A 57671-nucleotide genomic window follows, 5' to 3' on the forward strand; every position below is an offset into this window, starting at 1 on the left:
CTACAATCAATTATTCGATAAGGAAGAGCGCTTATTTGCAAGAGATATGCGTTATGTTTGGAAGGGCAATAATAAAGATGAGAAAGAACCAAACGGAAAGAAAATATTTTGGTCTAGAGGAAATGGCTGGGTATTAGGAGGTTTAGCACTACTTTTAGACGACATGCCTAAGGAATACAAACACCGACCATTTTATGAAAATCTTTTTAAAGTAATGGCGTCAAGAATTTTGGAACTGCAACCAGAAGATGGTTTATGGCGTACTAGTTTATTATGTCCTGAAGCTTATGACCACGGCGAAGTAAGCGGTAGTGGCTTCTATACATTTGCTTTAGCATGGGGTGTAAATAATGAAATATTGGATAAGGCGAAATACCAACCAGCTGTAAAAAAAGCATGGCAAGCATTAAAGAAATGTCAACACAGCGATGGTAGAGTAGGTTGGGTTCAAAATATTGGAGCTTCTCCTGAGCCTGCGTCTGCAGATAGCTGGCAAAATTTTGGTACCGGAGCATTTTTAATGGCAGGAAGCGAAGTTCTGAAATTAAAATAAACTAAATATTCGTTGGTATTCATAATATACTTGGTAGCCTGAAAATAATTTGGGGATACCTAAAGTATAATATTATAACAGAAAACTGATAAGTATAAAATTAATCGTAATAATAAAATAGATGAATTTTCCTAGATTAAAGTTTTTTAAGAATTTAATGTTTTTATTTATTGTAATACTTTCTATAAGTTGCCAGAATAAAAATAAAAAGGATAAACCATCAACTATTTTAGACCAACAGAAACGCCCCAATATCTTATGGTTAGTTACTGAAGATATGGGGGCGTATATTCCGCCTTTTGGAGATTCAACAGTAGTAACACCACATTTAAGTCGATTAGCAAATGAAGGTGTGATTTATCCCAATTTGTATTCAACTTCTGGGGTTTGTGCTCCAAGTCGGGCGGCAATAGCTACGGGAATGTATCCGTCAAGTATAGGGGCAAACCATATGCGAACCAATAGCTACACAAAAGAAAGAGGGCTTCCTGCCTACGAGGCCGTACCGCCTTCTGATGTAAAAATAATTAGTGAATGGTTACGTATGGAAGGCTATTATTGTACTAATAATTATAAAACAGATTATCAATTTAATGCCCCAGCCACGGCATGGGATGAAAGCAGTGTTTATGCCCATTGGAGAAACAGAGCAGATAATCAACCGTTTTTTGCCGTTTTTAATTTTACAGAAACACATGAGTCGGGGTTGTTCGAGCCATACGGATTTAGAGAAATTGAAACCCGTCTATATCACGCAGGAGATAGAAATTACAATTGGAAAAACAAGAATGCTTCTCATGCGAAAAATAGAATGGCAGAGGCGGAAACACCAAAGCACCTTCCGTTGGATACAGAATTTAATATCCCTCCGTATTTACCAGATACAGATGTTGTGAAACGAGATATGTGGAAGGTTTACAACAATATTGCCGAAATGGATAGCCAAGTAGGTGCGGTATTAAAACAATTGGAGGATGATGGCTTATTGGAAAACACCATTATCTTTTTTTATGGGGACCACGGTGGCCCATTACCTAGAGAAAAGCGACTTATTTATGATTCGGGATTAAACACTCCCATGATTATTCGTTTTCCGAAAAAGAAGCGTGCAGGAACAAAAGATGATCAATTGATAAGTTTTGTAGATTTTGCCCCAACGTTATTGGCGCTTATAGGAGAGAAACCAAAACCATACATGCAAGGACAACCCTTTTTAAATGCTTATAATACAGAAAAACGAGAATATATACATGCAGCTGCCGATCGTTTTGATGCAGAAACAGATGTGATAAGAGCTGTGAGAGACCAACGTTTTAAATATATTAGAAATTATAGGCCAGAACAAGGGTATTATTTGCCAATAACATATAGAGAGCGAATTCCAACCATGCAAGAATTATTGAGGTTGAAAACAGAGGGTAAACTTAATGATATTCAAAAACAGTGGTTCAGGGAAAGAAAACCCAAAGAAGAACTGTTTGATTGTGAAACAGATCCTTTTGAGTTAAACAATTTGGCGGATAACCCTAATTATCAAAATAAACTTAGCGAATTAAGTAACGAAATGGACAGGTGGTTAAAAACGATTGGTGACAATCCTTATTTGCCAGAAGTAGAGCTGATTAATAAGCTATGGAATGAAAATAAAACACAACCAAAAACATCCGTCCCCATTATTTCTAATGAAAATGGAAAAGTAAAAATAACATGTGAAACCGTTGGAGCCTCCATTGGATATAGAATAATAAATGAAGGAGATAATACAACACAGTCATGGGACATATACCAAACTCCATTTTCAATTGCTCCTGATGTAAAATTGGAATGTTTTGCACATCGTATTGGTTTTGAGCCAAGCAAAACTATTCGTATTTCGGCATCAAATAAGCTTTAGGTTCTTAGTAATAATAAATGTTTATAACTTAAAATCATTAGTTTACCGAACATAAAGATAGGTTTGTCTTTCATAGTGTTTTTTTTATGAAAAGCCTGTTTTGGGGGATATTATAGCACGCTTGTATTCTATTCATTAGAGAGCTGTTTATTCAATTATAAAATAATAATAGGAGCTTTTTTAAACGGGGGCTTGCTAAGCAGCCTAAGTAAACTCTATCTCAAATTAGCATATTCAAGAGGTTCTAAAAACTAAAAATAGTACTAGGTAATATAGAAATAAATAAAGTTTAATGATAGATAAAAAAATAAGCAGGTTGTCAAAAACGATAATAATATTGTTTTTGCTTTATCCATTAATTTCTATTAAGGCGCAAGCACAAATTGTTTTGGAAACAGATTTTACAAATCCTACAAATGTGAAACAAGAAATGCGCTATCATTTAAACGTTTTCAACAGGATTACGCCTTTAAATGGGGTTAAGGTTTCAAAAGCCAACGGTAATTCTAAGATTTGTATAGTAAGGCCGCTTGGAGGTATTGCTAGTAAAGGAAAGGCTGATATAACCAAGGATTCTTATAAGTGGGATGCTAATTCTAAAAAATTCTATACAGATTTTACCTTGTTAAAAAAGCAGATAGATGGTGTTTTTAATCAAGGGTTAGGTATTCATCAAATTGTATTAGATAATCCATCCTGGGCATTTCAACGTAATGAAAAGGGAGAGCTAATTGGGGACTCTTTAAAAATTTCTACCTACGGAAACGCAGAACCTCCTAGAGACTATAAGGCTTGGGGCAATTATTTAAAAGATGTTATGGCGTTTCTTGTGGAGACTTATGGTGAAGAGAGGATGCTGAAAACACAGTTTGATATAGGTCGTGAAATAGGAACTCCAACCCATTGGTCTGGTACCAAAGCGCAGTTTTTTGAGTTTTATAAAGTATCAATTACAGCTATTAGGGAAGTGCTTCCTAAGGCAAAAGTAGGTACGCATTTCCTTTGGGGCTCTTCTAATAAAGCCTGGGGAACCGATTTTGTAAAATGGAGTAAAGCGAATAAGGTGCATTATGATTTTGTTGGTGTTTCTTTTTATCCCTTTTACGATAAACCAAACCGTACTAATTTTAAAGAAGTGTATGCTAAAGATTTTGCAGTAATTAAAGATATCCCAGAATGGGATGAAAAGGCAAAACTCGAGATGCATGAATACGCTTTAATTAAAAGCTTGAGCAAGGCAGGGAACTCCTTTGTAAATGCATCAAAAGCGCATCAAAATTCATTTATAGTCGGGCTTATGAAAATGTTTTACGAAAACAATATGCAAAATGTTTTTCAATGGGGGCAAGGAACAAAGCATGAGCTAGCCGATAAAGCCCTTTTAGAGATGCAAGGAAATATCTATTATAAGTCTAAAAAGAAAGGAGCAGAATTATCCAAAACTAGTTATGTTGATGCTATATTTTCTAAAGATGTTTCAAAGCGTAAATATAACATCTTGGCGTATAATTACAATGCTAATCCTAAAGCAGCAGCTGCAGCGCATTTAAAAATAAGTGCAAAAGTTAATATTCCGCCGGGTACAAAAGTAAAGGTAAGATCTTCAATTTATAATGAAAAAGAGGATCCCTCTCCTTGGTCTAAATGGCGTGAAATAACTACCAACGGAAATGAGAAAACCAAATCTAATATTTCTTTTGAAGCAGAGCTACCCGTATTTTCTTTTTTGAAATATGAAGTTATGCTCTCGGATTCATATTAAAAACCTTGTATCGATTGTTTTGGAGACTTAATTTTTTAAATATTATAAAGTGTAAATAAATCTTTTTTAGCATTTAAAATTTTAAGTTATACCATTTACTATATATGTTTTTTCAATTAAAACTAAAGAACTAATTACATCAATTTAATTTAACTAGTCCAAGTAATGAAGTGTAAAATTTTATCCATTCTAATTGCTATTTCTTTCTTTTGTTGTGAACCTCCAAATAACGAAAATCGAAATATTGAAAACACAATAAGTTTGCAAGAGTTAAGTGATCAATTTAAATCGCCTTCAAAGCAATATCGACCAGAAACGTGGTTTCATCTCAATGGAAACAATATAAGTAAGGAAGGATTAACTTTAGACTTAGAAGCGATTAAGGAAGCTGGTTTGCAAGGCATCCATTTGTTTAATAAAGCTGGTCGCCCTTATCCAAATGTAGAGCCTATTAAAATTTTATCTCCAGAATGGGAAGATATGATTCGGCATGCGGCCGACGAATGTCAACGTCTTGGATTAAAATTTACCATGCAAAATTGTCCAGGCTGGTCTATGACGGGGGGACCGTGGGTACCGGTAGAAGAGGCGCAGCGTGAAATCGTAGAAACGGTTTACAGAGTATCTGGAGGTAAAGTATTTAGGGAGGTTCTAGAAATTGATTCATTATATAAAACTCCAGATTACAATTATAAAGACATTCAGGTGCTCGCTTTTCCAACGCCGGAAGGAGACGATTTAGCACCTTTAAATCCTTCAGAAATTAAAACCAATAATACTTTAATTCCATGGAGTGATATTTTTAATCCCAATTCTAAAATTAGTGTTACTCGTACAGCGACACATTTGGATAAACTTTTAAATACCTATAGGTCTCAAGGGATTTCAAAAGTAAATGATGCCGATACTTGGGTTGAAACTAAGTTTAGTAAGGCTGTTATATTACGTGCTATTACTTTTCCGCAACCACGACATATTATAATGGGAAAAGAATACCCTAGGGTTGATGTCTCAATTAAAGTTGAAGCATTTATCAATAACATATTTACGGAAATAATAACCCTGAAATTACCTGATGCAAATTGGAATGATAGGCGGAAATTTCTAACGCTAGCCATTCCTGAAACCACGTCTAATATGTTTAAATTTACGTTTAAAGGCAAACATGCTATTTCACCAGAATTTATTCACTTAAACTCAAGTCCAAAATTGCATAACCATGAAGCCAAAGCGGCAAAGGTATTAAGACGCCTTGAAAAAGAGGTGCAATTTCAGTATTCTGAGAATACCATGGTTAAAAAAAACACCATCTTGAATTTAACGGATAAAATGGATCGAGATGGGAAATTGAATTGGAATGCTCCTGAAGGTAATTGGACGGTTGTACGTTTTGGTCATATCAATATGCGCCTTACTAATAAACCGGCAGTACCTGAAGCGACTGGTTGGGAGTCCAGTAAATTAGATAAAATAACGATTGAAAATCATTTACGAAAAGGAATGATTGGTAATTTAATTAAAACAGGCGGACCAATTGGAGATGGTAAATTACACGGGTTATTAATAGATAGTTGGGAAAGCCATGTACCTACTTGGACCGTAAATTCTGAAGATATGTTTAAGGAATTTGAAAACCGTAGAGGCTATAGTATGGAACTATATTTGCCAGCTACTATGGGATATGTTGTTGATAGTCCTGAGGTAACCACCAAGTTTTTAAGAGATTTACGCCAAACTATGGATGATGTTTTTGTCGATAATTTTTTTAAACATTTTGCAACCGTAGCTCACGATATGGGAGCCGAAGTATATACCGAAGGTGCAGGAGGAGAAGTGTTGCCCATTGACCCTATGAGGTATTATGGAGTAAGTGATATTCCTATGACTGAATTTTGGTATCCTAAAGCGCCATCTGCCCAAAACGAGTATGCTAAACCTATTCTTTCCGCGGCATCTGCAGTACACTTGTACAACAAAACTGTTTTGGCTGCAGAAGCATGTACGCAGGTGGGCGTAAAATGGAATGAACATCCTTTTTCAGTAAAATATTTAATAGATTATAATTTTACCAAAGGGGTAAATCATTTGGTGTTTCATACGTTTTCGCATACCCCACAAACTAATGTATATCCTGGCTCGAGCTTTGGTGGTAATATTGGTTTCCCTTTGGTTCGTGAGCAAACATGGTGGAAATACATGTCTGATTGGACCGATTATTTAGCTAGAAATCAATTTGTTTTACAGCAAGGCGAATACGTAGCAGATGTGTTATGGTATTATGGGGATCATTTTGAACGCCCACCTTTCGATTTAGATTATTTTCCTAAGGGGTATCGGTTTGATTATTTAAATGAAGAAATTTTACAAAACAAACTGAATGTTATAAATGGTAAAATCCATGTTGAAAATGGAGGAGATTACCGAATTATCAAACTAAGAGACTCTCAAGATATGCTATTATCTACAGCTCAAAAATTAAAAGAATTGGTACAGGAAGGCGCTGTAATTCTAGGAGATAAACCCATAGATTCGCCGAGTTTGATGGATGATGAAAAGGATTTAGAAAGGCTTAAATCTATAGCAGATGAGCTCTGGGGGACAACCAAAAGTGGTTTAAAACAAGTAGGTAAAGGCCGAGTGTATTGGGGGAAAACATTGGATGAGGTATTAAAAGAAGAACAAATAGTACAAGATGTTATTGTTCCAGAAGGTTTGGACATCAATTGGATTCATAGAGAAACCCAAGATGCGCACATATACTTTGTAGCATCAAAAGAGGAAGTTCCCGTTGATGTGTCATTAAGTTTTAGGCTTAATAATGTAAGCCCTCAAATATGGAATGCATTTACGGGAGAGCAACAGGGTGCTAAAATATGGAGTAGCTCTAAAAATCGAACCAATGTTGTACTGTCATTACCGTCAAGCGGAAGTGCTGTAGTGGTATTTTCAAAAGAAGATAAAAAACCTTTGGCTTCAAAGGTAACCTATAACAATCAGGTGCTCTTAAATTCTAAAATGGGCTGGTATCATATTAACGGTTCTACTGATTTTCCTAAATTAACTTGGAAAGATGATACAGTTATAGCTTCAACATCGGGCTCCTATGTTTTTCATAACAAGAATAATAACTTAACTAAGGTTATTAATGTTGATGAAGTATCGCTTCAAAATGATTGGAAATTGAATTTTGATATAGGTTGGGACACTTCAGAATCTATACAAATTCTAGAATTAAAATCCTTATCAGAACTGGAAGATGAGGCTATAAGGCATTATTCAGGAACAATAACCTATTCAAAAATAATTAACCTGAAAGAAACAGGGAAGCACACCATGTTAGATTTGGGAAAGGTTGCTAACATTGCAGAGTTATGGTGTAATGGTGAAAAAATAGGCGTTAAATGGGCTCCTCCATTTGAGTTTGATGTGACTAATAGTGTTAAAAAAGGCGATAATTTAATTGAGGTTAAAGTAACTAATACTTGGAGAAATCAACTTATTTTCGATAATACCCGCCCAGAGGGAAACAAAAAAACATGGACAACAAGTCCGCCAAGAAAAGCAGAGAAACAATTGGAGGAAACAGGTTTAATAGGACCAGTAGTTATAAGGAGTATCAGGTAATTTTATTCCGGTAGTAGGAGTTTTTTTTATTCCTGTCCAAATTTAGTTTTAAGTCACTAGTTAACAGTGAGAGAACCCATATAGGGCAGGATAGATATGTGGTGTCGTTATTAGATATTTATGTGCAAATGAACTAACTAAACTTTTTCATATGATAAAAAAACGACACTTAAACATCTCATTTTTATTGCTTTTTGTTTGTATTGCAGTACGGGTAGCTTTAAAAACATAAATTAACAAAGCTAGAAATATGTTTTTTTTTGAAAAAGTACTTTTAACACCAATTAAATCTTAATTGTTTAATTGGTGTTAGCTATGTGTGTTTTATGTAATCCTACCTAAAATGTGAAATGAGATTTCAATCTTTTCTTTACACATTCGCTAATTTTTATATGGGAGATGCATGTGTTTAAACCACTCTAAGGTTATAAGTTTCATATAAAACAAACTAAACCTTCAAGTCCTGAGGTTTTAGCTGGATATATAGAATTTTCATGGTAGGCCCTTAGCCGACCAATAGCAACTAAGAAATTAATCATTAAGCATAATTATTATGATCCAGATTGTTTGGTTAGAATAAGCAGTTATGTCTTATTACAAGGTATAACGTTTTTTTTAACATGCAATCCGTTAAAAACTAAACTAGAATTTTAAACTAATTTTAATGAAAACAAAAATACAATTAAGCACTACAAGAAACTATGGAATGTTAATGGTGTTTCTATTAGTCTCGTACTTATCATCTTTTAAAATATCGGCACAGGTTACTTTTATGGATAGCACGAAGGTTACTAACGATGCTTTTTATTTTTGGAAAGAAAGCGACCCTAAACCATACCATTATGGAGCTAGTATTAATCCGCATGGTAATTGTGTGAAAGTTTCAAATGGTTATGTGTTTTATACATGGTACCGGGGTGGTTGGAGCAATCGTGCCTTAATGGTTTCTCGTAAGAAAATTGGAGAAGGAACATGGGTGCATGTAGCGCTACCTGCTAAGTTAAGTTTGGTTGGCGGAAAAGGAGATACGCATTTAACCACCAATATAGGAATTTGCCCCATAGATGGTACAGTACATTTAATGTTTGATCACCATAACGAAGATTTAAATTATATAAGATCGAAGAAAAATATAGCATTTGCTCCAGATAGTGAGTTTACTGCCGAGAACTTTCTTCCTCAACAAAACTACTTAACGCCTGGAAAAGTGGTTGGCGGGGTTACTTATCCCGATTTATTTAACAATGACCAGGGAGAAATGTATTTCGAACGAAGGTTGGGGTCTGCCGTTGGTGGCGATATTGTTATGACGTATTACAATGGAGATACTTGGTCACAGGAAACGACAATAATAAAGGGACGAGGTTCAGAAGTAACTCAAGGAGAGCGTAATTTTAGCTACGGTAGTGCTCACTTTATTAATGGTAAATTTTACTACACCTATTCGCCACGTTGGGCAGAGTCTCCAACAGTATTAGGAGAAGGCGTTTATTTGATGGAATTAGGTCAGAGAATGGATAGTAAAGCAACAAATGTAACAGGGGAAAGTTTCGATTTACCCATTATTGACCACGCTCCATTTTTTATTTCCGACCCTCGCAGTGTTCCTGATAATGCGGGATGGGCAGGAGGACCTCAAGTTGCTATTTCGCCCAAAAATGATATTTATATGTACATTCAACCTAAAAAGACAACGCATTATAATTATCTGAAAAAAGCAGGAGAAACAGAATTTATTGAAGATAGAGGCAAAGGGGGGTTAGGTACCTTTTATGGAAATCGTATGTATAAATTTGTTACTAGTGGTGAAGATCTTGTAGTAAATAGTTGTTTAGCAGGGACCTATGAATGGCGTGAAGATTTTAGAATGAATGTTGGTGCACGCTTTAGGAAAAGTGTTAAAATCATGGATAACGGAACTATTGTAGCCATATTTAGCGAGCGAGTTGATAGCGATAAAGTACCTATTTATTGTTATGTATTAAAAATTGAAAAAGAAGATTACATCCCCCAAACCATAAGTTTTGAAGCTATCGAGGAAAAAACAGAAGGCGATACCAATTTTCAGTTAGATGCAACAGCCAGTTCTGGGTTACCTGTTTCATATATTTCCACAAATACCAATATAGCTCGCATTGTTAATGGTAATACCGTAGAGATTATAGGTGTTGGATCTTGTAATATTGTGGCAAGTCAGGTAGGAAATGGAGTCTATGATAATGCACCGGATGCATCTCAAACCTTGGTGGTTCATGCAAATGCCTCTAAAACAAATCAAACTATTCAATTTGAGTTAACTTCAACTACTCATGTTTGGGGTAGCCCCGATCAAACTTTAAACGCTATAGCAAGCTCAGGATTAGTTGTTCAATTTGAAAGCACTAATACCAATGTAGCTGTTGTTTTAGAGGGGAAAGTACATGTGAAACGGGCCGGGAAAACCACTATCAATGCGTTACAACTAGGTGATGATACTTACAATGCGGCACCTATTGTAGGCCACGAACTTGTAGTACCTTTAAAGGAACAGGAAATTACTTTTTTAGAAATTCCGGAAGTAACATCAAGCGACCCAGCATTCCAACTTCAGGCTACAAGTAATAATCCGGATGCAAACCTTAGGTTTCTATGTCCAAATAACCAAGTGGCTATTGTTTGGAGTAATCAAGTTAGACAGGTTTTGGGAGCTGGCTCTGCTACCATTACTGTCTCTGGCGCGGGTAATGAGTTTTTTACTTCGGCACAAACTACCCAAACTATAAAGGTGAATCCAAAAACTCATATCATACCTACAGATATTGAAGCAGAATATTACACAACAAAAAGTGGTGTAAATATTACTAGGTGGAGTAATACCGTATTTTATCTAAATTCATGGAACATTGATGATTTTGCTGAATATACTATTGATGTACCCGAAGATGGTGTATACGAAATTGAGGTTTTTGCAGCATCGCCCGGGTCTTCTAAAAAACTTAAAGTGGTTAGTGGTTCAACTAAACTCGCCGATATAGCCCTTACGGTAACACCAAATCTAACTGTATTTAAAGGCTCTAAAGCAAATATTGCGCTTAATAAAGGCGTGCAGAAAATTAAATTAGTGGGCGTTATTGGAGGCTTTAACTTCGACCGCATGAAAATAACTAAAGGACAAGTAGTAGGTGGTGCTGATGGAGAAGGTGTTTACAAGTTAATTAATGTAGGTACTGGGAAATTTTTGGGTGCAGGAGTGGCAGGTAGCCAACCGGTAATTATGCAGGATTCTGGTGAAGGGCTAGATAGAAAATGGGAGTTTGTTAAAACTACTGTTGGAGGTGTAGATTATTATAATATAGACAGTAAAGACAATGGTATATTGCGTTATACAGGAGCAGGGTTTTCTGTAGGTCCATATCTTGTAGTAAGTACAACCAAAGAATCTCCGGCAGGTGATACCGATAAAATATGGACAATACATTATAACGAAACAGATAATACCTTTAGGTTTGAGGCTAAAAGCAATGGCAAGTTTTTGTATCATGATATAGATGGTAATTGTTACAACATAAGTGCTGATGCGGATGATGCTAGAAGTAAATGGAAGGTTGAAGGCCATGGAGGCCCATTACTAAATCTGAAAAATCAAGATATGTTGGTGACTTCTATAAAAGTATATCCTAATCCAGCAGAAGCAAGCTTTACGCTAGCCCTAAACAATTTAAATACGTCACATATCAAAATATATAATATTTTAGGCAAGCTTGTTTTTGAAACAACCACAAATGAGAAAAACATGCAAATAGTGAACCGTGGGCAATTTACATCCGGAATTTATTTAATAAAAGTTTTAACCGATAACCAAAAGGTATTTTACACTAAACTTATAATTAAGTAAGACCTTTTGTGAAAGGTACACCGGGAATTAGGATAGTAATAATAATAATTTTTTTGATAAAAACAAATATATGAAAAGACGTAACTTTATACAGCTTTCAACCTTTGCCGGGATTGGCTTGTCTCTCCCAATTTCTGGTGTTTTTAGTGCTTGTTCAAATCATTCAGAGCATTCATTGGAATTTAAAAATTTAGTTTCTGGTCTATTAAAAGATTGGTGTGATGGGATGATTAAAGTGCAGATTAAAAATCCGTCTAATTTAGAGGAACATGGAGCTTTGGGGTGTCCATCTTGTTCACATATACACGGCCGCTGTATGGATGCTGTTTATCCATTTTTATATATGGCCGATGTTACTGCCGATAAAAAGTATTTAGAAGCTGCTAAATTAGTAATGATTTGGGCTGAAAATAATGTATCCCAAGACAATGGAGCTTGGACAGTTATTCCAAACCCAAAATCGTGGAAAGGCATTACCATTTTTGGAGCCATAGCCTTGGCTGAAGCCCTGTATTATCATGGCCGCGTTTTGGATAGTCAAACCCGTAAGCAGTGGACAGAGCGTTTAGCTAAAGCAGGTCAATATATTTATGACACTTTTACAATAGATTTTACAAATATAAATTATGGAGGAACAGCTATCTATGGCTTAGATTTAATAGGAGGTGTGCTCGGTAATGAGGATTTTAAATTGAAAAGCAAAAAAATGGCTCAACAAGTAACGGGCTTTTTTACAACAAAAGATCATTTATTGTTTGGAGAGTGTAAACCTGATGCTGGTAAACTTAGTGCTAAAGGTTTGCATGGTGTCGATTTAGGGTATAATGTTGAAGAAACCCTAAATAGTTTAGTTATGTATGCCTTAAAAAATAAAGATGAAAAGTTATTGCAAGTTGTAACCAAATCGCTAGAGAGTCATTTAGAATTTATGCTACCGGATGGTGCTTGGGATAATAGTTGGGGTAACCGTATGTATAAATGGAGCTATTGGGGAAGTCGAACCTGTGATGGTAGTCAGCCAGCATTCGCAATGATGGCACATATTAACCCAGCATTTGGAACCGCAGCAGTAAAAAATACTGAATTATTAAAACAATGTACTTCAAAAGGTTTGATACATGGAGGTCCACATTATATATCGGCAGGAATACCACCTTGTGTGCATCATACTTTTGCACATGCCAAACCTTTAGCTGTTTTGTTGGATCACTGGAAGCATCTTCCAGAAATTAATAAAAAAGCAGCTTTACCAAGAACGGTTGCAGATGGTGTAAAACATTTTAAAGATATTGATGTTTCTGTTTTTGCAAGGGGAGATTGGCGAGGGACCGTGAGTACCTACGATGCAGAATACCATTATAAATACGATTATCGTCAAGCTACTGGAGGTAGTTTGGGCATATTATATCACAGTAAGGTAGGATTACTTTGTGCAGCTAGCATGGCTGTTTACCAAATGGTAGAAGAATATAATCAGCAACCACAACCGGGTGAAGATATTGCTTTAACACCAAGAATTGAAACTTTTAAAGATGATGAATGGTACACAAACCTTTTTGATTTAACAGCAAGTATGGAGTCTAATGATCAAAATGGGGTTATTGAACTGTTGTCAAAAGTAAATCTTAAGAATGTAGCAAGGGAAGCCGTTTCGGAAACGGCATTTACATTTCAGTTAAAATATAGCTGTGTAAAAGATTCTCTACAAATACAGGTATCAACAAATCAAAAAATTATAGAACCAACAGCATTTGTATTACCAATAGCTTCGCCTTCTGGGGAAGCGGTGGAGTTTGTAGATGATAATGAAATAAACATTATAAAGCCAGAAGGTGTTGTCAGCATAAAATCAAATGTACCAATAAAGCTTAAAAATATTTCAGGAAGCAGACTTTTTAATATGGTTCCAGGTATTGAGGCTGTACCCATAGAAGTGTTTTTTGAAGAAGATTCTAATGAGTTATATTTAACTATAACCGTGAATTAATAAATAATTTAAAATAGGTTTTTGCTAACAGAAAAAGGGTATGTCTTTTTTATTTAAAATAATATCAAAAATCTATTTTGATATTATTTTTTTTTAGAATAAATTGTGTTAGAAAATTCTTCCAAAAGGAAGATCCTCAATATCTGTTAAAGTGTTAATTAAGCCATTTTCTACTCATGTCCATATGGCTAATAAAAGTGTCCCGTTTTTTAGTAATCAAAATTAATTATATGAAGATCTTTAGTTTCTGTAATTAATGCAAAATAAGGTTTTGTTTATAAAAAAAATGTATAAAGTACATTGTTGCATGACAAAACAGGACAGGTTAACTTCTTTTAACCTATATATTTACAACAACTAATTTTGAACTAAATGTATATGAAATTAAAAAAAACATTAAAAAATTCGCGAAATATGAGGCGAATTTTTACTGCAGCTGGGATGATACTGTCCTGCATGGGGATGACAAACGCTCAAACAGTTTCGGGAACCGTGTCTGCAGACGGTCTAGTTTTACCCGGAGTTACAGTAATAGTAAAGGGCACTTCGACAGGAGCAGTTACAGATTTTGATGGAAAGTACAGCGTAAGTGCAGACTCTCAAAGCACACTTATTTATTCTTATATAGGGTATAAAACTCAAGAGATACTTGTTGCTGGTCAAAATCAAATTAATGTAGCTTTAGAGGAGGATGTTGCAGGTCTAGATGAAGTTGTTATTGTAGGTTATGGTGAGCAGAAAAAAGAGAGTGTAGTTGCCGCTATTACTCAAATTGAAGGAGAAACTTTAATGGAAAGAGCTGGTGGTTTAACTAATATTGAAGAAGCTCTACAAGGAAATTTACCTGGGGTAACTACTATACAAGGTAGTGGAATCCCAGGTCAGTCTGATATGCAAATTTTTATTCGAGGTCAAAGTTCCTGGAACGGTGGGGGACAACCATTAATTCTTGTAGACGGTGTGCCTAGATCAATGACAGATATTGACATGAATGATGTTGAAAAACTCTCTGTACTTAAAGATGCTTCTGCTACCGCTGTTTTTGGGGTCGAAGGTGCAAATGGAGTAATTTTAATAACAACCAAACGAGGTAAAACAGGGAAAGCGCAATTATCCTTGTCTGTTAATTCTACCATTAAAATGGTTTCAAAGTTACCGGAAAAATTGGATTCGTACGACGCAATACGTCAGGCTAATAGCTCCATTCAGCGAGAATTACCAATCTCTCCGATAGGATGGGGGGATTATACACCAATGGCTATTCTTGATAAATACCGTAATCCTTCAACTCTGGAAGAAAGTTATATATATCCAAATGTAGATTGGGAAGATGAGCTTTTAAAAGATTTTGCTCAAGATTATAGAATTAACCTATCTGCTCGCGGTGGAGGGAAAAATTCTAAATATTTTGCGAGTTTAGCTTATCAAACAGTAGATGATATTTTTGATGGAGCCAAATACGATAGTGGAAAAGGATACCTGGGTGAATATAATTACGAGCGGTTTAATTACCGAAGTAATCTAGATTTTAATATTACAAAAACTACAGAGCTTTCGGTAAACCTTTCGGGGTATTTAGGAATTCGAGAATCACCAGCTAATTTAAATGTTGTAGTTAATGGACTCTATGAAATTGCCCCTAGTCTGTATACACCAGTATATCCAGATGGTTTATATGGCCAATATATAGACGATGGGTTTGGTATAACTAACCCTATTGTAAGTTTGACCAATACTGGATTTACTACCACTTCTAGCTTTCAGGTAAATACCGATGTTATATTGAAACAAAAACTTGATTTTATAACTCCAGGATTGAAATTTCAAGGACGGTTTTCGTTAGATAACAATATGAATAGCCAACAATCTTTAACAGATCCAGGAGGAGATGGTCTTGAAAATTTAGTATACCGAGTTTATGATGGAGATCAGGAATTAATTTTGTCTCCAAATGGAGTGAATGATTTTGATTTTGTTGTAAATCCATGGAGAGTTGGAACTTCATCTGTTCAAAATGGTACAAGGTCTCGTAGATTACTATACGATATGTCATTGAATTACTCAAGATCTTTTGCGGAGAAACATAATGTTACTGCATTGTTTTTATTTAGAAGACAAGAGATTGCTAGAGGAAGTGTTTTTCCAACTTTTCGTGAAAACTGGGTGAGTAGAGTAACTTATAATTATGATAATAGATACTTTATAGATATTAATGGTGCATACAATGGTTCAGAGAAATTTGGTCCTGGTTTTCGTTTCGATCTATTTCCTTCTGCAGCAGCAGGGTGGACAGTTACTAACGAGGCGTTTATGGATAATGTAGATTGGTTAAATAAACTTAAAGTGAGAGGCTCCTACGGACTTATAGGGGATGATAATTTTAGTGGTAGATGGCGTTATATTACACAATGGCAAAATGGAGGGTCTGCATTTTTAGTACCTAGCGCTTATGAAGGTAATGGAGGAAGATCTCCATATATTTACTATACGGAGCAAAGTGTTGGAAACCCTAACCTTCAATGGGAAACAGCTACTAAATATAACGTGGGTGCCGAGGTATCATTATTTAATAATTTAATCACCGCTGAATTCGATTATTTTGGAGAAGACCGAGATAATATCCTTATTGCTGGCTCACAACGAGCGGTTCCAGATTGGTATGGCACATCTCCTCCTGACTTTAATAAAGGGAAAGTAGAGGTAAGAGGGTACGAAATGGTTTTAGGTGTAGATTATACATTGGGCAACGGTTTAAATCTTTATAGTGATTTAAGTTTTACTCAAGCAAAAGATGAAGTTATAGAAAGAGATGACCCAGCGTTAAGGCCTTTTTATCAAAAAAGTAAAGGTTATACAATAGGTCAATCAAGATCAGCCATTCCTGCGGGAATATTAACAAGTTGGGATGATATTTATATGTCAACACCACAGATAAATAATCAAGGCCAAACACGCGTGGGTTATTATGATGTGGTAGATTTTGATGGCGATGGTATTTATAATAGCTCTTTTGATAATGCGCCATATGGTTATACATCACGTCCGCAAAGAAACTGGACTGCTACTTTTGGTGCACGTTACAAAGGCTTTAATCTTTCGGCTCAGTTATATGGAACACAAAATGCTCAAAGGAGTTTTGGAAATAGAACCTTCACTAATCAAACAGATTTGATTTTTAAACAAGACATAGATTATTGGACTGTAGATACTCCAAACAATACAGATACCCAACCAGCATGGCGGGCAGAAGCAGCTACTAACCCTAGAGATGGTATTTATGATGCATCATTAACAAGGCTTAAAGCGATTTCATTATCCTATAATATACCTAAAAAAACTTGTAAGAAATTAGGCGTAAAGAGTCTTCAAGTTTTTGCTAATGGTAACAATTTGTTTGTATGGACAGATTTACCAGATGACAGAGAATTTAACGGTGGACTTACCGCAGATTCTAGTTTTAGGGGAGATTATCCTACATTAAGAAGGTTTAATTTCGGGTTTAATTTGAATTTTTAAAAAAATGGTGATGAAAAATTATAAAGTAAAAATAGTATTAATCTTGGGGCTTATGTTCTCGTTTTCATGTGAAGACTACTTAGATAAAGCGCCCGAGTCAGACTTAGATCAAACAGATGTTTTTAAAAACTTCGATAACGCGCAAGGTTTTATTGAGGAAATGTATGCTTTAGTCGTAGATTACGGAACTTCAGCACACACCTTTCAAGACTATTTGTACGGAGATGATGCACATGGTAATAGAACATGGAAGGCTAGTTATCTGATTGATAACGGAGACTTGAATGGTTTAAATTCAGCTAATTATAGTTATTTAACGCCGTGGAAAGGAGCGGCTTATGGAACCGCTAATAATAATACAAATCAGGCTAATGCAAGTAGAAGACCTGGCGTATGGGATGGTAGTTTAAAAGGAATTCGTAATGCTAATATAGCAATTGCGAATGTAGAGTTAATGGTAAATTTAACTCAAGAGGAAAAAGATGTTATACTTGGACAAGCCTACTTTTTTAGAGCCTATTTTCATAATGAAATTATGAAGTTTTGGGGACGTTTTCCTTATATAAAAGAAGTAATAACTGGTGATGGTTTTACAATACCACGTCCATTAACCTATAAAGATTGCGCTTTAGAGGCTAATGAAGATTACATAAAGGCCATTGAATTATTACCTGTAGATTGGGATGATATGTTATATGGACAAAAAACCTTAGGCGAGAATATGGGGAGACTCACTAAAGGAGCAGCTTATGCTTTTCAAGGTAAAAACCTACTTCTTGCTGCAAGCCCGTTGATGCATGCTAACAATGGAAGTCTTAATACCTATGAGTATGATACAGAGTTATGCAACATGGCTGTCGATGCTTTTGCAGGGATACTAAAATTAGCAGACCAAGGGAGATATGGATTAGCGACCAATTTGGACGACTATGAAGAAGTGTTTTGGAGAACACCTGCACCTAATATGTGGCCTGGTAGTACAGAGTTTGTTTTTTCTGCTCCAGGAGGTCGAAGTGTTTCTGCTGAAATATTTATGACATCAGGAATGGATAGAGACATCCATGGAAGGTCCGGGTCCGAAATCTCTAGCCCGACCCATAATTTTATCCATAATAATTTTGGAATGGCAAATGGCTTATCAATTGAAGATGATATGAGTGGAAAGTATGGTACACCATTATATGATCCTAACAATCCATTCGAAAATCGCGATCCCCGTTTTTATAAATGGATTGTTATAGACGGCGAAGTGTTTGGAACAAAAGCAACTATACCTGCTAAACATAGAAAAGCTCAACTTTTTACAGGAGGGGAGCATCGTAGTAGTGGTAGTGATAACCAGCCATCTACAACAGGATATATGAGAAAGAAATTTTATCCTGTAGTTAATGGTGAATTTCATAGTAAGTGGAATAGAATTATAAATAAATATATGGGAGTGCGTTTACATATGAGACTTACCGATGTCTATTTAATGTACGCAGAAGCATTACATGCGGCTAAAGGAGCGACTGCAACGCCTGCGTCCTATTCATTAACTGCTGAGAATGTTGTTAATATAATGAGAGATAGAGCAGGTATTCCTCACGTTAATTCATCAATTGTTTCTGATAAAAACAAATTTATGGACGAATTACGACGCGAGAGAAGTGTAGAATTAAGTTTTGAAGCCCACAGGTGGGTAGATCTTCGCCGTTGGGGAATAGCGCATGAAGAAAAATATAGAAGGAAAACATCTTTTGAATTTCCTAAAGACCATTCGTCTTATACGGAAAAACTACTTGTTGAAAGAGTTTGTGAATACCCAAAGCATTATTGGATACCATTTGAGGCTAAACAAACACAGATTTACGAGGGATTCCCTCAAAATCCAGGATGGTAGTTTTATACAATTCGTTTTAATTAATATTAAAGAAAAAAAATGAAGATAAATAAATTATATAGGTTGCTTACTCTAGCGTGCTTAATGTTGTCTTGCTTTTGTAATGTTGCAATAGCTCAAACTGAAGGAACAGAGGTAAAAGCGACCGTGATTGATGAACAAGGTAACCCGATAAACAAAGTTAATGTTTTTGGACCCAATGGTATTCAATCATCGACAGATGTTAATGGACAGTTTCAAATTAAATTACTTAGTGATGAGACTGTGGTAATTCAAAAAAAGGGGTATGAGTCAGAACTAATTAATATGACTGATTTAACTGAGGAAATTACCCTAGTGAAATCTGCTTTTCTGGCCAATGAAGATGACCAAATAAAAATGGGGGTTGCTACCAAGCACCGTCGTGATATTGTAGGTGCCGTATCTTCAATAAATACAAAAGACCGATTAACTTATGATAATACCCAATGGGTTAGAGATTATATTAACGGTTTGATGTTAGGAGTGGAAGGATCTGCGAACGTTAGAGGTTTAGGAAATGCTGTATTTGTAATCGACGGGGTAATAGGTCGTGATCCTAACATCCTAAACATGGAAGAGGTAGAACAAATAACCGTGCTTAAGGATGCTAATTCTGTGGCTCTATACGGAAGTCAAGGTAGAAATGGAGTTATTATAATTAATACTAAACGCGGGAAAATAAATAAAAAAGAAGTTAATGTAAATGTGCGTTCTGGTATTAGAACACCACTTGCATTGCCTAATTACTTAGGTTCTGTACAGTATATGGAACTTTATAATGAAGCAAGAAATAATGATGGATTAGATAACTTTTTTGAGCCTTCTCTTATTGAAGAATTTAGGAGCAGTACAAATAAATTTCGTTATCCAGATATAGACTTCTACTCAAGTGAATACTTGCAACCTTTTGTAAATTCCACAAATGTGGTTACAGAGTTTTCTGGAGGAAATGATAAATCTCAATATTATGTTAATGCAGGATGGACAGGAAATGAAGAATGGGTTAGAACAAACTCTGATGCAAATGCAGGAACTAATCGATTTAATTTGAGAGCTAATATAGATTTTAAAGTTAACGATTGGATTACAAGTAGTATTGATGGTATTGCAATTATTAATTCAGATAAGTCGGCATTGTCAAATTTGCTAAGCGCGGGTACAACGTTTAGACCTAACGATTATTCACCTTTATTGCCAGTATCAATGGTTGATACAGAGGCTAATCCAGAACTAGCTGCACAATTAGAAGCTGCTGGAATATTTGATGGAATGTTACTAGGATCTACACAACAATTTCAAGAAAATACACCAGTTGCAAATGCAATTGCAGGAGGTTATCAAAACGATGTGTTTCGTTCTACCCAGTTTAATAATTCAATTGATTTTAATTTAGATAGAATAACCGAAGGTTTATCTGCAAAAACATATTTAAGTTTTGATTTTTATGATTCATACAAATTGTCAATTAGAAACAAATATCGGGTTTATGAACCAACTTGGGAAGATGATAAAATTATAGCATTAACAGCGTTTGGTGATGTAGATCAAAAAGATTTAACCGAAAATGTTAGTACAAACGGTTTTGTTTCTCGATTGGGTTTTTACGGATTAGTAAACTATCAAAAAACTATTGGAACTAGTCATTCAATAAATTCTACTTTTTTAGGGTACTACAACTCAGAGAAAAGAAATAGCGTACTTCAAAAAGATATTGATTCTCATTTTGGGTTTCAATTAGCTTATGATTATAAGAAAAAAATGTTTGTAGATTTTAGTGGCTCTTATGTGCATTCTATTAAACTACCAGAAGGAAATAGAGGAGGTTTATCTCCAACATTGGGTGTCGCTTATATCCTAAGTGAGGAATCTTTTCTTAAAGAAAGTAATTTTGTAGACTATTTAAAGTTAAAAGCATCTGGAGGTATTATAAAGTCTGATAAAGGGATTAACGGTTATTATTTGTACGGTGAAGATTATTCTAATGGAGGAACATTTAATTGGGCCGATGGACAAAGTTCTAACAGAAGACAAGATATCTCGCAAGGAGCAAACCCTAATATGGGATATGAAGAACGTATTGATTTAAATATTGGCTTAGAAGGTTATTTATGGAATTCACTTTGGTTCGAATTTAACTATTTCAAATCAGACCTTGATAAGCAATTAACGTTTTTAACAGATAAATATCCATCTTATTATAACACCTTTAGACCACGAGACAATTATAATAAAAATTCATTTAAAGGTTTTGAAATTGGTGCAAACTATAAAAAAGCTATTAATGATTTTACAGTAAGCTTAGGCGCTAATATTTTATATAGCGAATCTATAGCAACAAAACGATCTGAAGTTAATGAGTTTGACTACCAAAATAGAGTTGGAAGAGAAACATCGACAATTTTTGGACTAGTAGATCAAGGGTTTTATTCTGAGGCTGATTTTAATGTAGATGGTGAAGGTAATACTGTGTTAAATGATGGATTACCTGTTCCTGGCTTTGGTGCGGTACTTCCGGGAGATTTAAAATATAAAGATCAAAACGGAGATAATATTATTGATAATGATGATAGAGTGGCAATTGGACAGTCTAGTAGTCCTTTTAGCTATGGAGTAAATTTAAATTTAAACTATAAAGCATTCAATTTGTTTATTTTAGGTACTGGTCAAACAGGAGGAGATGCTATTAGGTCTAATTCCTACTTTCAAGTAAATGGTAATGATAAATATTCAGAAGTTGTTTTAGGCCGATGGACGCCACAAACCGCAAGCACTGCAACGTTCCCAAGGTTATCAACTCAAACGAATCAGAATAATTTTGGAACGTCTACTTTTTGGTTATACGATAATAGCTTTTTTAAAATTAACCGTGCACAGTTAACTTATGAATTTAATGAGACTTTAAGTAACAAATTAGGTATGAATGATTTCAGTTTAAATTTTCAAGGGACTAATATTTTAGAACTATCTAAAAACAGAGATATTCGTCAGTTAACTATTGGTGAGGCTCCTCAATTTAGATCTTATACTTTAGGTGTGAGAATGTTATTTTAATGTAAAAACAAAACTTATAAAATAGAATGAGAAATTTAATAATATATATATTACTAGTATCGGTTTTTACAGGTATGGTTGCATGTGATTCCTTGGAGCCAATCGATGAGAACAGATTGGACTTTGATTATGTGAGTACAGATCCCCAATCGGCAGAAGGATTATTATTACATGGCTATAATGGTTTAATAGACCAGTTTATCTTCTCGGAAGTAGCAACGGATGATGCTGTAAATAATAAATTAAATAACGGATATAAGCGAATGGCTCTTGGCGAGTTAACAGCGCAATTTAATCCTGCTTCACGTTGGAATACTTTTGAAAGAGTATTTTACCTCAACAGGTTTTTAGAAGTTATTGAGGCTGGTGAGATTCAATGGAATAGAGATGAAGATATTAATGCATTGTTTTATCAACGGATGAAAGGAGAAGCTTTAGCATTGAGAGCATTACATCATTTTTATGTGTTACAAGCACATGCTGGTAAAGGGGCTTCAGGTGTGTTATTAGGGATACCATATTTTACGGAGTTTATTGAAGCCGATGGTGATTTTAATAAACCGCGTTTATCGTTTGAAGGAGCTGTTGAGGCTATTATGAAAGATTTTGATGATGCTTTAGATTTATTACCTACAGATTATTCAGAAAATGAATCTGACGTAGATCCATGGTATGCAGATGTAGATTTTGGAAAGTATAAAGTAGTAAATGGTGGTCAGTATAATTTACGTATTTCTGGTAGAATAGTAAAAGCACTTAAAGCACGTTTGGCGTTGTTTGCTGCCAGTCCATCATTCTTAAATGGCCAAAATGGTTATTACAACATGGCTGCAAATACAGCGGGAGAAGTCCTAAACACTATAGGAGGTATTTCTGGTTTAGAACCTAACGGTATTGAGTTTTACACATCAGATAATGATATAAATAGTGGCGAAATGATATGGCGTGGATCTATTGGAGGCAATAGTTCAGGTTACGAGGAAAGAATGTTTCCTCCTTCTATAAACGGTGAGGGAGAGGTAAATCCAACACATAATTTAGTTATGGCATTCCCTATGCAAAATGGATACCCGGCAACTGTAGCTAATGGTTTTGATCCTCAAAATCCTTATGCAAATAGAGATCCTAGATTAGGAAAATATATAGTAGTTAATGGATCTTCCTTTGGAGGGGGGACTATTAATACAGGTGTTGGAGGCGGAATTGATAGATTGGATTCTATACCTCAATTTTCAACAACTACCGGATATTATCTTAAAAAATTATTACGTCCAGATGTTAGGATTAATAATGATGGTACTACCACAGGGAAGAGGCACTATGACGTTTACTTTAGGTACACAGAATTATTTTTAATATTTGCAGAAGCAGCTAATGAAATTGGTGGTCCAGACCAACAAGTAGAAGGTATGTCTGCTCGTGATGTTATTGGAGCAATTCGTCAAAGAGCTGGTATTACTCAACCTGATGCTTATTTAGCAACTATTACAACAAAAGAATCTATGAGAGAGCTAATTAGAAATGAGCGCCGATTAGAATTAAGTTTCGAGGGGCATAGATTTTGGGATCTTCGTAGATGGGGAGTGTCATTAAATGAATCTGCACAAGGATATTTCGATGATGGAGATAATTATGTAGAACTTCCTGCTGTTGAGATTAGAAATTATCAACCATTTGCTACTTATATGCCAATTCCAAACGCTGAAACTTTAAAGTTCTCAGAGTTAGAGCAAAATCAAGGTTGGTAGGATTATTGTAAATTTTAAAAGAATTTAAAAATATTAAATATGAAAAAACATTTATTAATAATATGCGCTTTTGCCTTTAGTATACTGGCTTGCGAGAACCAGGAAAATGAATTTCATGACTTTGGTTCAACCTCAGTATATTTTCCTTTCCAAACACCAATAAGAACTTTAATTTTAGGTGAATATGATTTGGGATTTAATGAAAATGATAATAATCATCGGTTTGAAATTGGGGTTACCATGTCTGGAGTTTATGAAAATAATAAAAATAGGAAGGTCTATTTTGAATTAGCACCAGATTTGATTAACTCAACCTTATTAGGGGTAGATTCTGTAAACGTACAGATATTGCCATCTTCATATTATACTATTGAGCAAGAAAGCCCGGTAACTATTCCAAAAGGATCTATTAAAGGGCGTATACCAGTTCAGTTAAATGATGCATTTTTTGAAGATCCGCTTTCATTTGCGGGAGACGGTGAGGTGCATTATGTTATTCCTTTAGAAATAACACAGATTGAAGAATTAGACTCTCTGTTAACGGGTGTTCCTGTTGTTGATAGCCCAATAAAAATAAAAGGTGATGATTGGCAAACAGTTCCTAAAGATTATACACTTTTTGGTATTAAATTTATGAATAAATATCAAGGTGTTTATTTACGCCGTGGTGCGGATGAAATGACAAATGCAGGTGGGGAAACAGTGAATAATGTTTATCATGAAGAATTTGTGGTAAAGGATGAGTTGGTAACTTTATCTACAACAGGGAAAGATAAAATTGAATTATCTAACCTTGTTCGTAGAGGTGGACTTTCTAGTCCTGGTAATGTGAACATTGAGTTAGCTTTTAATGAAAATGGAGATTGTACTATTAATAGCTTTGATGAAGATCCTTATAATGTATCTGGCTCAGGAAAGTTCGTGCAAGATGGAGATGAATGGGGTGGAGAAAAGCGTGATGTTATTTATTTAGATTATTCATATACAGATGCTTTAAATAATGAAACGCATGCCGTAAAAGACACCTTAGTAATAAGAGATAGAAATGTTAAATTCGAGGAATTTACAGTTGAATTAACAGAGTAGATTTATTTGTAGTACATAAATAAAAAATATTAATATTTTGTAGAATAAATAAGTAGAGGGAGTTTGTAACTCTCTCTACTTATTTATTATTACCAGGATTTGCAGAAATAATAGCTGCAAGTTCAAATACAATCTTGTTAATTACATTTGTAATGGGATTAATTTTAACAGCAAACCTTTGGGGTGTTTATAGAAAGGAATGGACTGGTGTTGCTAAGAAAACAAAGTATACCATTACAGGCGGAATTTTAGTGATTCATTTATCTGTTGTTTTAGTAGGAATAGGGAATTCTATTTAATTAAGATTCTATCAATTAAAAAATAATATTTCTTTAAACCAATCAGGACAGCTCAGTACAGTTATAAATAACTACATCATTAACTTTGAAAATCACTTAAAATTAAGAACTAAATAATGATAAAAATAAAAATTTTATTTACGCTTTTGTGTATTGGTTTGTTTAACACGTCTTGCAATAAGAAGGAACCCAATACAAAGACTTCAGAATTAACTTTTGAATCTTTAACATGTAATTCCAAAGAGAACTCAACAGCTATTGAAAGTAAACAGCCAATTTTTTCATGGATTGTAGCTGCAGAAGGTAACAATAAATCGCAATCTGCTTATCAAATATTAGTAGCATCAAGTTTAGAAAAGTTAACTAACAATCAGGGAGATTTATGGAATTCTGGTAAAACGGAAGAAGCTAAATCTACTTACGTAAAATATAAAGGAACAAAACTTAATGCAGTAACCGCGTATTACTGGAAAGTAAAAATTTGGGACGAGAAAAAACAAGAATCAGATTGGTCTGAAACTCAAAGTTTTCAAATGGGGTTGATAGATGAAGCAAATTGGGGAGACTCAAAATGGATAAGTCTAAATAAAGATACAAGAACATCAGAACATAGTTTTCGTGAATACAAAACAGGGCCAATGAAAGCGCCTATTATGGTTAATGGGCAAGCAGCATCTTATTTTAGAAATGTTATTAATACAGAAAAAGAAATAGAAAATGCACAAGCTTATATTTGTGGATTGGGGTATTATGAGCTTTATTTAAATGGTGCTAAAGTAGGCGATCATGTTTTAGATCCGGCTCCTTCTAATTACGATAAACAAGCCTATTATGTAAATTATGATATTTCAGAACAACTAAAATTAGGTGAAAATGCTTTTGGAATCATTTTAGGGAATGGTTTCTATGGGCAAGATATTTCTTGGAAAAGAGACCCAGAATCAGATAAAGATATGTCTTACGGCCCACCAACGGTTCGTTTTTTAATTAAAGTAACCTATAAAGATGGTAGCAAAAAAGATTTTTATACAGATGAAAATTGGAAAGAATCTACGGGGCCAATAGTATTTAATAATATTTATGGTGGTGATACTTATGATGCTCGTTATGAAATTAATGGTTGGAATACTTTAAATTATAATGATGAAAAATGGGGGAATGCAAAAGTTGTTTCGCCAAAATTAAAGAAGATTAGTGCACAACAAATTCCTGCAATTAAAAAATTAAAAGAATTTGAGCCTCAAAATGTATTTAAAGCTCCAAATGGAGATTGGATTGTAGATTTTGGTCAAAATATTGCTGGTTGGGTAAAAATAAATGTAAAAGAAAAAGAAGGCCAACTTATAGAAATTACAACTACAGAATCTTTGTTAAGAAATGGTAAAGATGTTTTTCAAGGTTCTACAGGTGGTGGAGCAAATGGTATGGCTCAGATTTATAAATATATCTGTAAAGGAAATGACTTAGAATCTTGGGAACCAAAGTTTAGTTATCACGGATTTCGTTATGCTAAAATAAAAGGCGTGTCTACAAAACCAGACAGCAAAATGATTAAAGCTGTTTTAGTGGCTACAGACATTCAAGAAAAAGGAAGTTTTAGCTCATCTGAACCTTTATTTAATAAAATGCATAGTATTAGTAAATGGACTATTGTAGATAATGTACATGGTATTCCAGAAGATTGTCCGCATCGCGAAAAATGTGGTTGGTTAGGAGATGCACACGCGTTTTGTGAATATGCATTATATAATTATGACATGTATGATTTCTATAAAAAATACATGGAAGATATTCGTACTCAAATGAGACCAACTAAAGGACATAATAATCCTGAAATTAAATTTCAAGTACCAACCATGATTGCGCCAGGTAAAAGAACATCTTCTTATGCAAAACTAGATTGGGGTGTAGCAACAATGTATTTACCTTGGTATAATTACTTACATTATGGTGATGATGCTATTGTAAAAGACTACTATAAAGAAATGAAAGGTCTTACAAATTTTTATCTTTCATTTAAAGATGAAAATGGAATTATTCAAGACGGAATGGGAGATTGGTGTCCACCAAGGTGGGATAGAAGAAAGAACCCAGGTGCTATGGAGTGCGACCCAATTATTTCTGCCAATGCTTATTTCTATGATATTTTAGGTGTTATGGAAGGTTTTGCAAAAATAAATAAGGATGCTGCTTTTGAAGCAGAAATGAAAAAGGAAAAAGAGCAATTAAAAGCCGCTTTTAATAAAAACTTTTTAGTTGCTATGCCAAAAACAAACTTAAAATGGTATGGTAGTCAAACAGCAACTGTACAAGCATTACAGTTTGGTATGGTTCCAGAATTAGAAATAGAGCAAGTAGTAGATGGTTTGGTGTATGATATTACAGAAGTAAAAGGAGGGCATCATTCTACAGGTATTCATGGTAATAGATATATTTACACTGTTTTAACTAAATATGGTAAAGCAGATTTGGCGTATCAAATTTTAACAACACCAGATTTTCCTAGTCAAACGTATGTAATGAATAATGGTTTTACCACTTGGCCAGAGCGCCAGTTTGAATGGGAAACTATGGAAGGACCATCTAATTCTTTAAACCATCCTATGCATAGTGGTTTTGCTGCTTATTTTTATGAATCTTTAGGAGGTATTAAATCATCAAAAGATAATGTAGGTTATAAAGTATTTACAGTAAACCCAGAATTTCCAAAAAAATTGACATCAACTTCAGTTACCGTACCAACACCTTATGGTAATATTAAAAATGACTGGTCTTTAAAAGAAAATGTTTTATCGATGGATCTTAAAGTGCCATTTAACACCAAAGCAAAAGTTGTTTTAACTCAAAATGAAATAGAATCACTAACAATTAATGGTGAATCTTACCTAGATAATCAAGAAAAATATAATCTAGAAGTTGTAGAAAATACGAATGTAATTTTAGGATCAGGTAATTATATGATTAAGTATAAAAAGTTTTAATAATTTTTAAATGAAGAAGATGTCTTATTCAGGTGTGTCTAAAGTATTAATTTTAATTTTAGCTGTAACTTTTTTTGGGTGTAATTCAAAACCCGAAAAGAAAGAAATAGCTGCAGCCATAGAAGTAAAAGCTACAACAGGTAGTTGGGGAGATCAAGGCGATGGCACTTATGTAAACCCTATTTTAAATGCAGATTATCCAGATTCTGATATAGAACAAGTTGGAGATACTTATTATATGATTACTTCTAAGCAACATGTTTCGCCAGGAATGCCCATTTTAGAATCTAAAGACATGGTAAACTGGACTAATGTAGGACATGTATTTAATAGTTTGTCATGGGGGCCTGAATACAATTGGGACAGAATGAATGGTTATTCTTTTGGAGTATGGGCTGGTGATTTAGCATATCATGAAGGTACTTGGTATTGCTACCAAATAGATTATCAACACGGGTTAATGGTTACAACTGCAAAAGATATAAAAGGCCCATGGAGTGCCCCTGTTTTTATGCTGCCAAAGTCTAAAGTTTTAGACGATCCAGCTGTGGTTTGGGATGAAGAAACTCATAAAGCTTATGTTATAGTCAATACTGCAGGAAAACAAAAAAGCGCAAAAAACACTATTGAAGGAAACGAAAATAGAATTTACGAAATGAGTTGGGATGGTACCAAAATTCTTGATGAAGGTAAATTAGTATACACCGGAATGGGAGCAGAGGCAGCTAAAATTTATAAAATAGAAGATACTTGGTATATCTTTTTAGCAGAATGGACTATAGGGGATAAGTCTACCAAACCAGGTGTTAAAAACCCTAAAAATGATAGAAAACAAATTGTTTTACGTTCAAAAGAAAGTATCTATGGACCATATGAGGTGAAAACAGTTTTAGAAAAGGGAACCGTGTTTAATGACCGAAGCGCAAGTCAAGGCGCGTTAATGCAAGCCCCAGACAAATCTTGGTGGTATATGCATCAATTAATTCAAAACGATGATATACCTTTCCAAGGAAGACCACAATGTTTAGAGCCAGTGAAATGGGGAGATGGCTGGCCAATTATTGGTGTAGATGAGGATAATGATGGAATAGGAGAACCTGTGAAACAATATAAAAAACCAATAAAAGGCTATCCCATTACAGCACCAAGTACAGATGATGATTTTTCATCTACTAAATTAGGATTTCAATGGGAATGGAATCACAATCCAAGAAATACACATTGGTCCTTAACAGAACGGTCAGGTTGGTTACGTTTAAAAGCAAGTAAAGTTTTGCCTAATGAAAAAGGTTACGGACCTAATATTAATGAATGGACCAATAATGATGGTTCAGATTCCGATTTTTGGAGAGCAAGTAATACCTTGAGTCAACGTATTATGGGAATAACTACAGGTACAGCGATAGCTAAGTTTGATATATCAGGTATGAAACCACAGCAATTAGCAGGATTTGTACGTTATGGTGGGGTGTTTAACTTATTAGGTATTGAGGTTGATGCTACGGGTAAGAAACACTTGTTTTATATGGATCCTATGGCAAAAAAGGTTACAGGACCTGAACTAACAGGGAATGATTTATATGTAAAAACATCAAATAATAGTAACCAAGCCACCTATGAATATAGTTTTGATGGAGAAAACTTTAAACGTTTCGGACCTACATTTACTATAGCTTTTGGAAAATGGACAGGAGATAGATTAGGGTTTTTCTCATGGAATGAAAAAGAAGATGCAGGTTACATAGATGTGGATTGGTTTACTTATGATTATGATGGACCTAAAGCGTCTAATTAATAAATAACTATGGCTGCGCCTATTAAGTGAAATTATTTAGGATAGATTACCCCTTTAATACAGGATAGAAAGGGGGAATCTGTTATTTATTTTTATAGAATTATTGCATAGTATTCCAAAAACTAAATAATGATGACTATAAAAAGAAATAATATTCTATTTATAATTTTTTTGCTTTGTGTTTTTCAGTTTTCTTGTTCTAAGGCTGAAGATATAGAGGAAGTTGTAGAAGAACCTGAAGTAGAAAACCCTGAAGAAATAGTAGAACCGACTATAGATCCCGATAAAATAGTTTCTATTAATACTGGTGCCGTAATTGGGGAATTTTATAATTTTTGGTCGACTCGACCTATGATAAACCAAACTCGATTTTCAAGCTCAAATTTTAGAGCGGCCATTGAAGAGATAAAGCCTTATGTTAAGAGTTATAATTTAGTAAGAGTATTAGGAGGTAGAACCGATAACTTAAATACATTTTATAAAGGTGTTGACGATCAAGGAAAAATTATTACGGATTTTACTGGCATTATAAGTAGTATGAAAGGGTTTATGCAAACGGGTTTTAAACCTAGAATTGTATTAGATAATGTCCCTTGGGCTATGAATGCCGTGAAGGAAGTGAATACCTATGGAAATACAAATCCACCAGACGATTATGATTTGTGGAGGCAATACATTAATGATTTCTTACAAACATTAATAACGGAGTTTGGTTACAATGAGGTGAAAACTTGGCGTTTTAGAGTCGCTACAGAACCTAATTATGCACCACAACATTGGAACGGTACCAAAGAAGACTTTTTTTAGCACTACGATATTACAGTAGATGAAGTTTTAAAAGTGATTCCTGAAGCAATCATTGGCCCAGGGAATAACTTAACAGAAGGGGTGGCTACATTCACTACAGAAATTATAGACCACTGTGCAAATGGAACAAATTATGCTACCGGAGAAAAAGGAACGCAAATGGATTTTTTCTGTATTTCCTATTATGAAAAAATAGACGAAAATACGGTACGACTTCCTAATACTGTAGAAAAATACAGAGCCAAACTTGATAGTTACCCGCAGTTTAGGGATATTCCTTTTGATATTCAAGAGTTTGGAATATTACGAGATGAAAATGGTAAAAGAGGACTTAGTTTAAGTGATGCCACAGAATTGGGGGCTAGTTGGTATGCAAGGATTGCCGATTTGGCTTACGATTATAAAATTTCTGAAATATATGATTGGGGACAAGAAGTAGAGGGTACTACCTTACCAGAAGGAAGAAGGAATGTTACCGAAATGTTTTTAAAGATGGAAGGCGGAAATAGAATAGAATCCATTGATAATATTAATGACCATGCTGGTGTAATACCAGTCACTAAAGGCGATATAATATATTTATTAGTTTACAACCATAACACCAGTAGAAATAGTACTTCAACTAGAGCAGTATATCCTCAACTAGAAGGTGGCCTAATTAGTGGAGGCTCAAGTTGGAAAATGAATACCTGGACGGTAGATGAAACTCATGGTGTTTTTATGCACGAACTTTATAAAGATGTTAGAGCTGCTGGAATAGGAGAAAAAAACAGTGGGCGTATATATGGGAATAGGCCATCCGATCGTTTTGAAGACGGATGGACTAATGTGTTAAATGCCAACTTAGCAAAATATACACAATTGGCTCAACTACCACAAACCATCAAAGATTCAATTGTAAGAAAGAAGGATGGTAAAATTACTTTAAAAGTTGATTTGGAATCTCATAGTGTCAAATTAATAGAACTTATTCCTCAATAAAATGAATATTTAAATTACAAGAAATCTCATTGTTTAAAGGAAATGAAAATTACTTCATATTGTTTTAAAACTTGTCGTTGGAGTAGAGTAAAGTTTTCATTGATATACTTTCATAAAAGGGTTTAATTAAGTTTAAACCCTTCACTTTTTTATAAATGTACTTCCTTAAAGCGTTATTTGTTTTTTTGCACAAAAAGAGGGGTTTATTTAAGAGGTTAAAGTTTTAAAATAAAGATAAGTTGTAAGCATGACAAAACAGGACAGTTAAGTATTTAGCACTTTCTATATTTATAAATATTAAACTAATAAACTAACTATATGAATCTAAAAATTAATTTCAAAACCCTTTTTGGGTATCGTAAAACTTGGTTGTCTGCAATCTTAATATTGTCTTGCATAACCATGACAAACGCTCAAACAGTATCTGGTACTGTAAAAGCAGACGGAGAACCACTACCTGGAGCCACCGTTATTGTTAAAGGAACATCCAAAGGAACAACGACTGATTTTGATGGGAACTTCACTGTAGATGCAAATGCTCAAACCGTTCTAGCCATCTCTTATGTAGGGTATTCAACTCAAGAAATTTTGGTGGGGAATCAAAATCAAATTAATGTAACATTAGAGCAAGATAACAAGTTAGATGAGGTGGTTGTTATTGGTTATGGAACACAGCGTAAATCAGATTTAACAGGGTCGGTTTCATCGGTAAGTTCAGAAGATTTAACTGCAGTTCCCGTATCTAGGGTCGATCAAGCCTTGCAAGGTCGAGCTTCTGGTGTTCAGGTTACACAAACTAGTGGTGCTCCTGGCGCAGGCACTGTTATTAGAGTAAGGGGAGGTAACTCTATTACGGGTAGTAATGAGCCGCTTTGGGTTATCGATGGTATTGTTGTTGGAACAAATTTCAACTTAAATAATATTAATAGTAATGACATTAAATCTATTGAGATTTTAAAAGATGCATCTTCCATTGCTATATATGGTTCTAGAGGAGCAAATGGTGTTGTTTTGGTTAGTACTAAAAATGGTGCTGGGGCAGGTTCAGGAAAACCTGAAATAAGTGTAAATGTCTATACAAGTACGCAATTAGTGCCCGAATTACCAGATATGCTTTCTCAAGCAGAACAAATTGCTTTTACAAATGAAAGTGCACGATTTAGATCGGCAGCAGAACCTTTTCCAAACGATCCATCAAGCTATCCTGATAATGATTGGTTTGATTTGCTTTTAGACCCATCTCCAATTTATAATGCCGATGTATCTATTTCTGGAGCAACAGATAATTTAAATTATTATACCTCTTTAAACTATTTCAATCAAGATGGACTAGTAAAAAGTACGGGTATCGAAAAATATATTTTCAGATCTAACTTAGATTATAAACTTAGTGATAAAGTAAAAGCAGGATTTAGAGTTAACTATTCAAGGATTGAACAAGATAATGGGAATGCAAACTTTGGTAATGCTTTTGCAACGCTTAGAACACAGCCTATTTATAATGATGATGGAACATTTAATGGTTTTGATGAGGTGGTAGGTTCGCCTTGGTCAAACCCGATAGCCAATATAGCTTTAAATACAAACGAAACATTTTCTAATAATTTGTTAGCATCGTTATATTTAGAATATAAGCCAGCTCCAAATTGGGTTATTCGATCAACATTTAGTCCGGAGTTTAATAACACAAAACAAAACAGGTTTACATCTAGCCAAAGTCCTCATTTACTTGTTGTAAATGACTTAGGCAGTGCAAGTGTAAGAACTGTTGCAAGTAGCGGGTGGAATAATGAAAATACCATTCAATACCAATCTGATTTTGGGGAGAATCATAGTGTAACGGCACTTGCTGGAGCATCTTTTCAAAAAGTGTCTACAGAAATAGCCGAGGCAGAAGCTTTTGGTATTACTAGTGATGCTACTGGTTTTAATAATCTAGGCTTTTCCGATCCTACACGAAGCGTAGTAAGTAGTGATTTTACAGGATTTCAAATCGCTTCTTTTTTCGGAAGGTTAAACTATGCCTATAAAGACAAATATCTTTTAACTTTAGTGGGAAGAACGGATGGTAGTTCGGTTTTTGCTGAAGGGAATAAATATGAATTTTACCCTTCAATTGCAGGAGCTTGGAAAATAACAGAAGAATCATTCATGGAAGACCAAGATGTATTTCAAGATTTAAAGCTAAGAGCTAGTTATGGTAAATCTGGTAATCAAGCCATTGATCCTTACAGAACAAAGGGAATCTTAGTTGAAGCTAATACGACACTTAATGGTGAAGAAAAACCGGGTTTAACATTAGGTAGACCTTCAAACCCTAATTTAATATGGGAAACTACAAATGCCTTAGACATCGCTTTAGAAGCATCTCTTTTTGGGGGTAAAATTTTTACAGAGCTAAATTATTATTATAAAAAAACGAATGATTTATTGTTAGACGTTACTATACCAAGACAAACAGGGTTTACAAGTCAGTTACAAAATGTAGGATCATTGGAGAATAAGGGATGGGAATTTCTTGTGAATTCAACAAACATTAGTAATACCAATTTCAATTGGAATTCTACTTTAACAGTATCATCTAACAAAAACAAAATTTTAGACCTTGGCGGTGCAGATTTTATAGATTTAACAGTCGATGCTATTTTGGGCTCTGGTAATACGCGATTAATAGTGGGAGAGTCTGTGCCTGTTTTCACAGGGGTACCCTTTTTAGGAACTTGGAAAAGTCAAGATGAAATTGATGCTTCAGGTTTAACAGACCCGCAAGTTGTTGGAGGATCTAAATTTGAAGATGTTAATGGCGATCATATTATTTCTAATGAAGATGCTGTTGTGTTGGGGAGTCCGCTTCCTGATTTTATCTTTGGATTTGAAAACTCATTTTCTTATAAAAACTGGGATTTTTCATTCTATTTTCAAGGAACCGTAGGTAACGAAGTGTATAATTTAAGAACACGAAATCATTACTTTAATAGAGGTGAAACTACTAAGTTTGCTGAGTTAGCGGATCGATGGACTCTAGATAATCCTACGTCTAATATTCCAAGAGCTGGTGCCGATTCGGTTACGGGAACCCCTCCAAATTCAGAATATGTTGAAGATGGGTCGTATTTACGTCTTAAAACTTTAAGATTAGCATATAATTTACCTGTTGATAAAATGGGATTGAACGGATTTAAAAATGCTACCATTTATTTTTCAGGGAGTAATTTGTTGTTGTTTTCTAACTTCAGATTAATTGATCCTGAGGCCAGTAATTTTGGAAGAAGTGGCCTAGGTAATATTGCACAAGGTTATAATGACGGTTCATATCCTAACCCAAGAGTTTTAACACTAGGTTTAAACGTAACATTTTAAAAATACATATAGATGAAAACAAAACATATATTTTTATACGTCGCCATTACAATTGCTTTTTTTAGTTGTGAGAGTTTCCTAGAGGAAGATCCTAAAGCAGTAATAGCACCCGAAACATTTTTTGCTTCAGAAAATGATGCAAGACAAGCCATGAATGGTGTTTATGGCATTTTAAAGAACAATTCTATTTACGGGCAAGTTGGCTTAGATGTTTTTTATGATAATGGTGCAGATATTATAGAACCCAATCGTGCGACAAATATTTTTGAGCCTATTGGGAATTATTCTATGAACGAAGCCATTGCCGATGTATCTGTGCAAAAAATGAGTGTGTCAGATACTTGGAAAGATTTATATAGGGTTATTAATAATGTAAATATTGTTATTGATAGGGTTACCGATAATGAAGCTATAACACCAGCCTCGCAATTGGATATTATTGCAGATGCAAGATTTGTAAGAGCGCTATCTTATTGGCATATAACAAACCTTTGGGGAGATGCACCGTATTACACAGAAGCTCTAGAAATAGATGAAGTTAAAGTTTTAGGAAGAACAGATGAAGCTACTATTATAAGTGGTGTTTTAGACGATTTACAATTTGCTCAAGCCAACTTGCAAGATGCTTATACCGGAGATAATAGTGGTAGAGCCTCTAAATGGGCTGCTGCTATAATTGAAGCAAAAATTTTAATGCAACAAGAACAATGGCAATTAGGATTAGATAAATGTATTGAGATTATTAATCAATCACCACATGCTTTGTTATCTAATTATGCAGATGTATTTGATCCAAAAAACGAATATAATTCAGAAATTATTTGGTCTTTAGACTTTGCTAAAGATATAAGAGGTCAATTTGAAGAAGGAACAGTAAGGGACGATGGTTCTTTACCTGCTGTTTTTGGTAATGGAAACTGGAGGCCAAGTATGTTTAGTCCGCGATTAAGAGATGAGCCTGCTAATAATGATGATAGTGATGCTTTAAAAGCAGCTTTAGCCGCAAATAACGAAGCGTTTAACGGAACGGGGTTGCAGGTGGCATCTAAAGATTTTGCGGAAAAGTTTCCTGCGAATGATTTAAGAAGAGCATTAAACATTCAAGATACTTACGCAGGTATTCAATTAAACTTTCCTTATATGTCTAAATTTTGGAATTTAGATGTGAACGATTCACCGCGATTTAATCACTCGGATAATAGATTAGTATTTCGTTTAGCAGATGTACATTTAATGGCTGCAGAGTGTGAAAACGAGCGTCCTGGAGGAAGTCCTATAGTAGCTTATAGTTACATAAAGGATTTAAGAGAACGTGCTTATACAAGTATAGTCGATGCAGAGATTATAAAAGGGCTTAGTCAACAAGCGTTTAGAGAAGCTATATACGATGAGCGTAAGTGGGAGTTAGCAGGAGAAGCTCACAGACGTTACGATTTAATTAGGTGGGGCATACTGTTCGATGTTGTAGAGAATTTAGAATACAGATTTTGGGACCCTTCTGCCAATATAAAATCATGGCATGTAAAATTGCCAATACCATTACAAGAACTGCAAACCAATCCAAATTTATTGCAGTCAGACCCAACTAATAATGGCTACAGATAAGAGTGTTTTTTAGTTTGTTACCTTTATTAAGGTCGAAATAATTGTATTTCGGCCTTAATGTTTTGTTTAAATAGTTATCCTCAAACTATTGCTGGAGATTTTTATAGTGTTTTGGTTATTCACGCAATACGAAGCTTAAATTTAAAACAGATAACAGTAAAGGAGCTTCTAATTACACGTCCAAAATGTTCCAGGAATTTGAAATTTTTAATAACTAAATATATTATTGATGAAAAAAATATGGTTAACAGCTCTATTGTTAGCAACATTGCTTACTAGTGAAGCACAAAACAATAAATCTGTAGAATCTAGATTAGATACAGAAATAAATGAACAAGTAGCTAAATTAATTAGCCAAATGACCTTAGAGGAAAAAATTGCTGAAATGACGCAAGATGCTCCGGCAAATGATAGATTGGGTATCCCTTTTATGAAATTTGGAGAAGGCTTACATGGACTTTGGTACGATGGCGTAACGGTGTATCCTCAAGCTATTGCGGCAGGTTCAACATGGGAGCCAAAATTAGTTGAAAAAATGGCTGAACAAACAGCCTTAGAAGCACGTGCTTTAAACATTACACATATTTATTCGCCTAATTTAGATGTTATTTCAGGAGACCCTAGATATGGCAGGGTAGAAGAATCATACGGAGAAGATCCTTATTTAGTATCAAGAATGGGCGTTGCATTTATTCAAGGTATGCAAGGTATGGGGGAAGAACAATTTGATAAAAATCATGTGGTAGCAACAGCGAAACACTTTGTGGGATATCCCGAAAATAGAAGAGGAATTAATGGTGGTTTTAGCGATATGTCGGAGCGCCGATTAAGAGAGGTTTTTTTACCTCCGTTTGAAGCCGCGGTAAAAGAGGGGGATATAGCCTGTATTATGCCTGGGCATCAGGATTTTAATGGCGTACCGTGCCATATGAATAGTTGGTTGTTAAATGATGTTTTAAGAGGAGAACTAGGATTTGACGGTTTTATAGTATCGGATAATAATGATGTGGGGAGATTACAAACCATGCATTACATAACAGAAACTAGAGCAGAAGCTGCTTTGTTGGGGTTAAAAGCAGGCGTGGATATGGATTTAGTTTTAGGTAAACCGTTAGACTTATATACTTATCATGCTACAGTTTTAAAGGATACCATCCAGAAAAATCCGGAATTAGTAAAATATATTGATAAAGCAACCTCTAGAATACTTAAAGCAAAATATAAATTAGGATTGTTTGATTCTAAATCAAAAGAAGTAAAAACAGATACTATAGTTAGCAAAAAGGAACATCAGGAATTTGCTTATGAAATGGCGAAAAAGGCGATTATTTTGCTAAAAAATGATAATAACCTATTGCCTTTAGATAAATCTAAAATAAAGTCTTTGGCCATTATTGGCCCTAATGCTACTGAATTACAGCCTAAAAAAGGCACCTATTCATTATTAGGAGGGTATTCTGGACTGCCACCTTATTATGTTTCTGTACTAGATGGTATTAAAAATAAGGTGGGAAAGGAGATAAAGATAAACTACGCAAAAGGCTGTGATTTATTAGGCGAATCTACACAAGGGATTTCTGAAGCCGTAGCGGCAGCCGAAAATTCAGATGCTGTAGTACTCGTGGTTGGAGGTTCTAGGCGGACAGCAGGAGAAGGTGTAGATCGTGAAAGTCTGGAATTATATGGGGTACAGAATGATTTGGTGGAAGCTATTCATAAAACAGGAAAACCTGTAATTGTAGTTTTAATAAATGGACGTCCATTATCTATTAATTATATAGCTGAAAATGTGCCTTCAATTTTAGAAACATGGTATTTAGGAATGCGTTCAGGAGACGCGATTGCAGATGCTCTTTTTGGTGATGTAAATCCTGGAGGGAAATTAACGGTTTCTTTTCCTCGTTCGGTAGGTCAAATTCCCGTAACGTATTTAGAACGTCCAGATTTTATTGGGTCTGGTAAAGGGCTATATAAAAATGCTGTTAAAACACCATTATTTCCATTTGGTTATGGGTTAAGTTATACAGCGTTTAATTACAGTAAACCAAAATTGGAAAAAGAAACCATTAATATGGACGGATTTACTACGGTATCGGTGGAGGTAACTAACACGGGACAAAGAACCGGAGATGAGGTTGTGCAAATGTATGTGCGCGACGATTATGCTTCTGTAGGCCGTTACCTTAAAATGTTAAAAGGGTTTAAGCGTATTACCTTAAAGCCAGGAGAAACTAAAACTGTTAGTTTTAAACTTGGTTTTGACGAATTAAATATTTTAAACCAAGACCTGAAAAAAGTTGTGGAACCTGGAACTTTTACTATTTCTGTAGGAGCTTCTTCTAAAGTTGAAGATTTAAAAACGATTACCCTAAAGGTTAAATCATAATTTAAAAAATAAGTTACAGTACATTTTTAAAACAGATATTTATAGATATGGACAAATTAGTTTTAATGGTATTTGCCATTTTAGTTGTGGGTTCGGTAACAGCACAAACCGTAATTAATGCGCCCAGCGGAAGAGTAGCTATAGTGGCAGATGGCAATTCACCAGATCCAGACGATTTGGGAGGTACAGCCGTTTCCATAGCTTTGCTTAAAGCAACAGGCCTAGAAAATAGGTTGGTACACTATTCCCACAGTTGCGATTTGGTAAGAGTAGATAGAATTTCAGAAGCAGCAGAATACGAAAGGCACGCCATGATGCAAACGGCCTGCGATGGAACTGCACGGCGATGGGGAGGTTTTGATCATTTAACCTTTTTTGATGCCAAGTGGCAATTGGACGAAACTATTAAAGATTTAAGTAATGCTATAAATGCTTCTTCAGAAAAGGACCCACTTTGGATTATTGAAGCAGGCGAGCCTGATATTATAGGCTTTGCATTGGAGGCTTCGCTAAAAGAGAAGCTCCAATTCGTGAAAGTGATAACGCATCATCCTGCAAATGACGATGCTGGTGATTTTTATAAATGGCAGGATATTTTAGATTTTGGTATTGAAGAAGTTCGTATATCTGATCAAAATATCAATTTAAAAGTGGATCAATCTCAATGGAATTGGGCTATGAACCATCCCGATCATCGCATTCAGTTTGTTTGGCTTATGGGGAAAATGGCAGAAATAGATAATGTGGTGAAGTTTCAAAAAGGAAAATGGGATTGTTCGGATGCCGGTATGGTGCTATATTGGATAACAGGGGCTAATGTAAATAAGGGATTGCAGCAAGGTTCTGTAGCGGTTGTTAAAACCTTGTTAGAAGGGGGGATTTCAAAAAAAAACTAAATAAAAATCACATCAAGTATTCACGAGAAAAATTAGACAATGATAAAAAATAAGTTGGTATTAATTGCCGTATTGGTTTTTACGTTAAATGTAATTGCCCAAGATAATACTCAAATAAAAAAAGTACAACTATTAAATAATGATAAAGAGCCTCAATTAAATAGCGGGGAATTTATAGCTTTATTTAATGGGAAGAATTTAGATGGCTGGGAATCTAAACAGGGAACTATGAAATTTGAAGTAAAGAATAGTGAGATTGTAGGAACTTGTAGCGAGGGACCGAGTACTTTTTTATGTACAGAAAAAGAGTATGTAGATTTTATTTTTACTTGTGAAACAAAATGGGAAGTAGATGGTAATACAGGAGTTCAAGTCCGTTCCATAATTCAAAAGGATTCAAATCGAAATACAGTTATTGGTCCCCAGGTAGAAATGGAGGATTTAGCAAAAAAAGGGCGCGGTTGGTCTGGAGGGATTTATGGTCAGAATTGTGGAGGATGGTTTTACCCTTTAAAAGCTCCTGAACACGAAATTCATAAAAATGTTATAGATAGAAGTACCTGGAATCGTGTAACGGTAAAAGTAAAAGGAAATGTATTTAAAACTTGGATAAATGGAGTTCCGGCAGCACATTGGATAGATAAAAATAATGAATACCCAAAAGGATTTATTGGACTGCAAGTTCATGGTGGTAAACAAGGGGTTATTCATTGGAGAAACCTTAAAATTAAGGAGCTTTAATAAAAAAACATTTCAAAGTTTAAACAGTTTGTTTTTTCATATGTAATTAATAAAAAGATTTTAAAATATGAGTCGTACTATGTTTAAAACAGTGGTTTTATCACTCTTAATGGGGGTAACGGTTTCTGGTAATTGTAATATACAAGCTAAACCGGATGAAAATAAAAATGGGTTTAAAGACAGTTTGTCGCTTTTAGACTGTAGTAAATTAGAGGCTGTTAAAAATAAGTTAGAAGCCCCAGAGTATGCTAATGTGTATAGCGATTTGGTGAAAAGTGCTAATAAGCAATTAGAAGATAAAGCCTTATCAGTGGTTCAAAAAACACAAATACCACCAAGTGGAGATAAACATGATTATATATCGTATGGTCCTTATTGGTGGCCAAATCCAGATAAACTAGATGGATTGCCGTGGATAAGGAAAGATGGACAGATAAATCCGCTTACGCGTGAAGGAAATACAGATTTTGAAAGCAAAAATGTTATGTTTGGAAATATTACTAACCTGTCTTTGGCTTATTTTTTTTCAGATGAAGAAAAATATGGGAAAAAGGCTTTAGAGTTTCTTAAAGTATGGTTTGTAAACAATGAAACAAAAATGAACCCTAATTTAAATTTTGCTCAAGGTATTCCAGGGATAAATACAGGGCGAGGTATTGGGATTATTGAGTTTGCAGGAGTAACAAATATTATAACGGCTATAGAGATTTTAGAGTTAAAAAATACAATAGACAAGGAAACAAGTAAACAATTAAGGCTTTGGTTTACAAAATACCTTTATTGGTTACAAACTAGCGAAAATGGCATTTTTGAGAAAAACACCAAAAACAATCATGGGGTATGGTATGATGTTCAGGAGGTAAGTATACTTATGTTTTTAAATAAAAATGAAGAGGCTAAAGCTGTACTTGAAACCGTTAAAACTAAGCGTATAGCAACACAAATAGAACCAAATGGAAGTCAGCCACACGAATTAGCACGAACAAAAGCACTTTCGTATAGTACCATGAGTTTAAGAGGGTTTACACAATTGGCATACTTCGGAAAAAGATTAGGGGTCGATTTATGGAACTATCAAGCAAAAAACGGCGCTAGTATAAAAAAAGCCTTTGAGTTTTTAAAACCTTATGCCTTAGAAGAGAAAAAATGGGAACATCAACAAATAAGTAGTGTTAAAAAAGCACTCCAAGGTCTAAATAGTTTGTTTTTAATGGCCGGAAGTCAATTTAATGTTGGTGAATACTGTGCCATAGGAAAACCTAAAGATGGTGTTTATTCTAACCTATTATATCACTGTAACTAAATATATTTTTTATGCAAAGATTAGCTTTTAGAATGAAATTGAATGAAGGTCAGAAAGAGGCCTATAAAGAACGTCATGACAAGTTGTGGCCAGAGTTAAAACAATTGTTAAAAGAGAATGGAGTGAGTGATTATTCTATATTTTTAGACGAAGAAACCAATATGCTTTTCGCTTTTCAAAAGGTTTCGGGCAAAGGAGGCTCTCAAGATTTAGCCAAAAACGACATAGTAAAAAAATGGTGGGATTTTATGGCAGATATTATGGAGGTACATCCCGATAATTCTCCTGTTTCTGTTCCTTTAGAGGAATTGTTTTATATGGAATAGTAAGCTTAGACTATCAAGAAGTTAACGGCTTTAGTTATCTTATTCATAATTTAAATTACACCCCTACAAAGCAGTATAGATATGTTCTAGTCTCTAATTAAATTTATAGACTAAAATAAACTAAATAAATACTTATAATGCTTTATAATGAAAAAAAATACTTAGTAAATATTGTTAGTTATAAACCTGTACAAATATTTATAATACTCCTATGCACATTTATTTCACAGGCACAGGTTGTATTAGAAAATGAAATTAAAATAACCGATTTAGGTTTGCATTTCGATGGAAGTCAAGTAACAACTAGTGCTACAAATACAGGAGATGCCGCACCCTATGATTTTTATTTTGGAAGAAATATTTCAGCTCATGGCGACTGTATTACAACGTATAATGAGTATGTTTTCATGACGTGGTACAGAGGCGGGAAAGCAGACCGCCATGTTATGTTAACCCGTTACAACACCAATACAGGAACCATGGCGACCATAGAGTTTCCGCATCGCCATACGGGGTATCAAAATAAATGGTGGATTGGAGAATCTCATAACACTATTGCTATAGGAGTAAGCCCTTTAAATGGAACAATCCATTTATTGTACGATATGCATTCTTATGACAATTCAAGACCTTCAGATGGTAGTTTAAGTGACGATTATTTTAGATATTCCTATTCCATAGCCAATGCTGCTGCATTACCTGATGTAGACTTCACATTAGATAAGTTTGTACAAAATACTAGCGGTGGATATAAACATTTAAGTCTTAATGGTGGAGTAGATTATAACAATTTTTCGGCACTTACGTATCCTAAGTTTTTCTTGAACAATTCGGGAGATTTATTTATGTACATGAGAGAGGGCGGAAATAATAATGGAGCATATAAATTTTCTAAATATAATGCAAGTACATCCACATGGTCTAGTTTTACCCATTTTAACGTGTTAAACGCAAAGAATCAACCAGGAATAACCTACAATTGGGGGCTTTATGGCGATATAAAATATGTTAACGGTAAAATGCGTATCGGTTTTCAGCGAAGATCTCAAGATAATAACGATAAGTACATATATCAAAATGGGGTGTATTATGCGTACTCCGATGATCAAAATGGCTTTACAGGCTGGAAGAACCACCAAGGACAAAGTTTCAGTTTACCATTATATGATGCCGATTTTATCAAAGTAATGGAGCCTGGAGATTATGTGCAAGGTACCAATGCAAATTCAATAAATATTGTTCAAGATTTTGATTGGACTGTTACCGAAAATGGGGATGTTCATATTATAAGCAGGGTAAAAGACAATCAATATAATATTACAAAATATTTACACACCTATAAACCTGCTGGAGCAACAGATTTTATAACCTCGGAAGATTTCTCGGGAGCAGAAGCTATTTATACTGCAGGGGACGATATCTTTATCATTGGATTAACTGGAGGTAGAGTTTATGTAGAAAAGGCACAAGGCGGTACCAATAATTTTACACGGGTCTATCAGGCTATTTCTGGTAAAACCTTCGATCATGGGCAAGTGTATATCGCTAATGGTAAATTGTATTATTATTTGATGGAAAACAGCTCAGGCAATGCTCAACCACTATATCTTCAAGTGATAGATTTAGGAATTGTATTAGAACCTTTTAGGGTAACTATAACATCTCCGTCAAACGACGAAACTTTTGATATTGGAGAAACGGTTCAAATTTCTGCTAATGCTACCGATGAAAATGGAAGTATTTCAAAAGTAGAATTTAGAGTTAATGGCGTCTCTTTGGATGAAGATACTACAAGTCCATACACTGTTAATTGGGCTCCCGAGACCGAGGGAACTTATACCGTTCAAGCTATAGCTTACAATGCAAGTAATAAAACGGTGTCTTCTCCCGCAATTACTGTTCATTTTCAAGTTAATGATCCAACAGATTTAACAGGTAGTATTTACAGATTGAAAAATTTTGTAACCGAACAGTATTTAGATTCTGAAGGTGCCAATGTTGTTGCTAGTGTATCCAGTAATGGTACCGATAAAGAATGGGAGTTTGTTAAGGCAGGAGATTATTATAATATTGAAAGTAAAACAGATCGCGGTATCCTGAGGGCTGCAGGTAATCCAGTTGGCGATATTATAAATACAGCATTTTCTGCACCTCGTGAAGATTCCGATAAACAATGGACTATTATTTATGAAAACGATGGCGCGTATCGTTTTAAAACCCGAAATGGGAATAGATATTTGTACCACAATGCCAACGGGATTATTGAACACTCTGAAAATACAGACGATAGGAGTAAATGGATTATAGAGGCTGCAACGCTAAACATAGATGATAAAGCACTTAAATCATCATCATTAAAAGTGTATCCTAACCCGGCTCGTAATAAATTTATACTCGTTTTATCAGGTTTTAATAGCGCAACAGTAACTATTTATGATATTTTGGGAAAGCCTGTTTATAAAAGTTCAACAAATAGTAATCGTTTAGAGATAGAAAACCAGGGCAGGTTTAAAAAAGGTGTTTATTTTATTGAAGTTTTGGATGTGTACCAAAGGATAAACCGAACAAAACTTGTAGTGAAATAATTTTATAATAAAGGTATGTATTATTCCTTTTTTTGTAATAGCTCCTCATGAAACGAGATAAAGCAGGACAGTTTTTATATAAAAAATAAACATCTTAGCTTTTTAAGCTTTATCTGTTTTTTTGGAGTTGTGAATAGCTTAAGATAATCGTGTTTTTAACCTAAATATTATATATGAAGTTAGAGTATTTTTTCGTTTTAGTCATTAGTTCCATAATAAGTTTTTGTTCGTTTTCATGTGAAAAAAAAAATGTTGAGGCTCCGTATGCTCTAACCATTTCTGAAGGATTTATAAATCCAATTGGGTTTTATGATAGTAGGCCCACTTTGTCTTGGAAATTACCAGTTTCAGAACAAGTTAAGTCACAAACAGCTTATCAGGTAGTTTTAGCATCTTCAGAAGAACTATTGCCAAATAATCCAGATTTATGGGATTCCAATAAACAAGATAGTGAACAAGTTAGTTTTATAAAATATCAAGGTAAAGTATTAGAATCTAGACAAAAAGTGTATTGGCAAGTGCGCTATTGGAACGAGAATGACGAGGTATCGGAGTGGAGTGAAGCAAACACTTTTGAATTAGGTTTATTGCATAATAAAGATTGGAAAGCAAAATGGACCGGTCTAGATACTGCTAAAGATAGTATCAAAGGTGTTCGAAAGTTTTTAATACATAAACCTCAGTATTTAAGAAAAGGTTTTACATTACCTAACCATGTAGAATATGCTAGATTATATATTACTGCTAAGGGCATTTTCGATGTGCATTTAAATGATGAAAATGTTAGTGATGATGTGATGCCTCCGGGTTGGACACCGTATAATCACCGTATAGAAACCTTGACATACAATGTTACTGATTTTTTAGAAATAGGTAAAAATGTTATAGCAGTAGAGCTGGCTACTGGATGGCATTCAGGAAGAATTAGTAGAGGCAAAGCGCTTTACGATAATGTTGCATCTCCAAAAGTATTATGTCAGTTAGAAATAACCTTAAAAGACGGTTCAAAACAAACTATTTTATCAGACGAAAGTTGGAAAGGTACAACCAATGGGCCAATTAGATTAGCTGGTATTTATGATGGAGAAACTTACAATGCTAATTTTGAAATCCCCAATTGGTCAACTTCAAATTTTGATGATGTGTCATGGCAAAATGTAGAAGTTGAACCTATTTCCGATGATGTTAAACTAGAGCCTAAACGTCACACTACAGTAAAAAACAAAACAATTATAAAAGATGTAGAGATTGTTTCAGTAAAGGAAAATTCGGTAATATTCAACTTAAAGCAAAACATGGTAGGCATTCCAAATGTTAAAGTGCCAATGAAAAAAGGAGATACTTTAACAATTCGTTTTTCTGAAATGTTGTTGAATGATGGAACATTTTATACCACAAATTACCGTTCAGCACAATCAACCGATTATTATATCGCAGCTGCGGATGGTATTATAGAATACAAACCAAAATTTACATTCCACGGATTTCAGTTTGTAGAATTAAGCGGATTTGATAAAGAGGCAAAGCCCGAGACAACTTGGGTTGAAGGAATCGTGCAACATTCAGATTTTGAAAAAAATGGAACATTTACTTCATCGCACCATAAATTAAATCAACTGCAAAGTAATATAACATGGGGGCTACGCGATAACTTTTTCGATGTTCCAACAGATTGTCCGCAACGTGATGAGCGTTTAGGGTGGACTGGAGATGCACAAGTAATTTCTCCAACGGCTATGTTTAATTTTAATACACATGCTTTTTGGGCAGCCTGGTTGCAAAGTATGAGAGAAACTCAGTCTGAACATAACAATGGTTTAATTCCTTTCATAATTCCAGATGTACTACAAAATAATAATGGAAGTTCTGGTTGGGGAGATGCAGGTGTTATTATCCCTTGGGATATTTATAATATCACAGGAGATATAAGTGTACTTGAAGAAAATTACGATATGTCCAAAAAGTGGGTTAGCTATTATCAATCTAAGGCTGAAAATTATATTCCCAATATGTATTCTTTTGCCGATTGGTTGCAACCCTATCCAGAAAAAACAGGTAAAATAGGAAATAGAGGCGATACACCCAAAGAGTTGATTAATACAGCTTATTTTGCACATTCGGCCCATTTAGTCTCCAAAATGGCTCGAGTTTTGGGAAAAACAGAAGAAGAGAAAATATACAAAAAGTTATATAAAGAAGTGGCTAATGCTTTTGAAAACACCTTTTTTGATAACGGAAAGTTTACAGGCAAAAAACAAACACAAACAAGTTATTTATTAGCAATCTATTTTGATTTACTAAAACCAGAAACTAAAGTAAAAGCACAAAAACAGTTGCTTGAGGAGATAAAAAATACCAATAACCACTTAGGAACTGGTTTTTTGGGAACACCACTATTGCCAAAGGTACTTGATGATATGGGAGAAATAGATTTGATGTATAAAATTCTATTTAAAGAAACATATCCATCTTGGTTTTACTCTATTAATCAAGGTGCAACTACTATGTGGGAACGTTGGAATAGTTACAGTAAAGCAGAAGGGTACAATCCGCAAAGTATGAATAGTTTAAACCATTATGCTTATGGTGCCGTTGGACAATGGATGTATGAGCGTATTGCTGGCATTGCATCTTTAGAGCCGGGTTATAAAAAAATAAGAATTGCTCCCATACCTAATACTGATTTTTTAAATTCTGCTTCTGCAAGTTTAAATACACCATACGGAAAAGCTTCTTCTTCATGGAAAATTGAAAATAAAACGTTTCAATTGGAAGTTGTTGTTGCTCCAAATACATCAGCAGAAGTTCATATGCCATATGGAAGTATTGAAAATCTATATGTAAACGGAAATCCTTTTAAAGCTACTTCAAATATAAAATTAATACATAGCGATAAAGAATTTTTCGTGATTTCAGTAAATTCAGGAACCTATAAATTTCAAACTAAACTTTAATGAATACAAACATGTTTAAATATCTTTTTTCTGCAATGTGTTGCTTTATTTTATTTTTTCAAGTATCATGTAAAGAACCACAAACTCTAGGAAGTCCTAAAAATTTAACGGTTTCAGAAGGTTTTGAAAACCCTTTAGGATTTTACAATAGTAAGCCTAGTTTTTCATGGCAATTGCCTGTTTTGGACGAAGTGAAAAACCAAACCGCTTATCAAATAGTTGCAGCTACTAACCCAGAATTACTTCCAAACAATCCAGATGTATGGGACTCTAATAAACAAGAGTCTAGACAATCCACTTGGATTAATTATCAAGGAAAAGCACTAAAGTCGAGACAAAAAGTATATTGGCAAGTTAAATATTGGAACCAAGATGATATAGCTTCAGAATGGAGTGAAATTAAAAACTTTGAATTAGGACTATTATGTAATAGTGAATGGCATGCAAAATGGATAGGTCTAGACACTAAAAAAGAAAAGATTTTAGGGAGTCAAGAAAATATAATTCATAGAGTACAATATTTAAGAAAAGGTTTCGAATTGTCTGCTGAGGTGGCTTCTGCAAGATTATATATTACAGCAAAGGGCGTGTTTGATGTGGCTATAAACGGAGAAGATGTGAGTGATGATGTGATGCCTCCTGGATACACACCATACAAAGCACGTTTAGAGACTATAACGTACGATGTAACTGGTTTAATCGTGTCGGGACAAAATACAATTGGAGTAGAACTGGCTGCCGGGTGGCACTCAGGGAGATTAGGTTGGAAGAAATCTCTATGGATTGATACAGAATCCCCAAAGGTGTTGTGCCAGTTAGAACTAACAATGAAAGATGGTTCAAAACAAATGATTCTTTCTGATGAAGGTTGGGAAGGAACTACAAACGGACCAATTAGAATTTCTGAAATTTATGATGGTGAAACTTACGATGCTAATTTGGAAATGAGTGGTTGGGCTACTAATAATTTTAATGATAAAAATTGGGAATCTGTAGAGGCGTTTCCTGTTTCTAACGATATACGCTTAGAGCCTAAAAGACATACCACCGTTAAAACTAAAATTGAATTAGCCACCAAAGAGATAATTGAAAAAGATGGAGCTGTTATTTTCGATTTAAAACAAAATATGGTAGGAGTTCCATTGTTGAAAGTTCCGATGAAAAAAGGACAAACATTAAAAGTTCGATTTGCAGAAATGTTGTCGCCAGATGGTACTTTCTACACGGAGAATTACAGAAGTGCCCAGTCTACAAATTATTATACAGCATCAAAAGATGGCGTTGTAGAATGGATGCCAAAATTTACATTTCATGGATTTCGATATGTGGAATTAAGCGGATTTGATACTTCAAAAACACCTTCAAAAAACTGGGTTACAGGGTTAGTGCAATATTCGGATTTTGAACAAAGCGGAACATTTGCATCGTCTCATGAAAAATTAAACCAACTTCAAAACAATATTGTTTGGGGCTTACGTGGCAACTTTTTTGATATTCCAACCGATTGCCCACAACGTGATGAACGTATGGGGTGGACCGGAGACGCTCAAGTTTTTGGGCCTACATCAATGTTTAATGCCGATGTTTATAAATTTTGGGCAAGTTGGTTGCAAAGTGTACGAGAATCTCAATATGATAATGGCGGAATTCCTTGGGTAGTGCCAGATGTTCTATTTAACAATAAAGTAAGTGCCGGATGGGGCGATGTATGTACCATTATTCCTTGGGAAATTTACTTTAGAACAGGAGATAAAAAAATCTTAGAAGAAAACTTTGAAACCATGAAAAGATGGGTAGCCTATCATGAAACAAGGTCTAAAGATTATATTTCTTCTATGGATGGTTTTGCCGATTGGTTACAGCCGCTTCCTGCAAATGGCAATAATAAAGGAGATACATCCCACAGTTTAATTGGTACTGCTTTTTTTGCACATTCAGCAAATTTAACAGCAAAAACGGCGAAAGCTTTAGGTAAAACAGATGCCTTTAAAAAGTATAATACTTTGTACAAAAATGTATCAAAGGCTTTTGAAACTGAGTTTTTTGATGAAAATGGAAAAGTAAAAGAAGGTACAGCAACTCAAACTTCTTATTTATTAGGCTTGGCTTTTGGTTTAATCTCTGAAGATAATAAAGCTAAAGCAAAAAAGTATCTTTTAGAAAAAATAACAGAAGCCGACAATCATTTAAGAACAGGTTTTTTAGGAACTCCTTTATTGTCTGAAGTTTTAGATGAAACTGGAGAAATAGATTTGATGTATAAACTATTATTCAATGAAACCTATCCATCATGGTTTTATTCTATCAATCAAGGTGCTACAACTATTTGGGAACGTTGGAATAGTTATAGCAAAACAGACGGATTTAATCCGCAAAAAATGAATAGTTTAAACCATTATGCTTACGGAGCAATTGGAGAATGGATGTACGAGCGTATAGCGGGTATTGCACCTTTAGAACCAGGCTATAAAATCATTAGAATAGCACCAGTTCCGGGAGAACCGTTAACTTCAGCCTCAGCTAACTTAAATACACCTTACGGGGAGGTGGTATCTGCTTGGGAGATAAAGGATAAGGGCTTTTTCTTAAATGTTACTGTGCCACCAAATACTAAAGCCGTAATAGAAATTCAAGCAAATACATCTCAAGAAATTTTTGTTAATGGTGAGGTATTTAAAGAAAGTGAAAATCTTAAATTAATAAAGAAAGGAACAAGCGTTTTCAAGCTATCTGCACAATCTGGTTCTTATAATTTTCAAACAACAATTAAAGAATAAAAAATGAAAATAAATACAACCTTCTCCATTGTTTTAGCAGTGTTAATTAGTTTGTCAAGTTGTAACGATGTAAATAAAAAGGAATTAACTAAAGATATTGAAACCCGTAAAAAGCCAAACATCGTTTTTATTTTAACCGATCAATGGAGAGGTTCTGCTTTAGGTTATGCCGGTAATCCCGATGTTAAAACACCACATTTAGATGCCTTTGCAAAAACGTCTGTAAATCTTAAATTAATAAAGAAAGGAACAAGCGTTTTCAAGCTATCTGCACAATCTGGTTCTTATAATTTTCAAACAACAATTAAAGAATAAAAAATGAAAATAAATACAACCTTCTCCATTGTTTTAGCAGTGTTAATTAGTTTGTCAAGTTGTAACGATGTAAATAAAAAGGAATTAACTAAAGATATTGAAACCCGTAAAAAGCCAAACATCGTTTTTATTTTAACCGATCAATGGAGAGGTTCTGCTTTAGGTTATGCCGGTAATCCCGATGTTAAAACACCACATTTAGATGCCTTTGCAAAAACGTCTGTAAATTTTACTAATGCAGTATCTGTTACTCCCGTTTGTACGCCACATAGAGCGGCTTTACTAACTGGTAAATTTCCCACGACTACAGGTATGTTTTTAAACGATCTGTATTTACCTTCAGAAGAATTATGTATGGCGGAAATTTTAAAGGAAGAAGGTTACAATACCGCCTATTGGGGGAAATGGCATTTGGATGGGCATGGAAGATCAACGTATATTCCAAAAGAAAGGCGCCAAGGTTTTGATTTTTGGAAAGCCCTAGAATGTTCTCATAACTACACAAAAATGCCCTATTATGATAATGAAAATACGGAGTTAAAACATTGGGGTGAATATTCTCCATTTGCTATTGTTAAAGATGCTAATCAATACTTAACGAAGCATGCTAATGATGAAAACCCATTTTTAGCTTTTATCTCTATAGCTACCCCGCATTATCCTCATAATAGTGCACCAAAGAAATACAAAGACATGTATTCACCTGATGCATTAACTCTAAACCCTAATGTGCCTGAGGAATTTAAAGAAAGAAGTCGTAAAGAGTTACAGGGGTATTATGCACATGCCACGGCAACAGATGAGGCTATTGGTAAGGTTATAGCTAAAATCAAGGAGTTAAATTTGTCTGATAATACCATCATTGTTTTTACTGCCGACCATGGTGAAATGATGGGAGCACATGGGGTAAAGCCCTTTGTAAAACAATTGGCATGGGACGAATCTATTAGAGTTCCGTTTTTAATAAAATACCCTGGTATGGACAAGCAGAAAGGAGCGGTAATTAATGCGCCACTTACTACACCAGATATATTACCATCGCTACTAAGCCTGATCAATATTAAAATCCCTGATGATATAGAAGGTGAAAATCTTTCAGAATTAATTAAGAATCCAAACCCAGAATTTGATCGTGCTGCTTTGGTTATGAATGTTGCCCCTTTCGGTTCTAATTACAACGATTCTCCATATCGAGCTATAAAAACTAAGCAATATACTTATGCTAGAACACCTAAAGGACCAACTATGCTTTTTGATAATTTAAGCGATCCGTATCAAATGCATAATTTACTTGGTAAATCAGAATTTACGGAACTTCAAAATGAGTTAGACACAAAACTTAATGTAGCGCTGAAAAAACTAGGAGATGATTTTAAAACACGAGAAGCATATTTGAAAGAATGGGGCTATATGTTAGATGAAAAGAAAAAAGCAATTCCTTATTGGGGCTTTGATGAAGGTAAAGGAGTTGTTAAAGATTTAGGTAAAAGACGCATGGATGTGCAATCACCAAAAAAAAAAAATAAGATATGAAAAATATGATGTGGATATTTGTTTTTGCTCTGAGTTTAGCTTCATGTACTTATGCACAGCAAGTTCAGCCCAATATATTGATGTTTTATGTTGATGATTTAAGAGCAGAGTTGGGGTGTTACGGAAGTGAAACAGCAATAACTCCTAATATAGATAAATTAGCAGCAGAAGGAATTCTGTTCAATAAAGCATATACACAACAAGCTATTTGTGCCCCTTCTAGAATGAGTACTTTAACGGGTTTACGCCCAGAATCTTTAGGGATTTATAGTATTTTTACACCTCTTCGTAAAGTTCATAAAAATGTGGTTTCAATGCCACAATTTTTTAATAAAATAGGCTATAAAACAGTAAGTATTGGTAAGGTATATCATCATAGTTCTGATGATAAAAAAGAATGGTCTATCTATTTTGAAAAAGAACCAAATACTTATAATAACCCAGATAATCTGGCATTAATAGAGCAATTAAAAGCCGAGGGTAAAAAGTCTTTAAACGGACCCGCTTTTGAAAATGCAGATGTAGAAGACGAAGCTTATAAAGATGGCCGCGTATCAAAATACGCCATAGAAACATTAAAGAAGGTTAAAGATGATAAATTCTTAATGTTTGTAGGTTTAAGTAAACCACACTTACCATTTAATGCGCCCAAAAAATATTGGGATTTATATGATAGAAATAATTTTAAAATTCCCTCTATAGAAAAACCTAAAGATGCTTACAGATTAGCATTAACTCAGTGGGGCGAGTTAAGAGGGTATCAAGGTATACCTAAAGAAGGCGATTTAGATGATGATTTAACCCAAACTTTAATTCATGGTTATCACGCTTCGATTAGTTATATAGATGCTCAAGTAGGTAAAGTTATGAATACTCTAGAAGAATTAGATTTACGCAAAAACACCATGGTTATTTTTATGAGCGATCATGGGTATAAAATAGGTGAATATGGAGCTTGGTGTAAACATTCTAATCTAGAAATTGATGTTAGAGTTCCGTTAATAATTAGTAGAGAAACGGGCCATAAACATAGAGTTGTTGGCAAAACATCCGATGCCTTAGTAGAAAATGTAGATATTTTTCCAACTTTAATTGAATTATGTGGATTAGAAGGTCCAAAAGGGGAAGGAAGAAGCTTACTTTCTGTAATTGATAATCCAAAAAAACGATGGGATAAAGTGGCAACAAGTGTGTATGCTAGAGGAAAAAAAATAATGGGTTGTACGGCAACAGATGGTGAGTGGCGTTATACAGAATGGAGAAATTCTCAAACTAACGAAGTTCTTCAAGCTGAATTATACGAACATAAAAAAAGCCTTTTATCTTATGTTAATTTATCTGGAAACAAAAAATATAAGAAAGTTGAACGTAGAATGAAAATGCTTTTAGAAATACAATTTCCTGGGGATAAACCATTCTTGCAAAAAGATATTCCTAGGTAGAATATAAAATTAGTTTAAATCAACACACTATTGTAATATGAAAAAGCATTTTATAATAATACTTTCTATAATGCTATTGTCGTTGGAACTTTTTTCGCAACGTGCTGAAATAAATTTCAATAACAATTGGTTATTTATTCTAGAAGATAACCTGTCTTTTTCAAAAGAAAATTTTGATGATTCTAGTTGGAAAACGCTAAATGTTCCGCACGATTGGTCTTTTGAAAAAGGTGTTCGTAAAGGAGGAGATCAAGGTCAAGGTGGGGGTTATCATGATGGAGGTATTGGTTGGTATAGAAAAGATTTCAATATAAAAAAAGAAAGTTTATCCAAAGTAACCTACATCAATTTTGATGGGGTTTACATGAATAGCGAAGTTTGGATAAATGGCAACCATTTAGGGAAACGACCTTATGGCTACATTAGTTTTAGATACGATATTTCAAAGTATTTAAAACAAGGTGAAAATAATATTGCTGTAAGAGTTGATAATAGTTTAGAGCCATCGGCACGTTGGTATCATCCTTGTGGAATTTATGCCCCAGTAAAATTAGTAGTCGTAAATCCAACGCATTTTAAACCCAATAGTATTTTTATAAAAACGCCTTCTATTAAAGAAGATAAAGCAACTGTTTCTATTGACGCAGAAATTAATGGCGATGTAAACAAGCTAAAATATGAAGTAAAATTGTTTTCTCCAGAGGGAAAAGAATTGACTGAAAAAATTGAAAGCTTAAAAGGATCAAATCCAACTTATCAATTTGAAATAGAAAACCCACAATTATGGAGTCCAGAAACGCCAACCTTATATAGAGCTATTACCAAAATTTTAGAGGGTAAAAAAGTAATTGACGAGGTAGAAACAACATTTGGCTTTAAAACGGTAAAATGGGAAACTAAAACAGGTTTTTGGTTAAATGGCGAAAACGTAAAATTAAAAGGTGTTTGTGAGCATTGGGAAGGCGGACCTGTTGGAGGCGCTTGGACAAAGCCAATGTTACGCTGGAAATTACAATCTTTAAAAGATATGGGCATCAATGCCATTCGACCATCTCATAACCCAACTCCGCCAATGTTTTATGATTTATGTGATGAAATAGGTCTGTTGGTGATGGATGAAATTTTTGATGGATGGCACAAAAAAGCACCTCAAGATTATGGCAAACAAGCCTTTGATGAATGGTGGCAACGCGATGTAAAAGAATGGATTACCAGAGACAGAAATCATCCAAGTATTTTTGTGTGGAGTTTAGGTAACGAAACCCATAGTGATGTTGCACCAGAATTGGTGAAATTCGGAAAAAGTTTAGACCCAACACGATTATTTACATCAGGCGCAGGAAATCCAGAAGATATGGATATTACAGGTGTTAACGGAGGGTCAGAAACCAAATCGTTTATAGAAAGTAAAACCTTTGATAAACCATTTATTTCTACCGAAGCGCCACATACTTGGCAAACAAGAGGTTATTACAGAACACAAACTTGGTGGCGAGATAACGAATTACCAGGAACTTACGAATTGCCAAATTTAACCGAAAAAGAAATCTTTTTTTATGAAGGAATCAACCCTAAAAATTGGCGAAACAGAAAACAAAGTTTCAATTCGTCTTACGATAATGCTACGGTAAGAGTATCAGCTAGAAAATACTGGGAAGTAATGCGAGATAATCCTTGGCATAGTGGTCATTTCCGTTGGACAGGTTTCGATTATTATGGTGAAGCAGGTTTAGTACATGGAGGTTTACCATTTAATTTATTTATGGGAGGTGCTTTAGATGTAGCAGGATTTAAAAAAGATTTGTTTTATTTCTATCAAAGTCAATGGACCAAAGAAACTATGATTCACATGCTTCCTCATTGGACGCATCCCAGAATGGAAAAAGGAACGATTATTCCGGTTTGGGTATATTCTAATGCAGATGAAGTTGAATTATTTTTAAATGGAAAATCACTTGGAAAAGACAAACCAGGAACTGTTTGGAACGAAATGCAATGCGAATGGATGGTACCTTATCAAGACGGAAAACTAGAAGCCGTGGCATACATTGGTGGTAAAGAGGTAAAACGCACGTCTTTTTCAACCAGCAAGCAACCATCAAAATTAAAGACAAGTATTCAAAAGTTAGCTGCCGAAGATTCTTTTACCACAAGTTATATTATCAGTTCAGAAGGATTAGACGAAAATGATAATTTATATCCCTACGGCGAAAATAAAGTTTACTATAATATTCAAGGTGATGTAAAGAAAATTTCTATGGAAAATGGAAATCCTATTGACCCTACAAGTAGAACAAAATCAGATTTTAGAGCCTTGTTTTTCGGGAAAACGAGATTGTTTTTAAGAGCGTTACCAAATGCAGAAAAAGCTTCACTAATAACAGCTTCAATTTTAGGAGATAAGGCATTATACACTTCAAATAAAATATCCATTGATGCCAAACAGATTCAAGTTTTTGGGACTTCAAATATAGATGATTTAGAAATTCTTTATACTGTAAATGGCGAAAATCCAAAAACAAAAGGTGTTATTTATAAAGGTGCTTTTAAAGTTGCAGATGCTACAATAGTAAAAGCAGTAGTAAAACAAAATGGCAAAGTTGTTTTAAATATGGAAGAAACCTTTGGTAAAAACAAAGGCTTATTTTGGGGAAACGAACACTCTAAAGATATGTGGATAGGAAGAGGGGTAAACATTTCTGCGGAAGAAGGTGTTTTAGAAGGTGATGCAAAAGTTAGTAAGCAGGCACACCGTTATAAAGGTAGTGGATTTGTAAGGTTTGATGGTAAAGAAGGCGCTATAACGTTCTATCAAGAAAACGATGGTGAAGAAGGTGATTATAGTATGCGTTTTAGGTATATGCATAATAATGAAGGGGAATTACATACCATGAAGTTATATCTAAACGATGAGTTTATAAGAACTCTAGAATTTAAACCAACTGGAGGTTGGGAAAAAGAATGGAAATTCGTTCCTGCCATATTAAGACTTAAAGCCGGAGCAAATAATATTAGGATTGAAACAGCTGGCCACAGCGGACCCTTTATTGATGAGTTGTTTATTGATTAAGGTAAAAATTAAATTAATTTAAAGATTAAAAATGAAAAAGGTTTTATTGCTAGTATGGATTGTTGTTTTATCTGTTAACCCAATGTTTGGGCAAAGTTTGTATAAACAAGATAGTACATTCGACAAAAATAGCATACTTGAAACAGGGTTTCAATCCCCACCAAATGAAGCCAAAGCAAGAACGTGGTGGCATTGGATTAGCGGAAACGTATCTAAATCTGGAATTACAAAAGATTTAGAAGCGATGAAAGAAGTTGGTATTCAAGAAGCACAATTGTTTAATGTTAAATTAGAATTTCCAGATGGACCTGTAAAATATTTAAGTGAAGAGTGGTTAGATTTATTTCATTTTTCTGCAAAAGAAGCTAAAAGATTAGGATTAGAACTTACGTTTCATAACAGTGCAGGTTGGTCATCTTCAGGTGGTCCGTGGATTACACCAGAATATGCTATGCAAATAACCGTATTTACGGAAGTTACGGTACAAGGTGGAAAATTATTTAAAGATCAATTACCA

At 34.5% G+C, this 57671-nt stretch carries 31 protein-coding genes (2 of these 31 only partly in view); all 31 read left to right on the plus strand.

All coding sequences use genetic code 11. The features are described 5' to 3' along the window. Positions 1-553 carry the end of a glycoside hydrolase family 88/105 protein gene (locus tag QWY92_RS00685; protein ID WP_290267825.1) on the plus strand. It extends 578 nt beyond the left edge of the window, so the window shows 553 of its 1131 coding nt (coding positions 579-1131); its start codon lies beyond the left edge, outside the window; it ends in the stop codon at positions 551-553. 157 nt (positions 554-710) lie between these two features. Continuing rightward, positions 711-2447 (plus strand): sulfatase family protein, encoded by a 1737-nt coding sequence (locus QWY92_RS00690; protein WP_290267827.1) that lies wholly within the window; start codon positions 711-713, stop codon positions 2445-2447. Positions 2448-2739: 292 nt separating this feature from the next. Next, positions 2740-4209: an alpha-1,4-L-rhamnosidase gene (locus tag QWY92_RS00695; RefSeq protein WP_290267829.1), complete on the plus strand. Its 1470-nt coding sequence runs from the start codon at positions 2740-2742 to the stop codon at positions 4207-4209. A gap of 165 nt (positions 4210-4374) precedes the next feature. Beyond that, positions 4375-7833 (plus strand): glycosyl hydrolase, encoded by a 3459-nt coding sequence (locus QWY92_RS00700; RefSeq protein WP_290267831.1) that lies wholly within the window; start codon positions 4375-4377, stop codon positions 7831-7833. A gap of 664 nt (positions 7834-8497) precedes the next feature. After that, the gene (locus QWY92_RS00705) at positions 8498-11707 is read left to right on the plus strand and encodes a BNR-4 repeat-containing protein (protein WP_290267833.1); all 3210 of its coding nucleotides are present in this window, start codon (positions 8498-8500) and stop codon (positions 11705-11707) included. Between the two features lie 70 nt (positions 11708-11777). Beyond that, the gene (locus QWY92_RS00710; protein WP_290267835.1) at positions 11778-13694 is read left to right on the plus strand and encodes an ulvan lysase-like protein; all 1917 of its coding nucleotides are present in this window, start codon (positions 11778-11780) and stop codon (positions 13692-13694) included. A gap of 414 nt (positions 13695-14108) precedes the next feature. Then, positions 14109-17210: a SusC/RagA family TonB-linked outer membrane protein gene (locus QWY92_RS00715; RefSeq protein WP_290267838.1), complete on the plus strand. Its 3102-nt coding sequence runs from the start codon at positions 14109-14111 to the stop codon at positions 17208-17210. 10 nt (positions 17211-17220) lie between these two features. Then, a complete protein-coding gene (locus QWY92_RS00720) occupies positions 17221-19092 on the plus strand; it encodes a RagB/SusD family nutrient uptake outer membrane protein (protein WP_290267840.1) in 1872 nt (623 codons plus the stop codon). A gap of 39 nt (positions 19093-19131) precedes the next feature. Further along, positions 19132-22164, plus strand: coding sequence for a SusC/RagA family TonB-linked outer membrane protein (locus QWY92_RS00725; RefSeq protein WP_290267842.1), 3033 nt, complete (start codon positions 19132-19134; stop codon positions 22162-22164). A gap of 26 nt (positions 22165-22190) precedes the next feature. Continuing rightward, entirely contained in the window at positions 22191-23912 is a 1722-nt protein-coding gene (locus QWY92_RS00730) for a RagB/SusD family nutrient uptake outer membrane protein (protein WP_290267843.1), read from the plus strand. A 39-nt stretch (positions 23913-23951) separates the two neighbouring features. Then, positions 23952-24998 (plus strand): DUF5627 domain-containing protein, encoded by a 1047-nt coding sequence (locus tag QWY92_RS00735; protein WP_290267845.1) that lies wholly within the window; start codon positions 23952-23954, stop codon positions 24996-24998. Between the two features lie 152 nt (positions 24999-25150). Beyond that, positions 25151-25297, plus strand: coding sequence for a hypothetical protein (locus QWY92_RS00740; protein ID WP_290267847.1), 147 nt, complete (start codon positions 25151-25153; stop codon positions 25295-25297). Between the two features lie 116 nt (positions 25298-25413). Beyond that, a complete protein-coding gene (locus QWY92_RS00745; protein ID WP_290267849.1) occupies positions 25414-28278 on the plus strand; it encodes an alpha-L-rhamnosidase in 2865 nt (954 codons plus the stop codon). A 10-nt stretch (positions 28279-28288) separates the two neighbouring features. After that, positions 28289-30073: a glycoside hydrolase family 43 protein gene (locus tag QWY92_RS00750; RefSeq protein ID WP_290267851.1), complete on the plus strand. Its 1785-nt coding sequence runs from the start codon at positions 28289-28291 to the stop codon at positions 30071-30073. Positions 30074-30202: 129 nt separating this feature from the next. Further along, positions 30203-30880 (plus strand): GH39 family glycosyl hydrolase, encoded by a 678-nt coding sequence (locus tag QWY92_RS00755; protein ID WP_290267853.1) that lies wholly within the window; start codon positions 30203-30205, stop codon positions 30878-30880. Between the two features lie 33 nt (positions 30881-30913). Further along, complete coding sequence (locus QWY92_RS00760) at positions 30914-31861, plus strand: hypothetical protein (RefSeq protein ID WP_290267855.1); 948 nt, start codon at positions 30914-30916, stop codon at positions 31859-31861. A gap of 318 nt (positions 31862-32179) precedes the next feature. After that, positions 32180-35221 carry a SusC/RagA family TonB-linked outer membrane protein gene (locus QWY92_RS00765; RefSeq protein WP_290267856.1) on the plus strand — a complete coding sequence of 1014 codons (3042 nt, stop codon included), beginning with the start codon at positions 32180-32182 and terminating at the stop codon, positions 35219-35221. A 12-nt stretch (positions 35222-35233) separates the two neighbouring features. Continuing rightward, a complete protein-coding gene (locus QWY92_RS00770; protein WP_290267858.1) occupies positions 35234-36826 on the plus strand; it encodes a RagB/SusD family nutrient uptake outer membrane protein in 1593 nt (530 codons plus the stop codon). Positions 36827-37055: 229 nt separating this feature from the next. Continuing rightward, positions 37056-39212, plus strand: a complete 2157-nt coding sequence (locus QWY92_RS00775) for a beta-xylosidase (RefSeq protein WP_290267861.1) — start codon at positions 37056-37058, stop codon at positions 39210-39212. Between the two features lie 47 nt (positions 39213-39259). Next, positions 39260-40108, plus strand: coding sequence for a hypothetical protein (locus tag QWY92_RS00780; protein WP_206672749.1), 849 nt, complete (start codon positions 39260-39262; stop codon positions 40106-40108). Positions 40109-40147: 39 nt separating this feature from the next. After that, entirely contained in the window at positions 40148-40849 is a 702-nt protein-coding gene (locus tag QWY92_RS00785; protein ID WP_133966376.1) for a 3-keto-disaccharide hydrolase, read from the plus strand. A gap of 67 nt (positions 40850-40916) precedes the next feature. Then, the gene (locus tag QWY92_RS00790) at positions 40917-42152 is read left to right on the plus strand and encodes an alginate lyase family protein (protein WP_290267867.1); all 1236 of its coding nucleotides are present in this window, start codon (positions 40917-40919) and stop codon (positions 42150-42152) included. Between the two features lie 11 nt (positions 42153-42163). Then, on the plus strand, positions 42164-42478 hold the full coding sequence (rhaM, locus tag QWY92_RS00795; protein WP_282147917.1) for an L-rhamnose mutarotase: 315 nt from the start codon (positions 42164-42166) through the stop codon (positions 42476-42478). Between the two features lie 137 nt (positions 42479-42615). Further along, a complete protein-coding gene (locus QWY92_RS00800) occupies positions 42616-45063 on the plus strand; it encodes a BNR-4 repeat-containing protein (protein ID WP_290267869.1) in 2448 nt (815 codons plus the stop codon). 173 nt (positions 45064-45236) lie between these two features. Then, on the plus strand, positions 45237-48017 hold the full coding sequence (locus QWY92_RS00805; protein WP_290267870.1) for an alpha-L-rhamnosidase: 2781 nt from the start codon (positions 45237-45239) through the stop codon (positions 48015-48017). Then, positions 48017-50794 (plus strand): alpha-L-rhamnosidase, encoded by a 2778-nt coding sequence (locus QWY92_RS00810; RefSeq protein ID WP_290267871.1) that lies wholly within the window; start codon positions 48017-48019, stop codon positions 50792-50794. Before QWY92_RS00805 ends, QWY92_RS00810 begins: the two co-directional genes overlap by 1 nt. Positions 50795-50797: 3 nt before the next feature. Beyond that, the gene (locus QWY92_RS00815) at positions 50798-51109 is read left to right on the plus strand and encodes a hypothetical protein (RefSeq protein WP_290267872.1); all 312 of its coding nucleotides are present in this window, start codon (positions 50798-50800) and stop codon (positions 51107-51109) included. 3 nt (positions 51110-51112) lie between these two features. Continuing rightward, a complete protein-coding gene (locus QWY92_RS00820) occupies positions 51113-52642 on the plus strand; it encodes a sulfatase family protein (protein WP_290267873.1) in 1530 nt (509 codons plus the stop codon). Positions 52643-52647: 5 nt separating this feature from the next. After that, a complete protein-coding gene (locus QWY92_RS00825; RefSeq protein WP_290267874.1) occupies positions 52648-54084 on the plus strand; it encodes a sulfatase in 1437 nt (478 codons plus the stop codon). A gap of 37 nt (positions 54085-54121) precedes the next feature. Beyond that, positions 54122-57154 (plus strand): glycoside hydrolase family 2 TIM barrel-domain containing protein, encoded by a 3033-nt coding sequence (locus QWY92_RS00830; protein WP_290267875.1) that lies wholly within the window; start codon positions 54122-54124, stop codon positions 57152-57154. 31 nt (positions 57155-57185) lie between these two features. Beyond that, positions 57186-57671: the 5' portion of a glycosyl hydrolase gene (locus QWY92_RS00835; RefSeq protein ID WP_290267876.1), read on the plus strand. The gene runs 3030 nt beyond the window's last position; the window shows 486 of its 3516 coding nt (coding positions 1-486); the start codon lies at positions 57186-57188; its stop codon lies off the right edge, out of view.

Source organism: Algibacter miyuki, from assembly GCF_030409805.1.
GTDB classification, from domain to species: Bacteria; Bacteroidota; Bacteroidia; order Flavobacteriales; family Flavobacteriaceae; genus Algibacter; species Algibacter miyuki.

Coding starts and splice junctions, on each gene's coding strand:
- QWY92_RS00690 (WP_290267827.1), top strand. CDS start 711: ATGTTTTTATTTATTGTAATACTTTCTATAAGTTGCCAGAATAAAAAT.
- QWY92_RS00695 (WP_290267829.1), top strand. CDS start 2,740: ATGATAGATAAAAAAATAAGCAGGTTGTCAAAAACGATAATAATATTG.
- QWY92_RS00700 (WP_290267831.1), top strand. CDS start 4,375: ATGAAGTGTAAAATTTTATCCATTCTAATTGCTATTTCTTTCTTTTGT.
- QWY92_RS00705 (WP_290267833.1), top strand. CDS start 8,498: ATGAAAACAAAAATACAATTAAGCACTACAAGAAACTATGGAATGTTA.
- QWY92_RS00710 (WP_290267835.1), top strand. CDS start 11,778: ATGAAAAGACGTAACTTTATACAGCTTTCAACCTTTGCCGGGATTGGC.
- QWY92_RS00715 (WP_290267838.1), top strand. CDS start 14,109: ATGAGGCGAATTTTTACTGCAGCTGGGATGATACTGTCCTGCATGGGG.
- QWY92_RS00720 (WP_290267840.1), top strand. CDS start 17,221: ATGAAAAATTATAAAGTAAAAATAGTATTAATCTTGGGGCTTATGTTC.
- QWY92_RS00725 (WP_290267842.1), top strand. CDS start 19,132: ATGAAGATAAATAAATTATATAGGTTGCTTACTCTAGCGTGCTTAATG.
- QWY92_RS00730 (WP_290267843.1), top strand. CDS start 22,191: ATGAGAAATTTAATAATATATATATTACTAGTATCGGTTTTTACAGGT.
- QWY92_RS00735 (WP_290267845.1), top strand. CDS start 23,952: ATGAAAAAACATTTATTAATAATATGCGCTTTTGCCTTTAGTATACTG.
- QWY92_RS00740 (WP_290267847.1), top strand. CDS start 25,151: ATGGGATTAATTTTAACAGCAAACCTTTGGGGTGTTTATAGAAAGGAA.
- QWY92_RS00745 (WP_290267849.1), top strand. CDS start 25,414: ATGATAAAAATAAAAATTTTATTTACGCTTTTGTGTATTGGTTTGTTT.
- QWY92_RS00750 (WP_290267851.1), top strand. CDS start 28,289: ATGAAGAAGATGTCTTATTCAGGTGTGTCTAAAGTATTAATTTTAATT.
- QWY92_RS00755 (WP_290267853.1), top strand. CDS start 30,203: ATGATGACTATAAAAAGAAATAATATTCTATTTATAATTTTTTTGCTT.
- QWY92_RS00765 (WP_290267856.1), top strand. CDS start 32,180: ATGAATCTAAAAATTAATTTCAAAACCCTTTTTGGGTATCGTAAAACT.
- QWY92_RS00770 (WP_290267858.1), top strand. CDS start 35,234: ATGAAAACAAAACATATATTTTTATACGTCGCCATTACAATTGCTTTT.
- QWY92_RS00775 (WP_290267861.1), top strand. CDS start 37,056: ATGAAAAAAATATGGTTAACAGCTCTATTGTTAGCAACATTGCTTACT.
- QWY92_RS00780 (WP_206672749.1), top strand. CDS start 39,260: ATGGACAAATTAGTTTTAATGGTATTTGCCATTTTAGTTGTGGGTTCG.
- QWY92_RS00785 (WP_133966376.1), top strand. CDS start 40,148: ATGATAAAAAATAAGTTGGTATTAATTGCCGTATTGGTTTTTACGTTA.
- QWY92_RS00790 (WP_290267867.1), top strand. CDS start 40,917: ATGAGTCGTACTATGTTTAAAACAGTGGTTTTATCACTCTTAATGGGG.
- rhaM (WP_282147917.1), top strand. CDS start 42,164: ATGCAAAGATTAGCTTTTAGAATGAAATTGAATGAAGGTCAGAAAGAG.
- QWY92_RS00800 (WP_290267869.1), top strand. CDS start 42,616: ATGCTTTATAATGAAAAAAAATACTTAGTAAATATTGTTAGTTATAAA.
- QWY92_RS00805 (WP_290267870.1), top strand. CDS start 45,237: ATGAAGTTAGAGTATTTTTTCGTTTTAGTCATTAGTTCCATAATAAGT.
- QWY92_RS00810 (WP_290267871.1), top strand. CDS start 48,017: ATGAATACAAACATGTTTAAATATCTTTTTTCTGCAATGTGTTGCTTT.
- QWY92_RS00815 (WP_290267872.1), top strand. CDS start 50,798: ATGAAAATAAATACAACCTTCTCCATTGTTTTAGCAGTGTTAATTAGT.
- QWY92_RS00820 (WP_290267873.1), top strand. CDS start 51,113: ATGAAAATAAATACAACCTTCTCCATTGTTTTAGCAGTGTTAATTAGT.
- QWY92_RS00825 (WP_290267874.1), top strand. CDS start 52,648: ATGATGTGGATATTTGTTTTTGCTCTGAGTTTAGCTTCATGTACTTAT.
- QWY92_RS00830 (WP_290267875.1), top strand. CDS start 54,122: ATGAAAAAGCATTTTATAATAATACTTTCTATAATGCTATTGTCGTTG.